The organism is Streptomyces sp. NPDC085866 (genome assembly GCF_044541035.1).
Taxonomy (GTDB): domain Bacteria; phylum Actinomycetota; class Actinomycetes; order Streptomycetales; family Streptomycetaceae; genus Streptomyces.
Map to the genome: position 1 here is coordinate 57,310 of NZ_JBITSQ010000025.1, position 55,631 is coordinate 112,940.

Genomic DNA, 55,631 nt, shown 5'->3' on the forward strand with positions numbered 1-55,631 from the left:
TCAGCGGCCCTCCGACCCTGCCACGTGACGGGCGATGACCATCCGCTGGATCTGGTTGGTGCCCTCGACGATCTGCAGGACCTTGGCCTCGCGCATGTAGCGCTCGGCCGGGAAGTCGGCGGTGTAGCCGTAGCCGCCGAGGATCTGCACGGCGTCCGTGGTGACCTTCATCGCCGTGTCGGTGCAGTGCAGCTTGGCCATGGCCGCCTGCTTGGCGAACGGCTTGCCCGCGTCGCGCAGCCGGGCGGCCGCGAGGTACAGCGCGCGGCCGGCCTCGATCTGGGTCGCCATGTCGGCGATCATGAAGCGCAGACCCTGGAAGTCGGCGATGGGGCGGCCGAACTGCCGGCGCTCGGTGGCGTAGCCGACCGCCTCGTCCAGCGCGGCCTGGGCCACGCCGATGGCGCAGGCCGCGATGCCGAGCCGCCCCGAGTCGAGCGCGGACAGGGCGATCGAGAAGCCCTGACCCTCCTCCCCGATGCGCCGGTCGCCGGAGACCCGCACACCGTCGAAGTGGACCTGGGCGGTCGGGCTGCCCTTCATGCCCATCTTCTTCTCGGGCACCGCGCCACTCAGCCCCTCGGCGTCGCCCGGCACCAGGAAGGCGCTGATCCCGCGCGAGCCGTCCTCGCCGGTGCGAGCCATCACGGTGTAGAAGTCGGCGATCCCGCCGTGCGTGATCCAGGCCTTGGTGCCGGTGATCACCCAGTCGTCGCCGTCCCGGACGGCCTTGGTGCGCAGGGAGGCCGCGTCCGAACCGGAGGACGGCTCGGAGAGGCAGTAGGCGCCGAGCAGGCCGCCGCCGAGCATCGCGGGCAGGTGCTCGACCTGCTGCTGCTTGGTGCCGTAGGCGGCGAGGGCGTAGGAGGCGAGCGTGTGCACGCTGACGCCGAGGCCGACGGTGAGGCGGGCCGCGGCCAGCTCCTCCAGGACCTGGAGGTAGACCTCGTAGGGCTGGTCACCGCCTCCGTACTCGGAGTCGTACGGCAGGCCCAGCAGGCCCGATTCCGAGAGCAGGGTGAAGACCTCGCGCGGGAAGCGTCCGGCGTCCTCCTCCTCGGCCGCCTTCGGCGCGATCTCACGCTGCGCGATCTCACGGACGAGCGCGAGCAGATCCCTCGCCTCTTCCGTGGGCAGTTGACGCTCCACCGGCTGCGGGTCGCGGTCGGACATGGCGTCGGTCTCCTCCCTGTTCGGGCACATCAGCGGATGCGCCGTGGGTGGGGCGGCTCCGCCTGGTCGTTCCGGTTCGCCGAAGGCGCCCGCTCCCGGGTCTCGGAAGCGGCTGACCAGCGGCTCTGTGCCGTGAGTATGCCCGATCAGCGGCCTCCCGTCACCAGTTAACGACCGCTTACTTCAAGAATCCAATCGGAACTCTCCGCACCCCTGATATTGGTCCGAACCATTGACGCAGTGGTCTAGTCCTCCTACTGTGCATGACCAACGCTTTACCGCGTTCATGCCAATCGGCGCGCGTTCCCCTCTCCCCCACGAGGAGCCACCCGATGCACACTCCCCACCGCCACCGCCACCGCACCCGGTTCCGGGCGCTGGTCGCCGCCGCCTGTTCCGCCGCCCTCGGAGCCGGTCTGCTGGCCGGGGCGGGCACCGCCACCGCGGCCGCACCGGTCGCTGTCCAGCTGAAGGCCGGCTCCAAGGTCGTCGGCTACTTCACCGAATGGGGCACCTACGACCGCAAGTACTACGTCAAGAACATCGAGACCTCCGGCTCCGCGGCCAAGCTGACCCACATCAACTACGCGTTCGGCAACGTCACCGGCGGCAAGTGCGCCATGGGAGACTCCTACGCGGCCACCGACCGCGCCTACACCGCCGCCGAGTCCGTGGACGGCGTCGCCGACACCTGGGACCAGCCGCTGCGCGGCAACTTCAACCAGCTGCTGAAGCTGAAGAAGAAGCACCCAGGCCTGAAGGTCCTGTGGTCCTTCGGCGGCTGGACCTGGTCCAGCGGCTTCGGCGAGGCAGCGAAGAACCCGGCCGCCTTCGCCCAGTCCTGCTACGACCTGGTGAAGAACTCCAAGTGGGCGGGCGTCTTCGACGGCATCGACATCGACTGGGAGTACCCGAACGCCTGCGGCAACACGTGCGACACCAGCGGCCGGGAGGCCTTCAAGAACGTCATGGCCGCCCTGCGGTCGAAGTTCGGCTCCGGCAGCCTGGTCACCGCGGCGATCACCGCCGACGCCACCAGCGGCGGCAAGATCGACGCGGCGAACTACGCGGGCGCGTCCCAGTACGTCGACTGGTACAACCCGATGACGTACGACTACTTCGGCGCCTGGGACTCGACCGGCCCGACCGCCCCGCACTCCCCGCTGAACTCCTACTCGGGCATCCCGAAGGCGAACTACTACACCTCGGCGACCATCGCGAAGCTGAAGGGCCTCGGCATCCCCGCCGCCAAGCTGCTGCTCGGCATCGGTTTCTACGGGCGCGGCTGGACCGGGGTCACGCAGGCGGCGCCGGGCGGCACGGCGACGGGCCCGGCGGCGGGGACGTACGAGCAGGGCATCGACGACTACAAGGTGCTCAAGAGCAAGTGTCCCGCGACCGGCACGGTGGGCGGCACGGCCTACGCCAAGTGCGGCAACAACTGGTGGAGTTACGACACCCCGGCGACCATCGGCACGAAGATGACGTACAAGAACCAGCAGGGCCTCGGCGGCACCTTCTTCTGGGAGCTGAGCGGCGACACCGCGAACGGTGAGCTGATCAAGGCGATCAACTAGCCCCGGAGCAGGGGGGCCTGGAGCGGAGGACCACGAGCCTCCGCTCCTCGCCGTCAGGCGCCGCGGCGGGCCGGGGGCGGGGCCGGGTAGGACGGGTCCAGTTCCTCCACGGCGCGCAGGGATCCGCCGAGCGTCTTCACCAGCAGGTCGCGCATGGTGTCGCGGGAGAGTGCGGGGCGGTCGATCCAGTCGAGGGTGGCCCCCTCGACGCTGCACACCCAGGAGAGCAGGCCCATGCGGGCGAGCGGGGCGATGTCGCTGCGGCCGTACGCGCCTTCGGCGATGGTGTCGATGATCGCCTCGCGCACACCGTCCCGGATGGCGTGCACCTCGGTGTCGAAGCCGACCCCGCCGCTGACGATGGTGCGGTAGGCGGCCTGGTGGTGCTCGGCGAAGCGAAGGTAGCTGTCGACGGTGCGGTGGACGCGGTCCACGGCGGGCAGTTCCAGGCCGCTCGCGGCGAAGGTGACCAGGTCGGCGACGGAGTCCTGGATGATCGCCAGGTAGTACCCGCGCTTGGACTGGAAGTAGTAGTAGATCAGCCCCTTGGCGACATGCGCCTGCCGGGCGATGTCGTCCATGGACAGCGCGTCGTAGGACGTGTCGGCGAACAGCTTCCGCCCGATGGCGATGAGTTCGGCGCGACGCGCCACAGAGCGCTCGGTGCCGCGCGCCCGGGGACGGACGGCGGCACGCTGTTGACGCATATTCAATTTCGACCCTGGTCTAGGCGGTCGGCGGGACATCCGCAGTATGTCAGAACATGCCGATCGCGTAAGGAGCCGGGTCAGAGCAGGCCGAGTTGGGTCACCAGCATCGCGATCACCGCGACCAGCACCCAGCCCATGACGTGCTCGAGGATCTTCGGGCCGTCTTCCTGGGGGCCGCCGGTGCGGACGCGGGTGGCGGTGGCCTGCTGTGCGGTCATGGTTTCTCGCAGAGTTCGGACGTACGGAGTGGAATCCCCCCACCCATTTGTCCACCTTGCCACCCGCGACGGCGTTTGCGGCGGAGACGTTGCTCACATGGGCCGGGTCAGCAGACCCCCACCGCCTCGAGCGCCTTGCGCTGGCGCGGGTTCGGGTGGGCCGGGAAGTAGAGGTAGCAGACCCCTCCGGTGCCCGAGACGACCTTGCCGGAGGCGTTGTACCGCTTGGTCCTCAGCCAGATGTTCTCGAACTCGCGCCGCAGGTAGACCCGCCGTACCGCCGCGTCGTCGGCCGAGGCCGGGTCATTGGCGATCACATCGCCGTCCGCGGTGAAGCCGATCACCGTCATCAGGTGACCCGAGGTGCCGTACCCGGCTCCGGTCAGCTCGGTCTTCAGGAAGGACTGGGACGTTATGGCCGGGACACCGGCCTCGATCAACGTCTCCAGTTCGGTGAGCGAGGCGAGCCGGGTGACCACGCCCTGGAGGTCCTTGAACGTGGCCGCGTAGGCGGCGTTGAAGGGCCAGTTGCCGCACCCTTGGTACTGGTAGTCGTAGGTGAAGCGGGCCGCGTGGTCCACCTGCGGGTCGGCGTAGGACGGGTCGACCCAGGACAGCTGCTCGGAGGTGAGCCGGCCGCCCCAGTACTCGACGATCATCTGCGAGGAGGTGGGGCTGCACCAGGCCTCGCCGCCGTTGTCGTACTCCGGGTACTGACCCTTGTGGATCTCCTGCGAGTAGCGCGGGACACCCAGTTCCCCGGCGAGCCCGGGAGTGGAGGCCGGCACGGTGAAGCGGTCGGGGATGTCGGAGCCCATGGCGCCCAGCCGCCAGACGGTCGGGGTGAGCCGGGTGTCCGGCCGGCGGTAGAGGGTCAGGCGCAGCCGGTACGAGGCCAGCCGCAGGCCGGTGCTCGTGTCGTCGATGGCGAAGGTGTCGGTCCAGATCGTGCTCTTGCCGTCCTTCTGGCCGTCCACCGAGGTCCGCTTGATGTCCTGGTCCCCGGACGCCCAGCGGCCCATCACGTACCAGGGCGTGTCGGTGCCGTCGGAGTACGTGCCCCGCAGCTCGACCTGGAGCCAGGTGCCGTCGGGGGTGTGCGCGTTCCAGGAGGCGACGACCTCCGTCGCGGGCACGGCGAGCCGGTGGACCGGGGAGGTCCAGGTCGCGAACTCCCACCCGGCGGTGGTGCCGGTGTGCGGGTCGGTGTAGTCGGTGCGGCCGGCGGCGGTGCCGATCTCGACGCCGGGGCGAAGGCCGGAGACTGCGCGGACACCCTCGGCGGTGCCGCAGCGCCAGTCGTGGTAGGTGGTCCAGGCGTGGTAGTCGATGGGACGGGCCGACGGCAACTGGGCGGGGTCGTCCGCGTCGGCGGCGGGCGCCTTCGCGGTGGCGGCTGCCGCGGGTACGGTCCCGGAGGCGACCGCGGCGACCACGGCGGCGGTGAGGACGGTGCGGCGGGACGGCTGCTGGGTTCTGCTCATGGGCTCGGTTACCCCCAAGTATCCGAGTCGTTCCTGGTCCGGTGTGGTTGTGCGCCAACTATGGAGGAGACGGCATGCCCCTGCCAGCACTTCCGTGCATGGCGCGCCACCAATATTGGTCTGGGCCACTGAAACGACTCGCAGGGGGTGCACGACGGCCCCGGCGCGGACGGAGTGCCGTGCGCCGGGGCCGTGGTCGGTGCGGGTCAGACGAGGTCCATCGCGGCGACCTCGTCGGGGCGGCCGTAGCTGACCGGACCCTGGAAGCGGCGGCGGGCGGTGGCGAACCACCACACTGTGGCCACGACCAGGACGACGGCCAGCGCGATCGGCGCGTAGTTGAAGGAGTCGACGGTGATCGGCGAGGCCTGCGGCAGCATGAACAGGACGCTGCTGAGCCCGACCCAGATCACCGCGAGCCAGCCGATCGGCCTGCCCCAGCGGCCCAGGTGCCAGGGGCCCGGCTGGAACTCGTCGCCGAGCCGCAGCCGCAGGAAGATCGGCACGGCGTAGGCGAGGAAGAGTCCCACCACGTTGACGCTGACGATCGCGGTGAACGCCGTGTGCGACCACCAGCCCGGGACCACCAGGGCGAGCGAGCAGGCCACCGCGAGCCACACGGCCTTCACGGGCGTACGGGTGCGCGGAGAGACGGTGTGCCACAGGCGCGAGCCGGGCATGGCGCCGTCCCGGGAGAAGGCGAAGATCTGCCGGGTGTTGCTGGTGAGGTTGGCGAGGCCGCAGAAGAGCATCGCGCCGATGACGATGAGGAGCATCACCTTGGCAGTGCCCAGTCCGAGGCCGTCGATGAGAATCTGGACGGGCGGCGCGGAGGAACCCGCCACCTTGCCGTAGTCGCTAATGCTGTAGACCAGTGCAAGCATCAGGATCAGTCCGGTGATCGCCGAATAGCCGATGGAGCGGGTGATCCCCCGCGGTGCGTTCACCGTCGCGCGGACCGTTTCCTCGGACATGTGGAAGCTGCCGTCGAACCCGGTGAAGGTCCAGCTGGTGACCAGGAGCCCGAGCATGCCGCCGTAAAGCCCGTTCGTGAAGCCGGTGTTGTTCTCGAAATGCGTCACGAAGGACGCCGGCTGATGATGGTCGGGCATCACGATGAGTGTGCTCACGATCACCACGAGTCCGATCAGCAGCCACCACACGGAAATCCGGTTCAGCACGGCGACGAGCTGGACGGTATACGTGTTGGCGAGGCCCTGCAGCACGATGATCACAGCCGTGATCAGGACCGTCTGGTGCACGGTGGGCCGGTACGAGGTCCACTGCAGGGCGATGAAAGCCTGGATGAAGGTGGCCGCCGCATAGCCGGTGGCAGCGGTGCCGCCGATCTGGCCCACGAAGTTCAGCCAGCCGGTGAACCAGGACCAGGCACCCTTGTGCCGCTTGGCGAGTTTACCCGCCGAGAAATACAGCGCACCGCTCGTCGGATAGGCGGAGGCGACCTCGGCCATTGCCGCGCCGATGAACAGCACCATGACGGACACGCCGATCCAGCCGAACACGAGAATGCGGGGGCCGCCCGCATTCATTCCGTATCCGAAGGACGAGAAAATACCCGAAAGAATATTGATGATGGTGAAGGAGATCGCGAAATTGTCGAACGCCTGGAAACGCCGGGTGAGTTTCCGGGGATAACCCATCGCATGCAGGGTCGCGTCGTCGTCGATGACGACCGGGGCCTCTCCCCCACGAGCCTTCGCCCGTGGAGTCGATATCCGTTCGGACACAGATCTGCCTTTCTCTCGGTGGGGGGACAGAGCACGTGCGGGGTCAGGCGGCTCCCGGAACGGGCAGGCCGCAGGAGCGCCGGGCCCGGGAGAGCTGCTCGGCGGGGTCACCGAAGGCACTCCAGGGCATGCGCGAGGCGTACGGCCCCATCGCCGTGAAGACCGCCCGGGCCTCGAACTCGCGCTGGGCCATCACCAGCGCGTGCGCGAGGTAGGCCAGGTCGAGCACCGGGGTGAAGCGGTAACCGGCCGCCGCGGGCAGCCAGTTCTGGTAGATCGCCAGCGCGGTGGAGCGCCACTGGGGCTGTTCCCAGACCCGGTCGGCGAGCAGCTGGGTGGGGTTGTAGCTCTCCACCAGGGCGACCAGCGGCAGCAGCCGGAGGGCGGAGTCGGCGGGCGCCCGCTGGCTGAGGAAGGCGGCGACGTCCCAGGCCGCGTTGACCGAGCCGCCGTGGCGGGTGAAGAAGCACGACAGGAAGCGGTGGTGGCCCTCGCGGTGCCACGGATCCAGGGACAGGATGTGCGCGAACAGCCGCCAGGGTCCGGGCGGGGCGGTGAGCAGACCGTGCGGGGCGGGGTCGCGCAGCCGGTGCAGCCGGGCCATGGCCAGCTTGGCGACCCAGGGGGTGGGGTCGTCGGGGGCCATGGCGGCCGCCCGGTCGCAGGCGGTCAGCGCGATCCGCTCCAGCGCCTCGGCGCGCTCGTCGCGCGCGTCGGCGGCCCGCGTCGCGCGCTGCACCGCGACCCGGGCCCACATCAGCGCCGCCTCGGGGGTCGGCTCCTCGGCGAGCCAGCGTTCCACCAGGTCGGTGTCGGCCGCCTCGGAGGCCAGCACCAGCGAGCGGTGGGCGCGCAGGGCGAAGTCGGAACGCGTCTCGGCGAGGGCCTCGGACGCGTATCGATAACGGCCGGCGCGCACATCGACACATACGCTCGCCAGGACACGGTCGTCGGCCGCCGGATGCCATACATAGTGCCCTTCGAATAACTCCGCGACCATGTCCCCCTGTCCGTCCCCGTCCGACGCATCGCAGTTGTGCACCAGGCACCTTACTCAGCATTCGGCGCACCGGGAACGCCGGGTTTCACATACCGGTCAACGGGCCGGGAATGTTAATCCTTTCGATTGACCGGCGGTCAGCCAGTGGTTCAAGGGGTGACTTTTTCGGCCACCCGATTGGTCCAGTCGCTATGGGCCGCTACTAGACTGTTTCCGGAAAACACCCCACACCGCACCACACCTCGGGAATCACCATTCACGACCTCGCCGCCCGGCTGCGCGGGCTTCCCCCCTCCGTGGGGCCGGTCCGGCTGATCGCCGTCGACGGGCACGCAGGCTCCGGAAAGTCCACCTTCGCCGGGCGGTTGGCCGCCGCGCTCGGCGGGGCGCCCGTGCTGCACCTGGACGACATCGCCAGTCACGAGCAGCTCTTCGACTGGACCGACCGGCTCCTGGCCCAGGTGATCGGCCCCCTCTCGCACGGCGAGAGCGCGCACTACACCCCTTACGACTGGCGCGCCCGCGCGTTCGGCCCGCCGCTCCCGCTGCCGCCCTCTCCCGTCGTCGTGATCGAGGGGGTCGGCGCCGGCCGCCGGGCCCTGCGGCCGTATCTGGCCGAGCTGCTGTGGATGGAACTGCCTCGCGAGGAGTCCTGGGCACGGGGCCGGCTGCGGGACGGTGAGGAGCAGCGGGAGTTCTGGGCCGGGTGGGTCGAGGCGGAGCACGCGCACTTCGCCGCCGACCCCTCGCGCCCCCATGCCGATCTCCTGGTGCGCCAGACGCCGCAGGGGTACGCGGTACTGCCGGGGCCCGCGAGGACCGCTGAACCGGACCGTACGGTCACCCAGGGTGATGACCCGTCCGCAGTGTGCTGAACTTGTGAAGACCCTTGCGGGCGAACTTCTTTGAGTGCATCGAGGGCGCTTGACCCGGGGACCGTACAGGTCTTACGTTCTCAATGTGCGGCCATTCGGAGCCGCCCACATACGCGAAGCCCCCGGTTGTTCCCCCGTGATCGGGGGCTTCGTTCTGCCCGCGGCCCGTTTTCCGGGCGCCCCGCGCACCGATCCGCTCACCCTCGGTCACCGTCCCGTGTGCGCCCCGTCTGCTCCCACCTCGTCGAACGGCCCGTGCTGCACCCTTCGGTGCGCGGTCGTCCCACGGGTACGATGCCCTCGGTGCGACCTTCGAGCGGCTGCCTCGCGCACCTGCAACTCCGGTCCGCGGCACGGCGGTTCGACCGCGGCGGCCGTCGGGCGACTGCCCGGCGGTGAACCAACGGGGGCACGGTTTGTGGGGGACGTGATGGACTTCGGCACGCAGGGCCCCGAGGCCCCGGCCGACCTCGCCTGGCTGCGAGGCGTGGACGCCTACACGATGGGTGCCTATCCGCAGGCGGAGGAGGAGTTCCGCGCCGCGGCGCGGATGGACCCGGGGATGGCGGACGCCTGGCTCGGGCTGCACGCGCTGCGGGTCGACACGACGACAGCGCTGCTCAGAATGTTCCGGCACCGGGACCGCTTCGGGGAGCAGCGCGCCCGGCACCGGCGGACCCTCAACTCCTGGTACTGGCTGGGCTGGTGGGTGCAGCCGGTGCTGGAGAGCCCCCGCGATCTGCTGCTGGCGCACGCCTCGCACTGGCTGGACGGCCGGCACGTCCCGGAGCTGGACCGGGCGCTGGCCGGGCTGCCCCCGGTGGACACCGACCCGCAGGTCCGCTTCCTGCACGCCTGCCGCGCCTATCTCGTCAAGGACTGGGACCAGCTGGTCCGGCACACCGATCCGCTGCTCGACGATCCCCTGCTCGGCATCGAGGCGGGGCTGTTCGGCGGCATGGCCCGGGTCCGGCTGGAGATGTACGGCCAGGCCGAGCCGCTGCTCTCGGCGGCCCTGATGCGCTGCCGCAGCGAGCAGCCGCAGCGCAAGGAGCTGCGGTACTGGCTGGCGCGGGCGCACGAGGGAACCGGGCGCAGCGCCGCGGCCATGCCGTTGTACCGCGCGGTGCACCGGGTCGACCCGGCCTTCATGGACACCTCGGCCCGGCTGGCCGCGATCGCCGAGGGCGACGGGTACGACGATCCGGCCGACCTCGCGGCGATCACCCTGACCGGTGCCGGTGCGGACGCCATGGACGGCCCGGACACGCTCGACCCGCTCTTCGGCACCGAGGGGCGCGACCTGAGGCTCTCGGACCCGGACCTGCCGACCGGGCCGGTGCCGTCGGTCTCCGATCCGACGGTGCGGGCGAAGAGCGGGATGCCGTCCTCGCCCCTTCCGGCGGGGCCGACCGACGCCGCATTACTCGAGGAGGCGCTCGCAGAGCTGGAGCGCATGGTGGGTCTCGAGCCGGTCAAGCGCCAGGTCAAGGCGTTGTCCGCGCAGTTGAACATGGCGCGGCTGCGGGCCGGGCAGGGGCTGCCGGTACAGCCGCCCAAGCGGCACTTCGTGTTCTCGGGTCCTTCGGGGACCGGCAAGACCACGGTCGCCCGGATCCTCGGCCGGGTGTTCTACGCGCTCGGTCTGCTCGGCGGCGACCACCTCGTGGAGGCCCAGCGGGCCGATCTCGTCGGCGAGTATCTGGGGCAGACGGCCGTGAAGGCCAACGAGCTGATCGACTCCGCGATCGGCGGCGTGCTCTTCGTGGACGAGGCGTACTCGCTGTCGAACTCCGGGTACGGCAAGGGGGACGCGTACGGGGACGAGGCGCTGCAGGTGCTGCTGAAGCGGGCCGAGGACAACCGGGACCACCTGGTGGTGATCCTCGCCGGCTATCCCGAGGGCATGGACCGGCTGCTCGCCGCGAACCCCGGGCTCTCCTCCCGTTTCACCACCCGGGTGGACTTCCCCTCCTACCGGCCGCTGGAGCTCACCGAGATCGGCAAGGTGCTCGCGGCGGAGAACGGGGACCTGTGGGACGAGGAGGCGCTGGAGGAGCTGCGGTCCATCGCCGGGCATGTGGTCGACCAGGGGTGGATCGACGAGCTGGGGAACGGCCGGTTTCTGCGCACGCTGTACGAGAAGAGCTGCGCGTACCGGGATCTGCGGTTGTCGACGTATCCGGGGGTGCTGTCCCGGGCGGACCTGGCGACGCTGCGACTGCCCGACCTGATGCAGGCCTATGGAGAGGTCCTGTCGGGACGGGGACCGCACGATCCGTCGGCCATGTAGGCACAGCCGAGCGCTCCGAAGGGGCGCGGGGGCTGTTTCGCTGTGCGGCTCCGCCGCGTGGGCGCGACCGGTCCGGCGCGCCCACGGACGGGAGACGGCGTCAGGTGGCCAGTACTTCCTCCGGTTCCCCGCTGGCCCTCGGCTCGGAGAGCCTGGGTTCCGGGGTCTCGCGGTGGGCCGGGTCGCGGACCTCACCCACCAGGAGTTCCAGGGCGTCCTCCAGGGCCACCAGGCCCAGGACCCTGCCGGAGCCGTCCGCCACCTGGGCCAGGTGGGTGGCCGCGCGGCGCATGACCGTCAGGGCGTCGTCCAGGGGGAGTTCCGCGCGCAGGGTGGCCATGGGGCGCCACACGTGCTGGGGGACGGCCCGGCCGGAGTCCTCCAGGTCCAGGACGTCCTTGACGTGGATGTAGCCCATGAACGCACCCGTCCCGGCCGCAACCGGGAAGCGGGAGTAGCCGGTGCGGGCCGTCAGGTCGACGATCTCCCCCGGCGTGACCGACGGAGTCACCGTCACCAGGGACTCACGCCGCAGCAGGACGTCCGTCACCGGACGGGAGCCCAGCTCCAGCGCGTCCTCCAGCCGCTCCTGCTCCTCGGGGTCGAGGAGGCCCGCCTGGCCGGAGTCCTCCAGCAGACGGTTCAGCTGCTCGCTGGTGACGACGGCCTCGACCTCGTCCTTGGGCTCGACGCGGAAGAGCCGCAGGATGGCATGGGCGCAGGCACCGAGGGCCACCGTGATCGGCCGGCACACGCGGGCGAAGGCGACCAGACCGGGGCTCAGCCACAGCGCGGCCTTCTCCGGCGCCGCCATCGCGAGGTTCTTCGGCACCATCTCACCGATCACGAGGTGGAAGAAGACCACGGCGGCGAGGGCGATCACATAGCCCAGCGGGTGGATCATGCCGTGCGGCAGGTGGATCGCCTCGAACAGCGGCTCCAGCAGATGCGCCACCGTCGGCTCGGCCACCGCGCCGAGCGTCAGGGAACAGACGGTGATGCCGAACTGCGCGGCCGCCATCATCTGCGGCAGCCGCTCCAGGCCGTACAGCACCTGCCGGGCCCGGGCCGTGCCCAGCGGCTCGATCTGGCTGCGGCGCACGGAGACGAGCGCGAACTCGGCGCCGACGAAGAAGCCGTTGGCGAGCACCAGCAGCGCGGCGAACACCAGTTGGAGGACGCTCATCGGACGGCCTCCATGACGTTCGTCGCCAGGACCGTCCTGACCAGGCGGACCCGTTCGGCGCGGTAGTGGCCGACCTGGCGGACGGACAGCCGCCAGCCGGGCAGTTCGGCCCGGTCGCCGGGGGCCGGGATCCGGCCGAGCAGGTCGGCGACCAGGCCGGCGACGGTCTCGTACGGCCCCTCGGGCACGTCGAGACCTATGCGCTGCAGGATGTCGACACGGCAGCTGCCGTCGACGTCCCAGGCGGGCCTGCCGTCCTCCGGCGGGGCGGGGGCCAGCTCGGGCATGTCCTTGGCGTCGTGCTCGTCGCGGACCTCGCCGACGAGTTCCTCGACGATGTCCTCCAGGGTGACCACGCCCGCCGTGCCGCCGTACTCGTCCACCACGACCGCGATGGGCTGCTCGCTGCGCAGCCGGGCGAGGAGGGGTTGGACCGGCAGCGTCTCGGGGACGAGGAGCGCCTTGCGGGCGATACGGCCGACCGGCGTGCGCAGCCGGTCCTGCACGGGGACCGCCAGGGCGTCCTTGAGGTGGGCCATGCCGACGATCTCGTCGATCTTCTCGCGGTAGACCGGGAAGCGGGACAGACCGGTGGCGCGGGTCAGGTTGACGACGTCCTCGGCGGTGGCCGTGTCCTGGAGGGCGCTGACCTTCACGCGCGGGGTCATGACGTGCTGCGCGGTCAGGTCCCCCAGGGACAGGGTGCGCACGAACAGGTCGGCCGTGTCCTGCTCCAGGGCGCCGGCCTGGGCCGAGTGCCGGGCCAGGGACACCAGTTCGCCCGGGGTGCGGGCCGAGGCCAGTTCCTCGGTGGGTTCGACGCCGAGGGCGCGCACCAGCCGGTTGGCGACCGTGTTGAGCACGGCGATCACCGGGCGGAACAGACGGGAGAAATGGTGCTGGGGGCCCGCGACGAAGCGCGCGACCTGCAGCGGCCGGGACACCGCCCAGTTCTTGGGCACGAGTTCGCCGATCACCATCTGGACCGCGGAGGCCAGCAGCATGCCGACGACCACGGCGACACCGGAGACGGCGCCCTCGGGGATGCCGATCGCCGTGAACGGGCCGCGCAGCAGTTCGGCCAGGGCCGGTTCGGCGAGCATGCCGACGACGAGGGAGGTGATGGTGATGCCGAGCTGGGTGCCGGAGAGCTGGAAGGACAGTTCCTTCAGCGACTCCACGACCGTACGGGCGCGCTTGTCGCCCTCGGCGGCGGCCTTCTCGGCGTCCGGCCGCTCGACCGTCACCAGGCCGAACTCGGCCGCCACGAAGAAACCGTTGGCGAGAATCAGCAGGAACGCCGCTCCGAGGAGCAGCAGGGGGATGGTCATGATGCCGCCGCCTCGGTATCTCGGGAGGGGGCGGCGCAGGTACTACAGGACGATCCGTCCATCGCTGGAGGGAGTCACTCCTCGGGTAGCAGGGGGCCTCTGAAGACCAGGGGGCAACATCAGTGGCGGAGGCGCAACGAAAACGCCTCCGCCAACAGATTAATCAAGACATGGCCCTCTACGGCAGATCCCGCATCGAGCGGGCCTCGGCCAGCGCCCGGAGGGTCTTCGCGTCGGCGATGGCGTGCTGCTTGGCGATGCCCGGCTGGATGCCGAGCGCGGGCAGGCTGGTGCCGTCGCTGAGGTTGAGGAACACCCAGGGGTCGCCCGGACGGAGGTTCACCTGGAGGATCTCCGCCCAGTCCAGGCGCCGCTTGCTGGCGATGTTGACGACGGTGACGCCGGTCTCGTCGGCGACGACCTTCACCCGGGCGAGCTGGGCCAGCGCCCAGAAGATCAGTGCCCCGGTGATGACGAAGCTGAGCCGCTCCCCCGGGCCGAGCTGCTCCAGCAGCATCGCGATCCCGGAGATCACCAGGAAGATCACGAGGCCGGCGGTGAGCAGGATCGCCCGGGTGCGGCCCGGCCGGAAGGTGACGGGGAGGGTGGGCAGGGGGGTCGGGTCGGACATCTCGGTGCGTACCCCTCAGAGGCGGCAGGCGTGGATGGCCGTGGTCAGGATGGCCCGGGCGCCGATCTCGTACAGGTCGTCCATGATCCGCTGCGCCTCCTTGGCGGGAACCATGGCGCGGACGGCGACCCAGCCCTCGTTGTGCAGCGGGGAGACGGTCGGCGACTCCAGGCCCGGCGTCAGGGCGACGGCCTTCTCGAGCTGCTCGACGCGGCAGTCGTAGTCCATCATCACGTAGGTCCGGGCGACCAGGACGCCCTGGAGGCGGCGCAGGAACTGCTGGACCTTGGACTCGGCAGCCTCCTCGTCGTCGGCGCCGGTGCGGCGGATGACGACGGCCTCGGACTTCATGATCGGCTCGCCGAAGACCTCCAGGCCCGCGTTGCGCAGCGAGGTGCCGGTCTCGACGACGTCGGCGATGACCTCGGCGACGCCCAGCTCGATCGCGGTCTCGACGGCGCCGTCGAGGTGGACGACGGAGGCCTCGATGCCGCTGTCGGCGAGGTGCTTGGCGACGATCCCCTCGTAGGAGGTGGCGACCGTCCTGCCCTTCAGGTCCTCGATGCCGTTCGCCGTGCCGGGCTTGGCGGCGAAGCGGAAGGTGGAGCGGGCGAAGCCGAGCGGCAGGATCTCCTCGGCGTCGGCGGCGGAGTCGACCAGCAGGTCTCGGCCGGTGATGCCGATGTCGAGGCGGCCGGAGGAGACGTAGATCGCGATGTCGCGGGGGCGGAGGTAGAAGAACTCGACCTCGTTCTCCGGGTCCACGATCCGCAGCTCTTTGGACTCCCGGCGCTGCTGGTAGCCGGCCTCATGCAGCATCTCCGCCGCAGGGCCGGACAGTGAACCCTTGTTGGGGACGGCGATGCGCAGCATGAGGTCGGCTTCCTTTGCGTGAAGGGGAGTGTGCTGGGGGCTCTTTACGGCGTGCGGTTTACAGGTGGGCGTAGACGTCTTACAGGTGGGCGTAGACGTCGTCGAGGGAGATCCCGCGGGCGACCATCATCACCTGGACGTGGTACAGCAGCTGCGAGATCTCCTCGGCGGCCGCCTCCTTGCCCTCGTACTCTGCGGCCATCCAGACCTCGGCGGCCTCCTCGACGACCTTCTTGCCGATGGCATGGACGCCCTTGCCGACCAGCTCGGCGGTGCGGGAGGAGGCGGGATCGCCGTGGGCGGCCTTGTGCTGGAGCTCGGTGAAGAGCTCCTCGAACGTCTTCTTGGACATGGTGAGCCCCACCCTACGCGGTTCGGGGGACTCCCTAGTGCCAGGGTTCAGATACTGAGCGGAGCGTGGCCGCCGTCGCCACCGCGGCCGTCACGGCCTCGTGCCCCTTGTCCTCGTTGGAGCCCTCGATGCCGGCCCGGTCCAGGGCCTGCTCCTCGGTGTCGCAGGTGAGCACGCCGAAGCCGACGGGGACGCCGGTCTCGACGGCCACCTGGGTGAGGCCCTGGGTGACGCCCTGGCACACGTAGTCGAAGTGGGGGGTGCCGCCGCGGATGACGACGCCGAGGGCGACCACCGCGTCGTAGCCGCGGCCCGCGAGGACCTTGGCGGCGACCGGCAGCTCGAACGTGCCGGGGACCCGGATCAGGGTCGGCTCGTCGATGCCCAGCTCGTGCAGGGCGCGCAGGGCGCCGTCCACCAGGCCGTCCATCACCTTCTCGTGCCACTGCGCCGCGATGACGGCGACCCTGAGGTCGCTCACGTTGCGTACGGACAGTTCCGGTGCACCCTTGCCGCTCACGTCTCTCCTTAGTGCTTTCCGCTTACTGGTTGGCGCAGGTGGCCGCGGACGCGGCCACAGGGGCTGCCGCGGACGCGGCCACAGGGGCTGCCGCGGACGCGGCCACAGGGGCTGCCGCGGACGCGGCCACAGGGGCTGCCACGGCCGGTGTGTCCAGCCAGGGCAGGTCGTGCCCCATCCGGTCCCGCTTGGTGCGCAGGTACCGGAGGTTGTGCTCGCCCGCCTGGACGGGCATCGGCTCGCGGCCGGTGACCTTCAGGCCGTGGCGCAGCAGCGCGTCGGTCTTGTCGGGGTTGTTGGTCATCAGGCGGACGCTGCGGACGCCGAGGTCGGCGAGGATCTGCGCGCCGGCGCCGTAGTCGCGGGCGTCGGCGGGCAGGCCGAGTTCGAGATTGGCGTCCAGGGTGTCGTGGCCCTGCTCCTGAAGCTCGTAGGCGCGCAGCTTGGACAGCAGGCCGATGCCGCGTCCCTCGTGTCCGCGCAGGTAGACGACGACCCCGCGGCCCTCCTCCTGGATGCGGTCCAGGGCGGTGTCGAGCTGGGGGCCGCAGTCGCAGCGCAAGGAGCCGAAGACGTCGCCGGTGAGGCATTCGGAGTGGACGCGGACCAGGACGTCCTCGCCCTCGCCGATCTCGCCGTGCACGAGGGCGACGTGCTCGACGCCGTCGAGGGTGGAGCGGTAGCCGTAGGCGGTGAAGGTGCCGTGCGCGGTGGGCAGGCGGGTCTCGGCCTCGCGGCGGACGGTGGGCTCGCTGTCTCGGCGGTAGGCGATCAGGTCCTCGATGGAGATGATCGTCAGGCCGTGCTTGCGGGCGAACGGGATCAGCTCGGGCAGCCGCAGCATCCGGCCGTCCTCGCCGGCGATCTCCACGATGGCGCCGGCCGGGCGCAGGCCCGCGAGCTTGGCCAGGTCGACGGCGGCCTCGGTGTGGCCGTTGCGGACCAGGACGCCGCCCTCCCGGGCGCGCAGCGGGAAGATGTGGCCGGGGCGGACGAAGTCGGTGGGCTCGGCGGTGCCGTCGGCCAGCAACTGGAGCGTGGTGGCGCGGTCGGCGGCCGAGATGCCGGTGGTGACACCGTGCGCGGCGGAGGCGTCGACGGAGACGGTGAACGCCGTCTTCATCGACTCGGTGTTGTCCGCGACCATCTGCGGCAGCTGCAGCCGGTCGAGTTCGTCGCCCTCCATGGGCGCGCAGATCAGACCCCGGCACTCGCTCATCATGAAGGCGACGATCTCGGGGGTCACCTTCTCGGCGGCGACGACGAGGTCGCCCTCGTTCTCCCGGTCCTCGTCGTCGACGACCACGATCGGGCGGCCGGCAGCGATGTCGGCGATGGCCTGCTCGACCGGGTCGAGCGTGAAGTCCTCGATGTCGTCCGGGCTGTAGAGGACGGGGGCCGTAGTCATGCCGGTGCTCCTTCCAGGACCGGCTGCGCGGTTCGGCGGGAGCGCAGCCACCAGTCGCGCATGCCCCACAGGACGAGCGCGCCGTAGATGACGTAGACGAAACCGGAGAAGGCGTAGCCGTTGGCGAAGTTGAGGGGCACGCCGACGAGGTCGACGAGCAGCCAGGCGAACCAGAACTCGACCATGCCCTTGGCCTGGGCGTACATGGCGACGATGGTGCCGACGAAGATATAGGCGTCCGGCCAGGGGTCCCAGGACAGCTTCGGGTAGGCCGTGAACAGCAGGGCCACCGCGACGGTGCCCGCGGCGGCCGCGGCGAGCATCGCCGCGCGCTCGCGCCAGGTGGCGAACCGGGGGGTGATGTGCCCGTCCTCGGCCTTGCCCTTGGTGCGCTGCCACTGCCACCAGCCGTACAGGGCCACGGCCATGACGACGGCCTGCTTGCCGGCGCTGCCGGTCAGGTGGCCGTAGAAGGCGGCGAAGAGGACGAGGCCGGACAGGAACTGCACGGGCCAGGTCCACAGGGAGCGGCGCCAGCCGAGGGCGAGCGCGATGAGGCCCAGGATGTTGCCGACCATGTCGGACCAGATGATGTGCTGGCCGAACACGGTGAACGCCTCGGAGTTCAGCCAGCTCACTTGCCGGCCCCCCGACCGGCCGCGAGCAGCCGCTCCACGTACTTGGCGATGACGTCCACCTCGAGGTTGACCGGGTCGCCGGGCTGCTTGTGGCCGAGCGTGGTCAGGTCGAGGGTGGTCGGGATGAGGCTGACGGTGAAGTAGTCCGGGCCCGCCTCGACGACGGTGAGGCTGATGCCGTCGACGGTGATGGAGCCCTTCTCGACGACGTAGCGGGCGAGGTCCGCGGGCAGCGAGATGCTGACGATCTCCCAGTTCTCGGAGGGTGTGCGGGCCAGTACCTGGCCGGTGCCGTCCACGTGGCCCTGCACGATGTGCCCGCCGAGGCGCGCGCCCACGGCGGTGGGGCGCTCGAGGTTGACCCGGGAGCCGACGGTGAGCACGCCCAGGCTGGAACGCTTCAGGGTCTCGGCCATGACGTCGGCCGTGAACTCGTCACCCTCGTGCTCCACGACGGTGAGACAGACGCCGTTCACGGCGATGGAGTCGCCGTGCTGCGCGCCCTCGGTCACGACGGGGCCGCGGAGCCGGAAACGGGAGGCGTCGCCGAGATTCTCGACGGCGGTGACCTCACCCAGCTCTTCGACGATTCCGGTGAACACTTCCCGGGTCCTCCTGCCTCGTTCGGGCACGGACTCCGGGGCCTGTCGATGACGACAGAATGTACGGGTGAGCAACGCCGTGAGCTCAGCCGACGCCGAAAAGGGACCCGTCCGCACACGGACGAGCCCAGATACGGCGGCGCGCACACGAACATGCCCGCCCGCCGCGCACTGCCTCCCATCCGGACTTTAACCGTCGGTCCAGGAATTTCACCTGGTCAACCGGCCGCTGGAAGCGACCGGGTCGCGGACTGTAACCGCCGGTTCGGACTTTCACCGACCCCGGAGTGCGCTGCTTCTGGTACACGGCCAGTGTGCCACGCCTGGTCGCCTTCCAGACAGGCGCAGGGTGTGGGCTCCCTCACAGCACGTGTCGCTGGACTTGCGCACCGGAACCGGCCTGGTCAACTGCCCTGCGGAGAGCGAGGGTTGACCTTGGTCCGGACCCATTGACCGCACTGGTCTAGTCCTTTTAGGGTGCGGGCGGACCCGGTGGCGGTGACGACGGCCCTTGCCCGCCGCCGGGTCGCCGCGCCTCTGACAGGGTGGGCCCATGACGACGCCACCCCTGCTCGCCGACGAGTTCGAGTCCCACCGCCGCCGGCTGTTCGGCCTGGCCTACCGCCTGCTCGGCTCGGCGCAGGAGGCGGAGGACGCGGTGCAGGACGCGTATCTGCGGCTCAGCGGCGCCGACCGCGCGGGCATCGAGCATCTCGGGGCATGGCTCGCCAGGACCGTCACCAACCTGTGCCTGAACCGGCTGACATCGGCCCGGGCGCGCCGCGAGGAGTACGTCGGGCAGTGGCTGCCGGAGCCGGTGGTCACCTCCGACGGAACGCTCGGGCCGCTGGAGTCGGCGGAGGCGCGCGAGCAGGTCTCGATGGCGATGCTGGTGCTGCTGGAGCGGCTGACACCCACCGAGCGCGCGGTGTACGTGCTGCGCGAGGCGTTCGGGTACGGCCACCGGGAGATCGCGGCCGTCCTGGACCTGAGCGAGGCCAACTGCCGTCAGCTGTACCGGCGGGCGGTGGGCCGGGTGGCCGCGACGGAGTCCCGCTTCGACCCCGCTCCAGAGCGGCGGGAGGAGCTGGTCACGTCGTTCCTCACGGCGGCCCGGGAAGGCGACCTGACCGGCCTGGAGAAGCTGCTCGCGGCGGACGTGACCTGGTGGAGCGACGGCGGCGGCAAGGTCACGGCGGCCCTGCGGCCGATCGAGGGCCGGGAGAAGGTCGCCCGCTTCGTGGCGGGCGCCTCGCAGCGCTTCGCCGTGGGCCTGGAGTACACGGTGGTGGAGGTCAACGGCGCGCTCGGGGTGGCCTCGTGGGTGGGCGACACGCTGGTCGGGGTCGTCGAGTTCGAGCTGGTGGACGGGCTGGTCGTGCACGTGTGGGCCGTGATGAACCCGGACAAGCTGGAGCACGTGCGGCGGCACCTGACCCGCCCGTAGCCGGGGCCCGCCGGGGCTTGTCACATTTCCCGGGGCTGCGCGGTCTCAGCTGACGCAGGGCGCTCCGACCGGGGGCGTCCCGGAGTCCGGAGGGACGGAAACAGCATGACCACGATCCTGGTGACCGGCGGAACCGGCACGCTCGGACGGCTCGTCACCGAGCGGCTGCGGGCGGACGGGCACGAGGTGCGGGTGCTCAGCCGGCACACCCGCCCCTACGCCGTCGACCTGCGCGAGGGCGGGCCCGGCCTGGACGCGGCCCTGGCCGGCGTGGAGACGGTCGTGCACTGCGCGAGCTCTCCGCGCGGCGGCGACGAACAGGCGGCGGACCACCTGATCGCGGCGGCACGGCGGGCCGGGGTGGGCCATCTGGTGTACATCTCCATCGTCGGCGTCGACCGGGTGCCGTTCGGGTACTACCGGTCCAAGCTCGCCGTGGAGCGGCGGATCGAGGAGTCGGGGCTCGGCTGGACCGTGCTGCGGGCGACGCAGTTCCACGACCTGGTGGTGACGGTTCTCCGGGGACTGGCCAAGCCGCCCGTCGTGCTGGTGCCGGCCGGGGTGCCGGACCAGCCGGTGGAGGTGGCCGAAGTGGCCGACCGTCTGGCCGAGTTGGCGCTCGCGGCACCGGCGGGGCGGGTGCCGGACATGGCCGGGCCGGAGGTGCGCACGTTCGACTCGCTGGCCCGCGCCTATCTCCGGGCGACGGGACGGCGCCGGCCCGTGGTCGGCCTGCCCCTGTTCGGGAAGACGTACCGCGCCTTCCGTGCGGGCGGCCATCTGGCTCCGGAGCAGGCGGTGGGCAAGGGGACGTTCGAGGAGTACCTGGCCCGCCGCTTCGGGCAGTGACGCCCCGGTGACGACCAGCGCTCCGCCGACGCCCCGGACGACAGGCCCTAGCGCTCCGCCGGTGCGAACAGTTCGTCCTGGGCCCGGTCCCGGGCCGTCAGCAGGGCCCCGCGCAGGACCGCGGCGCCGCCGAGGCTGCCGGCCCGTACCTCGGTGGCCAGCGGTGACATACGGCGGAGCCGCACCTCCACGCGTGCAGCGAGGGCCGCTCCCCCGGCCTGCCCGACCTCTCCGCCCAGGACCACGCAGCCCGGGTCGAGGATGGAGGCGACGGAGGCGGCCCCGATGGCGACCCGGTGGGCGAGGGCGTCGAGGAAGCGGTCGGCGGGACCGGAACCCCCGCCGGACGGGCCGGTCGCCTCCGCGACCGCCTCGCGCACCACCACCGCGACGCCGGGCCCGTCCAGCGGTTCCGCCCTCGGCAGGCCGTACTCCCGGGCCAGTGCGCCGACCGCCGCCGCCCCGGCCAGCGAGTGGAAGCCGCCGTCGCAGTCCGTCGCCGAGGGCAGCGCGGTCGTCCCCGGGACCGGCAGGAAGCCGATCTCGCCCGTGCCGCCGGAGGCGCCGCGGCGGAGGGTGCCGTCCAGGACGACCGCGGCGCCGACGCCGTGGCCCAGCCAGAGCAGGACGAAGGTGTCCCGGTCGTGGGCGGCACCCTCGCGCTGCTCGGCCAGGGCGGCCAGGTTGGTCTCGTTCTCCACGGTGACCCGGGCCTCGGGCAGCCGTTCCTGCAGGGCCGCGGCCAGGCGCCGGTGCCAGGCGGGCAGGCCGCCGGAGTCGCGCAGGTCGCCGGTGGCGGGGTCGACGAGACCGGGCGCCCCGATGCCGACGGTGTGCAGCCGGTCGGCACCGGCCTCCTTCGCGGTGCGCTCCACCGCCGCCACCACCTGCTCCACGGCGGGCCCGGTCCCGGTGTCCCCGCCGATCGGCACGGCCGCCTCGGCCAGCACCCGCCCGACGAGGTCGGAGACCAGCACGAAGACACCCCCGGTGCGGACGTCGAGCGCGGCCAGGTGGGCGCGGTCGGCGACGATGCCGTAGAGCCGGGCGTTGGGGCCCCGGCGCTGCTCGCCGGACTCGCCCACCACCGTGATCAGGCCGGAGGCGGTGAGCCGTTCTACGAGGTCGGCGACCGTCGGCCGGGACAGTCCGGTCAGCTGTTTCAACTGCCCTGCCGTCAGCGGGCCTTCCTGCTGCAACAGGCGCAGGGCGAGCCGGTCGTTGATGGCCCGGGCGGTGCTGGGTGATGCGGGCATGACCGGAATCCTCCCAGACGCGGGCGGCCGTATTAGTCGCTATCTATCAGGCAGGGTCCCTGATAGTTTACGGCGATGCCGCGAGGGCGCGGCGGGGAACTTCCGGGGAGGGGCTGGAACATGGGTGACGTGGGGTACCCGCGAGACGAGGTCAGGCGCGCCCGCTACGCCGTGGCGGCCGTGTTCACCGTGCACGGTGCCGTGACCGGCTCCTTCGCGACCCGCGTGCCGTGGGTCCAGGACCATGCCTCACTGAGCGCGGGACAGCTCGGGTTCGCACTCGCGTTCACGGCGTTCGGCGCCTCGTGCGCGATGCCGCTGGCGGGCCGGATCAGCCACCGTTTCGGCAGCCGTACGGCGCTGCGCGGGCTGATGGCGCTGTGGACGCTGTCGCTGGTCCTGCCGTCCTTCGCGCCGAACCTGTACACGCTGTGCCTGGCGATGTTCACCTACGGGGCGACCTCGGGCATGGCCGACGTGGCGATGAACGCGCTGGGTGTCGAGGTGGAGCGACTGCTCGGGAAGTCGATCATGTCCGGACTGCACGGCATGTGGAGCGCGGGCGCGCTCATCGGCTCGGCCGCCGGTACGCTCGCCGCCCATCTGGGCTCGGACGCGCGCCTGCATTTCGCGCTGACCGCCGCGGTCCTCACCCTGCTCGGACTGGTCGCCTGCGGCTGGGTCCTCGACGTGCAGCCCGCCGAGGACGAGGAGCCGCCGCCGCGGTTCGCGCTGCCGCCCCGCTCGGCCCTGCTGATCGGCGCGGTCGGCTTCTGCGCGGTGTTCGCGGAGGGGGCGAGCCTGGACTGGTCGGCGGTGTTCCTGCGGGACCGGCTGGACACCTCGGCCGGTCTGGCGGCGGCGTCGACGACGGGGTTCATGCTCACGATGGCGGTGGCCCGGATCGCCGGGGACGCGGTGGTGAACCGCTTCGGCGCGGTCCGCACCGTCCGGGCCGGCGGTGTCCTGGCCGGTCTCGGCGGCCTGCTGGTCGTCGTCGCGGGGCATCCCGCGGTGGCGATGGCCGGGTTCGCGCTGATGGGGCTCGGGATCGCCGTGGTCGTGCCGCTGTGCTTCGCGGCGGCCGGTCACGCCGGTCCCAACCCCAGCCAGGCGATAGCGGGCGTGGCGACCATCACCTACACCTCGGGGCTGATCGCGCCCAGCCTGATCGGCGGGGTGGCGCAGGCGACCAGCCTGGTGGTCTCGTTCTGCGTGGTGACCGTGCTGGCCTGCGGGCTCGCCGTGTTCGCGGGCGTGCTGCGCACCGCCGGGCGCGCCGGCCGGACGCAGGTCAGTCCGCAGGCCGCAGCAGTTCCCGACCCGCGGCCCTGAAGGAGTCGCTCCACGGCGCAGGGTGCAGGGTCGTCGCGTCCAGCCGGACCAGGACCCGGGCACCCTGCGCGTAGGTCTGCGCGCCGTCGGCCGAGCAGAAGCGGAAGCCGTAGGTCAGACCGGTGGTGCCGAGCCGTTCCAGCCAGAGGTGGACGGCGTAGCTGCCGGGGCGGGTCACGGGTGCCTCGTAGCTGATCCGCAGTTCACGGACGGCGTTGCAGGCGTCACCGGCGGCCGTCCAGTCGCCGTCGAACCGGATGCCGTACTCGTTCCACAGCTCGGCCCAGGCGCGCTCCACCATCAGCGGATAGCGGGCGTTGTGGAGCAGCCCGAGCGCGTCCAGGTCGTCGAAGTGGACGGTGACGGGGATCAGCCGGCCAGGTGTGACGGCGGGGGCGATCGGGGCTTCGGCGGTCACGGGAGGGGCTCCTGAACGTGCGGTACGGGGCGGCGGGGACACCCCATACTAAGCGACCGCTCAGGAGCCCCGGTCGGGAAGGGACCTGGTCGGACCCGGTCAGCCCGCTATCGAGTCCAGCTGCTCGGCGGCGGGCCGCAGCGCCCACAGGTCACCGCCGGGAGGCGCCTGGAGGTCGGGCACGGCCGCCTTCGCCGCCGTGTCACCGGCGTCCGCCGCCGCGTGGACGACATCGCTCGCCGCGTAGCGATGGAACTCCAGCTCGGGGTGCGGCCAGGCGGCGGCACCGGTCGCGGCCGGCAGCAGATAGTCCACCGCCTTGAGCAGGCTCTGCCCGTCCGGTCCCCGGTAGGCCCAGAGGTTCACGCCCACATGCCGGCCGATGGCGGCGAGGCGGGTGTAGGCGACGAGGTCGAAGGTCGAGTAGTGCCAGCTGCGGGTGCGGGCGAGCTCCTGAGGCTGGCTGCCGTCGGCGGCGATCTGCGGGTCGATCCGCCTGGCGCGCGCGTCGAGGACGGTCCGCCGGGCCAGGTCAGTGTCGCCGGTGGCATAGGCGAGGGCGGCGAGTTGCATGTCGTAGAAGGTGCCGTGGTTGTTGGCGGCCGCTCCCTCCTGCCTGCCGAAGTCGCTGTTCTTCAGCCAGCCGAGGAAGTCGGTGTTCCACCTGCCCATCGCGGTGCGGTCCTGGGCACTCCAGCCGGGGGCGCCGGTGGCGAGGATCGCCTGGGCGTCCAGCACGCTCGTGTACGACTGCGAGAAGTCGATGATGCCGATGGCCCGGCCGTCGTACTTGCAGGGGATGAACTGGGCGTGGTTCAGGTTGGGGTTCATCCGGGTGGCCGGGGCGAGGAACCAGGTGCGCAGGATCTGCCCGGCCTTCTCGGCGTAGCTCCGCCTGCCGGTGTAGTACCAGGCCAGCGAGAGGTCGTAGGTGGAGTCGAAGACCTTCTCCACGTCCTGCCGGTCGGTGCCGCTGTCCACCTCCGGATTGCGCCGGCCGTCACGCTGGAGGTACGGACAGCCCCAGGGGTTGTCGGCGGTGGGCGTCGTGGTGGGCCACCAGTAGGGGGCCTGGCTGAGGTAGTCGTGGACGTCGCCGCCGGGGGCGGGCTTCGGCTTGTCGACGACCGTCCAGGGGCCCTGGTCGAGCCACGCGTCCGCGCGGGTGGTCAGGTCCTCGAGCGCGCGCCGGAGTCGGGGGTCGTGGTCCAGACGGGACCGGGTCTGCTGGAGGCGGGCGCCGTCCAGGACGGCCGTCCGGGGAGCCTTGGGTGCCGCGTGGGCGGAGGGGACGAGCACGGCCGCGAAGGTCACCACGGCGGCCAGCAGTACGGTCGCACGGGATCTTCCACTCATCGAGCACTCCGATCATCATGAATCGGTTGATCAGGTATGTGAACGTTGTTCATGAGTAGGACCGTGCGAGCGTAGAGCGGCCAGGTACCCGTGACAATGGTCCGGACCGTCTTCACGTACAGAGAAAGCGAAACCCCACCATGGACCTCGGCGTGCGCTGGAAACTGCACGGTGACGGGCGCACGCCCGCACCCGGAGCGGTGGTACGCCCCGACGAACGGCTCTCCTGGCCGCGCACGGTGGGCCTCGGCGCCCAGCACGTCGTGGCGATGTTCGGGGCGTCCTTCGTGGCACCCGTCCTCATGGGCCTCGACCCGAACCTGGCGATCATGATGTCGGGCGTGGCGACCGTGATCTTCCTGCTCGCCACCCGTGGCCGGGTGCCGAGCTATCTGGGTTGCTCCCTGTCGTTCGTGGGCGTGGCCGCCGTCATCCGCGCGCAGGGCGGTACGAGCGCCACGGTGACCGGCGCGGTCTTCGTGGTCGGTGCCGCGCTGTTCGTCGTGGGTCTCGCGGTGCAGCGCTTCGGGGCGAACATCATCCACGCGGTCATGCCGCCGATCGTCACGGGCGCGGTGGTCATGCTGATCGGCTTCAACCTGGCCCCGGTGACCGCTTCGACGTACTGGCCGCAGGATCAGTGGACGGCCCTGCTGGTGATGCTCTTCACCGGTCTGGCGGTCGTCTGTCTGCGTGGTTTCTGGTCCCGTGTCGCGATCTTCCTGGGCCTGCTCTTCGGGTACGGCATCTCCTGGGCCTTCGACCAGATCTTCGGGAAGATCCACTCGGTGGACGCGAGCGGCAAGCTCACCGACCACTGGCGGCTCGACCTCTCCGGCGTCTCCAAGGCCGACTGGATCGGACTGCCCGCCTTCCACGGGCCGTCCTTCCAGTGGTCGGCGATCCTGGTCGCGCTGCCCGTCGTCATCGCGCTGGTCGCGGAGAACGCCGGGCACGTCAAGGCGGTCGGCGAGATGACCGGCACCCGTCTGGACGACCAGCTCGGTACGGCGATCTCGGCCGACGGTGTCGCCTCCATGCTGTCCACCGCGGTGGGCGGTCCGCCCAACACCACGTACTCCGAGAACATCGGCGTCATGGCCGCGACCCGCGTCTACTCGACGGCCGCCTACTGGGCCGCCGCGGGCTTCGCGCTGCTCTTCGGCGTCTGCCCGAAGTTCGGGGCGGTCGTGGCCGCGATCCCGGGCGGTGTCCTCGGCGGCATCACCGTCATCCTGTACGGCATGATCGGCCTGCTCGGCGCGCAGATCTGGATCAACGCCAAGGTCGACCTGCGCAACCCGCTGAACCTGGTCCCGGCGGCCGCGGGCATCATCATCGGCGTCGGCAACGTCTCCATGGAGTTCGGCAAGAACTTCACCCTGAGCGGCATCGCGCTGGGCACGCTGGTCGTCATCACCGGCTACCACGCCCTGGGCGCCTTCGCGCCCGCCCACCTCAAGCCGCAGGAGCCGCTGCTGGACGAGGGCACGTCCACGTACGACGAGGAGGACGGTCAGAGCGCCAAGTCGTAGGCGTACGACGGCGTGAACGTCCCGGCCGCGCCCCGGCAGCCGTCGGACTCCCCCGGCAGCTTCACCCACAGGTAGGCGTCGATGCGGGCCTCGCCCGTGGTCAGGGTCGGTGCCCGGCCGATCCTCCGGCCCGCAGGGTCGCACCACTGGCCGTCGGGCGGTGCGCCGTTGCCGTTGCGGCTGGTGTCGATGACCGCGCCGAGGCCCGCCGGGCCGCCGAGGGCGTCGAGGACCTGCCGGTCGTAGGCGATCTCGTCGGCGGTGGTGCGGAAGTTGGAGACGTTGCTGAAGATGCCGTCGGAGGCGTCGGCTCCCGCCTGTTTCAGGAGGGCGGCCTGCTCGGCGGGCGGGTTCCAGCCGGAGTGGCCCGCGTCGTAGTAGACCCGCGCGCGGGGGTTCGCGGCCTTCAGGGCCCGGCCCGCGCGGGCCAGCGAGGCGAAGCGGGCGGCCCGGTCCGCGTCCGAGAGACACCCGGACTGGGCGATCGAGTCCGGCTCCAGGACCACGATCACCTCGCCGGAACCCAGTCCCCGGGCGAAGGCGTCGATCCAGGCGTCGTAGGCCGCGAGGTCCGGCGCCCCGCCACGGGAGGCGCCGCCGCAGTCGCGGTCGGGGATCGCGTACGGCACGAGCACCGGAACCCGGCCCTGTGCCGCCGCACCCGCGGTGACCGCGCGGACCCGGGTGGCGATGGTGTTCGGGCTGTACTCGGCGAACCACACCGCGGCCGGCCGGTCGGCGATCCGGGACGCGATGAGGGCGGTGCGCGGGTCGTCGGGGTGGGCGCGGACCCAGTCCAGCACCTGGGAGTCGGGGTGGCGGTAGAGACGGGGGGTCACGGGGTCGGTCCGCCGCTTTCTCTCGGTGCGGGTCGGGGTGGAGCCGGGGGCCGGCGGCGCCGGTTCCTTCGGCCCGGCCGCGGGAGTCCGCGTGGTCTTCGACGGGGACGACGACGGCGCGGGGAGGGCGGGCCTGGGCACGGGGCTCGGGATGTGGGTCACCTCGGGCCGAGCCCGGTCGGAGCCCCGGCCGTGGTCCAGCGCCGAGATCATCCCGGTCACGGTGCCGACCAGGGTCACCACCGAGGCCACCGCGACCATCGCCGCACGCCCGCGGGCCCGCCTGCGCTGGGCCCGACGCGCGGCCAGCCGCCGAGTACGTAAGCCTGACACGGTCTCCCTTCCCCTCCCCACCTGCGCTACCGCTCCCCCTCTTCGGGCCCGGTACCGCCCCCGCTTCCCTCCGCCCGGTGCCGCCCCCGCCCCTCCCGAGCAAAGCCGGTCCCGCGCCTCCCGCCTGATGCCCCTCCCGCCGGGCACCGCACCCACCCCTCCACCCGGTGCCGCCCCGGCCCTCCCCGCGACACCACCCCCGCCACCACCCGCGCGAAGTAGCCCCCGCTTCCCTCCACGCGGAGTCGCCCTCCGCACCTCCCGCCGGGTACCGCACCCACCCCTCCACCCGGTGCCGCCCCGGCCCTCCCCGCGACACCACCCCCGCCACCACCCGCGCGAAGTAGCCCCTGCTTCCCTCCGCCCGGTGCCGCCCTCCGCACCTCCCGAGCAAAGCCTGTCCCGCACCTCCCGCCTGATGCCCCTCCCGCCGGGCACCGCACCCACCCCTCCACCCCGTGGCACCCCGCCCTCCCGGCGAGACCACCCCCGCCACCACCCGCGCGAAGTAGCCCCCGCTTCCCTCCGCGCGGAGTCCCCCTCCGCCCCTCCCGAGCAAAGCTGGTCCCGCACCTCCCGGGCAGGGCCGCTTCCGTTCCTCCCGAGCAGGGCCGCTTCCGTTCCTCCTGCAGGGAGTCGCCCCGGCCCTTCGTGCCCGGTGCCACCCTCACCGCCGGCTGCGCCGCCTCGGCCGCGCCGCACGAGCGCACCCGCTATCCCGGGTGATGTTGCCCCACCCCTCCCGCCCGGTGCCGCTCCCGTTCCTCAAGCGCGACGTCGCCTCCGCCCTCCCGCCCGGTACTGGCCCTGCCCCTCCCGCCCTTCCGCGCGGAGTCGCACCAGCCTGCCTCGCTCGGTGCCGCCCTCCGCCCCCTCCCGGGCGAAAGTGCCGCCACCCTCCCCGAGCGATGCCTCCTCCCCCTCCCCCTCCCCGCGTTCCCCCGTTCCGGCGAAGCGGCGGGGCGGTCGGTGCGTGGGGTGGGGCAGGGCTGGGACCCTTCCCCCATGGCGCAGTCGGAACACCTCAGCACGCCTGTCGACGCCGTGATCGCGCGGATGCGTGTCCTCGACGCGGAGTTGCCCGAGCGGGACGGGGTCGGTGTGTTCAACCGCGTCTACCTCGCCGTCACCGAGGAGGTCGACCGGCGCCTGGACGCCGGTGAGTTCACGGACCGGCGGGCGGCGTCCGCGCTGGACGTGCGGTTCGCCGAGCGGTATCTGGCGGCGGTCGACGCGGTGGAGCGGGACCGCCGTCCACCCGCCTGCTGGCGGCCCCTGTTCCAGTTCCGCCGGCATCCCGGGGTACGGCCGCTGCAGTTCGCGCTCGCGGGCATCAACGCGCACATCGGGCACGATCTGGCGCTCGCCGTGGTGGACACCTGCCGTACGCTCAGCTGCGAACCGGCCGACCTGGAGGACGAGTTCGAGCGCGTGGGCGACCTCCTCGTCTCGCTGGAGGAGCGCATCCGCGAGGATCTGATGCCGGGTCCCGACCTGCTGCAGATCGCCGACCCGATCACCCATCTGCTGGGCTCCTGGAGCCTGGAGCGGGCGCGGGACGCGACCTGGGCGGCCGCCCGGGCCCTGTGGGCACTGCGCCGCTGCGAGGACGTCGCCGAGGAGTTCACCGAGCGGCTCGACGCGGCGGTCGGCTTCGCGGGCCGCATGCTGCTCACCCCGCTGACCGACTGACCCGGCCGGATCCGGCCCTTGGGCGAGCCTCCTGTGGAACTGCCCCGTCATCGACCTACGTTGACGGTTCCACACCCAGCGCAGAGGAGCAGCGGTATGGCGACCCGGCTCGGCCTGAGTCTTCCCCAGATGCGGCAGTACTCCCTCGGCAAGGACGTGCCCGACGTGGCGCGCGCCGCCGAGGAGATCGGTTACGACAGCCTGTGGGTCTTCGAGCGAGCCCTCTTCCCGGAGCCCGCCGCCCAGGGCCTGTACGGCGTCGAGGGCCTGCCCTGGCCCGACCAGTACCGGAACGTGGCGGACCCGCTGGTCACCCTCACCCTGGCGGCCGCGGCCACCGAGCGGGCCCGGCTCGGCTCCAGCGTGCTGGTCGCTCCGCTGCACATCCCGTTCCAGCTCGCCAAGGCTCTCGCCTCGCTGGACGCGGCGAGCGGCGGCCGGGTGATCGCGGGCTTCGGCACCGGCTGGTCGCTGGACGAGTACGCTGCCGCCGGCGTCCGGCCGATCGCGGAGCGCGGCAAGGTGCTCGACGAGATCATCGAGGTGTGCCGGGCGGTGTGGGGCCCCGACCCGGTGCGCTACGACGGCCGTATCACCAAGATCGAGTCCGCCGTGGTGGGGCCCAAGCCCGCGCGGCCGATCCCCATCCTGCTGGCTGCCAGTAACAAGAAGGCGCTGACCCGGCTCGTCGACCGTGCCGACGGCTGGCTGCCGGTGGGCATGGGCGTCGAGCAGATCGCCTCCCAGTGGCAGCAGTTGCAGGACCTGGCGGCCGAGCGTGGTCGGAAGGAGCCGATCCAGACAGTGCTGCGGGTGAACTGCGTCCGCCTGCCCAAGGCGTACGAGGGCGCGGACCGCCGTCCGTTCCAGGGCGACGTCGACCAGATCGTCGAGGACCTGGTGGCGCACGCGCAGATCGGTCTGGAGGAGATCCTCGTCGACCTCCAGGGAACCGCGCGGGACGCGCAGGAGCTCAAGGACGTCGCCGCCGAGGTGTTTGAAAAGGCGCGGACGGCCGGAGTCTGAGTCCGGCCGCCCGCGCCTTGGTCCGATTCCCGGTCAGTCCTCGGGAAGCTCCACCGGGGCGATCTCGTCGTAGACGTCACCCGGGCCCGGGTTGGCCGCGTCGGTCTCGCCGCCGAGGTGGTGCATGACGCCCCAGACCGCGTTCAGCGCGGTCTGGATCGCGCCCTCGGCCCAGCCGGCCGTCCAGGAGATGTCGTCGCCGGCGAGGAAGATGCCCCGCTTGTCCTCGGGCAGCCGGTCCTGCATGAAGTGCGTGAACAGGCGCCGCTGGTAGCGGTAGTGGCCGGGCAGGTTGGCCTTGAACGCGCCCATGAAGTAGGGCTCGTTCTCCCAGGAGACGGTCACCGGGTTGCCGATGATGTGCTTCCTGATGTCGACCTTCGGGTAGATCTCGCCGAGCGACTTCAGCATGACCTCCATCCGCTCGTTCGCGGACAGCGGCAGCCACTTCAGGCTGTCGTCGCACCAGGTGTAGGACAGGCAGATCACGGCGGGCTTGTCCGGGCCGTCGTCCAGCAGGTAGGTGCCGCGGGTCATGCGGTCGGTGAGCGTCATCGACATGACGTCCCGGCCGGTCTCCTCGTCCTTGTCCAGCCAGAACGGCCGGTCGACCGGCACGAACAGCTTCGAGGACTCCATGTAGTGGGTGCGCTCGATCGCGGTCCAGTGGTCGATCGGGAAGAGCGAGTCGTCACAGGCGATCTTGGACAGCAGCATCCAGGACTGGGCGGTGAAGACGGCCGCCTTGTAGGTGCGGATGTCGCCGTTCGCGTCCGTCACCGTGATCTGGTTGCCCGCGGTGCGGTGCAGCCGGGTCACGGCCGGCTTCGGCTCGCCGTCCACGTGCAGGGACTTCAGCGAGGTGCCGTACGGCCAGTGGACGATCTTCTCGGGCTCACGCTCCCACAGGCGCAGTGGCAGCTGCTGGGAGCCGCCGACGATGCCGCGGTGGTGGTCGTCGGCCTCCGTGTAGACGACCCGCAGGATCTCCAGGATGGAGTTCGGGAAGTCGGTGTCCCAGCCGCCGGTGCCGAAGCCGACCTGGCCGAAGATCTCGCGGTGCCGGAAGGACTTGAAAGCCTCGGAGTCGCAGAGGAAGCCGTAGAAGGTCTGGTTGTCGAGCTTCTCGACCAGCTTCGCCCAGATCTCGCGGATGCGCGGCACGTCGCGCTCGCGCATGGCGCGGTTCATGTCGGAGAAGTCGGCGCCCTCGTCGAGGCACTTGTTCCAGGCCTCGGCGACGTCCCGGTAGACCTGGGGCAGGTCGTCGATGGTCTCGGCGTAGTGCGACTCGCCCTTGAGGTCCACGACGGTGGACGGGGTGGCCTCGGCCAGCGGGTTCGGGAAGGGCGTGGTCTCCAGGCCCACCATGTCGATGTAGTGCTGGAGGGCGGTGGAGGACGGCGGGAAGCGCATCGCGCCCATCTCGGCGGTCAGCGAGTCGTCGCAGCCCTCGAAGCCGACGGTGCGCAGCCGGCCGCCGATCTGGTCGGCCTCGTAGACGACGGGCTTGAGGCCCATCTTCATCAGCTCGTAGGCGGCCACGATGCCGGACAGACCGCCACCGATGACGGCGACCTCGGTGCCGTGCTCGGTCGCGGGGATCTGGCCGAGCCCCGCCGGATGGGCGAGGAAGTCATCGTAGGCGTAGGGGAAGTCCGGGCCGAACATGGTGATCGGCGGCTGCTGCTCGTCGGCGTGCTCGACGGCGTTGGGCACCGTGGACGTCATGGGGTACGGACTCCTTGCGCGGGGGTGGGGCGGGGAGGGCTCGGGGGGGGTGATACGGAGAGGGAGGGCTCGGGGGGTCAGACCAGGGACCCGTACAGGCCGGGGCGGCGGTCCTGCAGGTACGGGTTGGCCTCGCGGGAGGCGGCCAGGAAGCCGGGGTCGGCGTCGGCGAACACCAGCTCCTCGCCGCGGCCGGCGCGGGTGCGGGCGATGCCGTCGGGGCCGGCGAGGACGGACAGTCCGACGAACTCGAACTCGCCCTCGGGGCCGACCCGGTTGACGTACGCGACGTACATCTGGTTCTCCCAGGCCCGCACCGGGACGAGGGACTCGGCGACGAACTGGAAGGGGTGCATCTGCGCGGTCGGAACGATCAGCAGGTCGGTGCCGGCCAGCGCGTGGGCGCGGACGTTCTCCGGGAACTCGACGTCGTAGCAGATCATCATGCCGACGGTCAGGCCGTTCAGCTCGGCCTGGACGACCGGCCGCTCGCCCGGCGTGAAGTGGTCGCGCTCGAAGCAGCCGAAGAGGTGGGTCTTGCGGTAGTTCGCGAGCCGCGTGCCGTCGGCGGAGATCAGCTGCGCGGAGTTGTAGACGGTCTCGCCGTCGCGCTCCGGGTAGCCGTAGGCGATGGCCAGGCCGTGCCGGGTGGCGAACTCGGCGATCGCGTCGGCGGAGTCGCCGTCGGCGGGCTCGGCGAGGCGGCCGACGGCGTCGCCGATCGCGTAGCCGGTGAGGAACATCTCCGGAGCGGCCAGCAGGGCGGCACCCGCGGCGGCGGCGCGGCCCGCGGCCTCGTCGAGGACCTTGAGGTTCTCGGCGATCGAGCCGGGGCGGCCGGAGCTCTGGAGCAGTGCGGTGCGCATGCGGGTTCCTCACCGGAAAGGGGGGTTTTGGGGCCACAAAAAAGGTACGGTCGGCGCGCTCGGCCGGACAAGCGGGAGCCGTTGCGCGCCGGTGCGCGGTTCGTTGCGTGACAGGGGGGTCGGGCGGCGATTCGTTGCGCGCCCCGGGGCGGGGTTCCCCTCCACCCGGAGTCGCAGGTCACGGGCGGGGCTTCCCCGCCGAACGGGGGAGGCGGGATGCCGCCTGCGGAGCGATGTGCCGACGGCCCGCCGCCGGGAGAGTGTTGAGCGTTCAGTTCACACGCTTGACCTGCGGAAAGGACCGTCATGCAGCGTCGTACGAGGATCGCCGCCATCGCCTGTGCCACCGCCCTGCTGATCACCGCCGGGACGGCGGGCGCGGCGATGGCCTCGGGAGCCGGGGCGCATCATCCCCAGCGTGAGGCCGCCGCGCTCACCGGTACCGCCAAGCTGTACCGGTCGGCCGGGGACGACATCACCTTCTCCTTCGACGCGCATCTGGCGGCGAAGGACAACATGAATCCGCAGAAGGCCACCGGAACGTTCGAGTTCAGCCACTACCTGCACGGGAACGGCGCCTGGGCCAAGGCGAAGGTGGACTGCCTGGTCACCGGCGGGAAGGTCGCCGTCGTCTCCGGTGTGATCACGGCCTCGGACCTGCCGGGGGCCAAGGGCAGGCGGGTCGGCGTCACGGTGCACGACCTCGGCCGGCACGACCGGCTGGGCTACAGCTGGGCGGGGGTCGGCAGCCCCGCGGACACCAAGGACCTGCCGCCGTGCGTGTCGTCGGCCCCCTTCGAGAAGGTGAAGCAGGGCACGGGCGACTTCGAGGTCGTCCCGTGGAACCCGGCGCTGTGAGGGTCACCCGACGCCGACGACCACCTTTCCGAGCGGGCTCGCCGACTCGTAGTACCGGTAGGCCTCCACGGCCTCCTCGAAGGGGAACACCCGGTCGACCACCGGTCGCAGCCGGTGCGCGGCGATGGCGTCGTTCATCGCGGTGAACTGGGCGCGGCTGCCCACGGCCACCGCCCGGACGGTGGCGGCGGCACCGAACAGCAGCCGGGGATCGAGCGGGGACCAGTCGCCGGAGACGGATCCGACGAGGGCGACGTGCCCGTCGACGGCGACCGACCTCAGCGACTGGTCCAGCGTCCCGGCGGTGTCGACGACGCGGTCGACACCGCGCCCGCCCGTCAGCTCCCGGACGGCGCTGTGCCAGTCCGGGACGTCGCGGTAGTCGACGACCTCGTCGGCTCCCAGTTCGCGCAGGCGCGCCTGCTTGGCCGGGCTGCCGGTCGTGACGATCACCCGCGCGCCCAGGAGTGTCGCGAACTGCACGGTGAACAGCGACACCCCTCCGGAGCCGGTGGCCAGCACCGTCTGTCCGCTCCGCACTCCGCGGCCGTCGCCGGTCAGCGCGTTCCACGCCGTGACGGCGGCGCAGGGCAGCGTCGCCGCCTCGGTGTAGGAGAGGTGGTCGGGGACGTGGACGAGGGCGTCCTCGGGGAGGATGGCCAGCTCGGTCAGCATGCCGTCGAGGGTGCCGCCGAGCTGCGGCAGACGGTCCGGTTCCAACGGGCCGTCCAGCCAGTGCGGGAAGACGGTGGAGGCGACACGGTCGCCCGGGCGCACCCGGTGGACGTCCGGCCCGACGGCGACGACCTCGCCGGCCCCGTCCGAGACCGGCACGACGTCCGGCTTGACGGGCAGCACGTACGTCCCGCGCAGCACCAGCAGCTCGCGGAAGCTGAGCGAGGCGGCGCGGACGGCGACCGCGACCTCGCCGGGTCCGGGGGTGCGTGGCTCGTGCGTGCGCAGCGAGAGGGCGTCCAGGCCGCCGCCGGTGCCGAGGTGATAGCTGCGTACCGTGGAAGGGATCACCGCCGGGTCACCCCTCGATGAACTGGTAGTCGCCGACGATCCGGCCGTCGGGGCCGAGCACGAGGACCTCCAGGCCCACGCCGGCGGGCTCGCCGCCGCCCCTGGGCGTCATCTCCCAGTGGAACTTGACGACGTCGTGGAGCCGGTCGGCGTCGTCGCGCGAGCGGAAGACGAAGGTGCCGGGCGCGACGAACTCCCCGTGGGCGCGCCTCACCCGGATCTCCAGCGCGTCGTGCCCGCGTGCCTCCAGGACGGGCCGGTCGAAGCCCAGCCCCTCGGCGACCTCCACCAGCTCCTTGGGCGGCTGCAGCACATGGACCGCGTCGTCGGACCACAGCTCACGGATCGCGGTGCGGCGCCGCTCCGCGTCGGGTTCGTTCCAGACGGCGACGTACTTCTCGGTGAGGCGGCTGATGTCGGTGTCGGACATGGTCGTTCCCCTCGGTTGCGCAGGGCCGGTGTACGGCCACGACCTTGCTGCGCCGTGCGTACCGGCGGCAATTCCCCGCGGGGTATCGCCCGGCGGCGGCCGGGCGGGCTACACAGGAGACATGATCGGTGAATCGACCAGAGGCCCCCTCGCCGGCGCGTTGCGCGAGTGGCGCACCCGGCGGCGGGTCAGCCAGCTGGAGCTGGCCACACGGGCCGGTACCACGCAGCGGCACGTCAGCTTCATCGAGAGCGGCCGGTCGACCCCCGGCCGCTCGATGATCATCCGGCTGGCCGAGTCCCTGGAGGTGCCGATCCGCGAGCGCAACGAGCTGCTGCTCGCGGCCGGATTCGCCCCGGCGTACCCGCGGAGCAGCCTGGACGACCCGCGGCTCGAAGCGATCCGTACCGCGCTCGAACGGATCCTGGACGGCCATCTGCCGTACCCGGCGGTGGTCGTCGACCGGCACGGCGACCTCGTCTCGGCCAACGCGGCCTTCCACGCGCTCATCGCCGGCGTGGCCCCGCACCTGCTCGTCCCGCCGGTGAGCGTTCCCCGGGTGCTGCTGCATCCGCAGGGCCTGGCGCCCCGCATCGTCAACCTGGAGCAGTGGGCGTGGCACATCATCGACGCGGTCCGGGCCGAGAGCGTGCGCAACCCGGACGACCGGCTGCGGCGGCTGACGGCCGACCTCGCCGAGCTGGCGCCCGCACGCCCGCGCGAGTCGCCCGACCACCTGGGTTTCGCCGTACCGCTGCGGCTGCGGGCGCCCGGTCCGGACGACGACCGCGAGCTGACGCTGATCACCACGCTCACGCATTTCGGCACGGCCACCGACGTCACGGTCGCCGAGCTGCGCCTGGAGGCGTTCCTGCCGGCGGACGGGGAGACCGCCGGGATGCTGACCGAACTCGTCGGCGCGGCGGCTACAGCTCCTTCAGCCGCTCCACGATCTCCCGCAGCAGCCCCGGATCGGCGGCCGGACCGCTGACCGGCAGCCGACGGGGCTCGTCGATGCGGATCAGACCGGCCTCGGCCAGGTCGCCCAGCAGGACCCGTACGACGGTCAGCGGCAGGTCGGCGTCCGCGGCCAGTTCGGCCACGGGGCGTGCGCCGCGGCGGATCAGGTCGAGCAGCGCGGTGCGGGCGTGGTCGAGTTCCGGGTGCGCCGCGCCGTCCGGTTCCAGGGCGGTGACCTGGGACATCAGGTCGATGGTGTGCCGGTCCGAGGGCCTGGTGCGGCCTCGGGTCACGGTGTAGGGACGGACCATCGGCCCGGTCTCGTCCTCGTACCAGTGCTCGTCACTCACCGCGGGATCAGGGGGCCGAGCGGGTGGCGGCGTCCAGATGGCGGCCGAGGCGGCGGACGAGCAGGGCCATCTCGTGGGCGAGCTGTCCGACGTCGGTCCGCGCCTCGCTCAGCACGGCGAGGCGGCTGCCGTGGCCGGCCGGGGTGATGAAGAGGTAGGCGTCCTCCAGCATGACCATGGTCTGCCGCACCTCCCCCGCCTCGAACCGCTCCCCCGCCGAACGGGCGAGGCCGTGGAAGCCGGAGCAGACGGCGGCCAGGTGCTCGATGTCCCGGCGGCGCATGCCCTCCGAGCAGCTGAGCGGCAGGCCGTCTGCGGTCAGCAGCACCGCCTGGCGGACATGGTCGGTCCGGGCCACGAGGTCGTCGAGCAGCCAGCCGAGGTCCGTGCCGGGCGTTCCGGCGGGCGGGGCCGGGTTCTCGGGGGTCTGGTCGTCACCGTGCATCGTCGGTGTCCGTCCCTTCGTCGGCGTCGGTAGTCGCCTCGTCCGTGTGTGTGGTGGCCGGCAGGCCCTTGCGGCCTCGGTCCAGGCCTCGCTGGAAGGCGCCGAAGATCGCCCTCATCTCGTCGGCGTCGACCTCGCGCTCGGGTTCCGTGGCTCGGGGCGGCGGATCGTCGCGCAGCTCGCGGGCGAGGGAGGCCTGGCGGGTGCGGGTGGGCAGGGCGGGGGCGGGCTCCGGGTCGGGGATGGCCTCCGGGTCGGGGGCGTCCGGCCTGCGGGATTCGTGCGGAGGAGGCCCGGCCGCGATGGCGGGCCGGGACGTGGACCGCTTTCTGGTGGGCAGCTCCAGCACCGGCGCTGTCCGCTCGACCGGCCTCGGCGGCTCGGCCGCGGCCGGCGGGAGGACCACCGGGTCCCGTCCCTCGGCCCCGGCGGACGGCACGCCCGTCGGCTCCACCGTCGCCAGCACGCCCTCCGGGAGCAGCACCACCGCGGTCGTACCGCCGTACGGCGAGTCCCGCAGGTTCACCTCGATGCCGTGCCGGGCGGCGAGGCGGCCGACCACGTACAGGCCGAGCCGGTCGTGCCGGGTGGGGTCGAAGGCGTCGGGGTCGGTGAGGGTGCGGTGGGCCTGCGCGCGCTGCTCGGCGTCGAGGCCGAGCCCGCGGTCGTCGATCTCCAGCACGAAGCCGCTGCCGACCCGTCCGGGACGCAGGGTGACCTGGGTGTGCGGCGGCGAGAACGCCGTGGCGTTCTCCAGGAGTTCGGCGACGAGATGGACGACGTCGGCGACCGCGTCCGCCGCGACGCCGACCTCGGGCATCGGCGGCACCACCACGCGTGCGTAGTCCTCGATCTCGCTCACCGCCGAGGCGACGACGTCCGCGACCGGGACGGGCCTGCGCCAGCGGCGGCCGGGAGCCGAGCCGGAGAGGATGATCAGGCTCTCCGCGTGGCGGCGCATCCGGGTCGTCAGGTGGTCGATGCGGAACAGCTGGCGCAGGATGTCCGGGTCCTCGGTGCGCCGCTCCAGCGTGTCGACGAGCTTCAGCTGCCGGTGCACCAGCGCCTGGTTGCGGCGCGCGATGTTGAGCAGCACCGCGAACAGGCCCCGGCGCAGGGTGGCCTGCCTGACGGCGGCCTCCACGGCAGCGAGCCGCGCGGTGTTGAAGGACCGGCCGACCTGGCCGATCTCGTCGTCCCTGATCTCGTCGACGGCGAGCGGCGGCGCCTCGGCCAGCGCGTCCACGTCCTCGCCGGCGCTCAGCCTGCGCATCACGTCCGGAAGCTTGCGTGTGCTCAGCACGTCGGCAGCGTCCCGCAGGCTCTCCAGGCGCCGCGAGATCCGCCGCGCACCGCGCACCGCGAACCACAGGGACAGTGCGACGGCGGCCAGCCCGACGGCGCCGACGACGGCGGCCTTGGTCAGCTCGTGGTAGGCGAAGTCCCGGCCGCGCGCCGCGGAGTTCTCGGCGGAGCGGGTGCACAGCTGCATGTAGCGCTTGACGGCCCGGTCGGAGGTGGTCCGCCAGGTGTCCGCCGCGACGGCCTGCCCGGCTCCGGCGGCTCCGGACCGCAGCAGCGCGTCCTCGCCCTGCGTCAGCGAGCGGTAGAGGTCACCGCGCTGGAACTCCTCGAAGAGGCCGCGCGAGTCGGCGGGCAGATCCGGTACGTACGTCCGCTCGAAGACACGCCGGTCCTCGATGGTGGCGGTCAGGGTGTCGTACTGCCGGTCGCTCAGGGTCCCGGCCGCCCGTGCCCCGGCGACCAGGGCGTCCTCCCTGGACACGAACTCCCGAACCCGCACCAGCTCGATGACGACCTGCGCCTCCCGGGCCAGCTGCCCGGCCTGGAGCGCGGTGAGCGTGGACTGCACGTCGAAGCCGGGCTCGACGAGCGTGCTGTAGTCGTCGACCGCCTGGTCCCAGGTGATGTTCCTGGACAGCACGCGCTCGCGCAGCCCCTCCAGCTTCCCGGTGGCGGCGACCATGCTGTCCAGGGCCTGCCGCTGCCGGTCCGTGAGCCGCCCGCGGTCGCCGTCCCGGACCGCGTGCCGCATGGCGTCGACGGCCCGGTCGGTACGGCGCTGCTGGCCGAGCAGGTCCCCCGCCGTCGCCGTGTCGAGGCGGCCGCCCAGGTAGGCGGCGGACATCCGGCGTTCGATCTGGATCTGCCCGATCGCGGTGTCCACGGGGGTGCCGAAGTCCTCGTACACCCCCTGGAGCCGGATCAGCGCGCGCAGTTCGGCGGTGACCGACACCATGGCGAAGCTCCACAGGGCCATCAGCGCGACGGCCGGAGCGAGAGCGAGCGCCACGATCCGCGCACGGACGGTGGTGGGACGGCCGACGGGCCAGCGCATGGGATACCTGCCGGTGTTACCAGTCAGTAAGAGCGGGCACAACCTACGGGATCATCACCTGGTCCGCAATGGTGACCTGCGGTAACCCCGGGTCACTTCCGTGGCAGGGCAAAGGTGGTCACCACGGCCGCGTGGTCCGAGGGCCAGTCGTTGTCCGCGACGTCGGGCCACGGGCGCGGGGTGCCGACGACGAGGGTCCGCGCGTCGCACACGGTCAGACCGCGGTGCAGGACGTAGTCGATCCGGTCCTGCGGCTCCGGGCGCCCGCTGCCGTCCTCGTGCACGGGGTGGATCGGCGACCAGGTGTGCCCCGGCTCGGCCACCGGGTCGGGGTGGACCGCACGGTAGGAGTCCGCGAACCCCGCGTCCGCCGCCGCCCGCGTCACCGGCCAGGCCACGTCCGGCCAGTCCAGGTGCGAGGGGCAGTTGAAGTCGCCGACGAGGACCACCGGGACGCCGTCGGAGGACGATTCGGCGATCCGGTGCAGCGCGTCCCGCATCTGAGCGAGCCGCACGTCCTCGTGGGCGATCAGCTCGGGTGCGCCGAGCCCGTCCAGAACGGCCTCGTAGGGGCCGTACGGCGTGTAGTGCAGGTGGGCCGTCCACACGTCGACCTCCCGGCCGGGCGCGACCCGGATCCGGACGCCGGCGGCGCCGTAGAAGCCGACCTCGGGGTCGCCGAAGCGGGCGGTGATCGGGTGCCGGCTGATGACGCCGAGGTTCTCGCCGGCCCGGTGGTGGTGCCAGCCGAGGGCCTCGGCCAGCTCCTGGGCGGCCGTACCGGCGGTCTCCTGGAGTCCGACGACGTCGGCACCGCTCTCCAGGACGGCCTTGACCTGCTTGGCGCGGTGGTCGTCGACCTCGCTGCCGCCGAGCCACAGGTTCCAGCTCATGACGCGGAGTTCGGGCGCGATCATCCGGCGCAGCTCCTCGGGCGTGACGCCGACCAGACTGTCGCGCACGGTCCGCCCGGGTGCCGCGCCGATCGGCGCGAGGGACGGCACGGCGAGTACGGCGCACCCGGCAGCCTCGGCGGAGGCCACACCGGTCTCGGTGTCCTCCACGGCCACGCAGGCGGCCGGGTCGACACCGAGTGCCCGGCAGGCGGCGAGATAGGGGTCGGGGGCCGGCTTGGTGCGGGCGGTGTCGTCCGCGGTGACGGAGACCGCGAACCGTTCGGCGCCGAGGGCGTCGAGCACGACGTCGGCGACCGCGCGCGGGGACGCGGTGACCAGGGCGGTCGGGACTTCGGCGGCGGCCAGCGCGTCCAACAGGTCCAGGGCGCCGGGGCGGGGCACGATCCCGGTGCGGACACGGGCGGCGAACTCGCGGTGCAGCTCGGCCGCGAGGTCGGCCTCGGTCCGGTCGGCTGCGGCGGCGAGCCAGGCGGCGGTGTGCTCGACAGGTCGGCCGAGCACCTCCGGCTGGTCGGCCTCGGTCAGCGGGCGTCCGGCGACCTGCTCGACCGCCTCCCACCACAGGCGCTCGGTGTCGACGAGCGTGCCGTCCATGTCGAAGAGGACGGCCTGCAGCGGGAGTACGGGGTTGTGGGGGGTCACGTTGTCGTCGATCCTCACTTCTGGGTACGTTCGGCCACCAGCACCGGGCGCTCGGGCAGCGACACGCCGACGGCGGCTCCGGCGCCGAGCCCGGCGGCCTCGTGGGCGGGCAGGTCGGCCTTGACCTCGGTGCCGTCGGCGAGCCGTACGGTGACCCGGACGACGGCGCCCAGGAAGGCGGTGGCGACGACTCGGGCACTGCCCTGCTCGTCGGCCCGCACCTGGACGGACTCCGGCCGCACCAGCACGTCGACCGCGCCGTCCGGCACCTCGCCGTCGGCCGGCAGGCGCCGGCCGAGCACCTCGACCGTGCCGTCCCTCAGCTCGCCCGGGATCCGGCTCATCGTGCCGACGAACTCGGCGACGAAGGCGGTGGCGGGGCGGCCGTACAGCTCGGCGGGTTCGGCGCACTGTTCGAGCCGTCCGGCGCGCATGACGGCGACCCGGTCGGCGACCGAGAGGGCCTCCTCCTGGTCGTGGGTGACGAAGAGGGTGGTGATGCCCAGCTCCTGCTGGAGCCGGCGGATCTCCTCGCGCAGGGTCAGGCGCACCTTGGCGTCCAGCGCGGACAGCGGCTCGTCGAGCAGCAGGACGCGCGGGCGCAGGGCGAGGGCGCGGGCGAGCGCGATGCGCTGCTGCTGACCGCCGGAGAGCTGGTGCGGGAACCGCTCCCCCTTGTCGCCGAGCCCGACCAGCTCCAGCAACTCGGCGGCACGGGCCCGCCGTTCGGCCGTGCGGACCTTGCGCATGCGCAGCCCGAAGGCGACGTTGTCGACGGCGTTCAGATGCGGGAAGAGGCTGTAGGACTGGAAGACCATCCCGGCGTCCCGGCGGTGGGCCGGGACGTGGGTGACGTCCTCGCCGTCCACCAACACCGCACCGGAGTCCGGGTGTTCGAACCCGGCGAGCATGCGCAGCGCGGTGGTCTTGCCGCAGCCTGAGGGGCCGAGCAGGGCCAGGAACTCCCCCGGGCGGACGGTCAGGTCGAGTCCGTCGAGGGCGACGGTGGCCCCGAACTCCCTCCGCAGCCCCCGGAATTCGACGGTGGCGGCCTTCTCGGCGGTCGCCTTCTCAAGCGTGGTGACGGTCATGGTTCATCCCCGGGAGGAAGCGGTTCGGGTACGTCCGCCGGCGCCGGCGAGCGCGAGCAGCAGGGCCCAGGTGACGAGCAGGCTGAGCACGGACACGGCGACGGACATCTGGGCCTGCGAGCCGCCGACGTTGTAGATCCACACGGCGAACGGCTGGTAGCCGAGCAGCCGGGCGACGGTGAACTCGCCGAGCACCAGCGCCAGCGTGAGGAAGGCCGCGTTCAGCAGCGCCCCGCGCAGGTTCGGCAGCACGGCCCGCACGAGGGCCTGCGGCCAGGAGGCGCCACAGCTGCGGGCGGCCTCCACGAGGGTGCGTACGTCGATGGCACGCAGGCCCGCGTCCAGGGCGCGGTAGACGAACGGCAGGGCCATCACGACGTAGGCGAGGACCAGCACGACCGGGAAGGTCGGGTTCTGGATCGCCACGAACGTCTGGAACAGCGGGGTCCGGGACAGATGGTCCGGGCCCCACTTCAGCACGGTCACGACGCCGGCGACGAACGCGATCGGCGGCACCACCAGCGGCAGCGAGCACACCACCTCCACCACCGGCCGCAACCGGGGCGCGCCGAGCCGGAGCGCGACCACGGCGGGCACCATCAGCAGCAGGACGACCACGATGGTGGCCACGGCCAGCTCCAGTGAGAGCAGCAGGCTGGAGGTGAAGCCGTCGGCGGACAGGATCTGCGTGTAGGCGTCGAAGGTGACGCCGTGGCCGGGCACGTCGACCGTGAAGACCACGGAGGCGCCGAGCGGCACCAGGAAGTACAGCGCGGCCAGGCCGAGGACGGCCCAGCGCCAGGGGGTCAGGCGTCGAGCCATCGGGCGCTCCGTCGTTGCAGGGGCAGGTACACGGCCATGACCAGGCCCGCCACCAGCACCATGTCGAGGCTGAGGGCGAGGGCGACGTTCTCCTGGCCGACCAGCACGTTGCCGGAGAGGGCGTCGGCGATCTGCAGCGTGACGAGCGGGACCGCGCTGCCCACCATCGCGGCGGCGGTGGCGTAGGCGGCGAAGGCGCTGCCGAACAGCAGCACGAGACCGCCGAGCAGGGAGGGCGCGAGCACCGGCAGGGCCACGTGCCGCCAGTACTGCACACCCGTGGCGCCGTTGTTCAGCGCGGCCTCCCGCCACTGGACGCGCAGACCGTCCAGGGCCGGGGTGATGGTGAGGACCATCAGCGGGATCAGGAAGTACAGGTAGACGAGGACCAGGCCCCAGAAGCTGTAGAGGTCCCAGCCCTTGTCCGTGAGGCCCAGGTGCACGGTCAGGACGCCGGCGTTGCCGAGGGTGGCGACGAAGGCGAAGGCCAGCGGGACGCCGCCGAAGTTGGCGAGCACACCGGAGGCGGTCAGCACGGCCTCGCGCAGCGCGCGGGAGCGGGAGCTCACCACGGCCTGCGCGAGCGGCAGCCCGAGCAGGGCACCGAGCGCGGCGGAGATCGCCGACAGCTTCACGCTGCCCACCAGCGAGGTGAGGTACGGGCCCTGCAGCGAGGTCGAGAGGTTCTCGGCCGTGTAGGAGGCGGCGCCGGTCGTCTGGTCCTTGACCGTGAAGGCGCCGTCCAGGATGGCCAGGGCGGGCAGCCCGAAGGCGATCGCCGTGAACACCAGCAGCGGCACCACGGCCAGCCAGCCGGGGGCGCGGCGCCGCCGCTTCGCCGAAGCGACGGGCGCCACGTCCGTACGGGTGAGAGCGGTGGTCATCCGGAGACGGCCTTACCCCAGCCCTGCGCGATGACCGTCTTCGCCTTGCTCTGCTGGTCCTCGGTCGGGAAGGACGGCGTGCCCGTGACCTTCGGGAGCTTGGCGGCGGCGGTCTTGTCGAGGGTGCCCGCCTTCTCCATCGCGGTCATCAGCGCGGGGCGGGCGTAGCCCTTGAGCCACAGGTTCTGGCCCTCGGCGCTGTACAGGTACTCCTGCCACAGACGGGCGGCCGCCGGGTGCGGGGCGTCCTTGTTGATGGCCTGCGAGTAGTACTGGGCGTACTGGCCGTCGCTCGGGATGGCGACCTTCCAGTCGACGCCCTTGGACTTGAACTCGTCGGCGTAGCCGGCGTTCAGGTAGTCCCAGTCGATGCTGATGGGCGTCTCGCCCTTCTCGACCGTGGCCGGGGTGGACTCGACCGGCGTGTAGTTGCCGTTCTTCTTCAGCTTGGCGAAGAAGTCGAGGCCGGGCTGGATGCTGTCGAACGAGCCACCGCCTGCGAGGGCCGCCGCGTAGACGCCGCCGAAGGCCGAGCCGGACTTGGTCGGGTTGCCGTTGAGCGCGACCTGGCCCTTGTACTGCGGCTTGAGGAGGTCCTTGAAGGTGGTCGGGCAGGCCTTCACGCGCTTGGCGTCGCAGCCGATGGAGATGTAGCCGCCGTAGTCGTTGAACCAGCGGGCCTGCGGGTCCTTCTGGCCCTCGGGGATCTGGTCGTAGGAGGCCACCTTGTAGGGCGCGAGCAGGCCCTGCTGGGCGGCGCTGAGGGCGAAGGAGGAGCCGAGGTCGAGGACGTCCGGGGCGCGGTCCTGGCCCTTGCGCGAGGTCACGGCGTTGATCTCGTCCTGGCTGGAGCCGTCGGGGCTCTCGTCCTGGATCTTGATGCCGTACTTCTTCTGGAAGCCGTCGATGATGGCGCCGTAGTTCGCCCAGTCGCGGGGCACCGCGATGATGTGCAGCGTGCCCTCCTTCTTGGCCGCCTTGACCAGGGCGTCGAGGCCGCCGAAGTCGGCCGCGGAGGTGGCGGTGGCGGCGTTCTTGCCGTCCTTGGTCTTGGTGGACGCGTTGTCGGGGGCGGCGCCGCAGGCGCTCAGCGCGAGTGCGGCGACGACGGCGAGGGAGCCGCCGAGGACGGCGTTTCTCGGCAGGGACACGGTCACGGTCTCTCCAGGGGTGCGCACGAGGGTTGGGCGGTGCGTTGGAAAACTGCGGAGAACTTGTATGAACAAGTTGCGTCACAGTACGCCCGCCACAGGTGTCCTGTCTGTAAACCGTGACGAAACTTTGAGCCCTTGTTGTGTGCACAATCCAGACCGTTACAGATCACGCTCAGGTCTCGATTAGGCTGGTCACGCTGTGCACAGCGACCTGAGCAGAGGGGAAGCATGACGGCGCGACACGAGGAGATCGCCGACGAGCTGCGGCGCGCGATCGACCGCGAGGAGTACACGGTCGGCAGCCGGCTGCCCTCGGAGGCGGAACTCGCGACGCACTACGGCGTCTCGCGCGGCACGGTCCGGCAGGCCGTCGCCGCCCTCACCGCCGAGGGCTTGATCGGCTCCCGCCAGGGCGCCCGGCGCGTGGTCCTCGCCAGCCGCCGCAGCCAGAGCTTCGAGGAACTGCGCAGCTTCGCCCAGTGGGCGCGGGCGATGGGCCGCGAGGCCACCGGACACGTGGTGGCACAGGAGTACCGCCCGGCCACGCAGGAGGACGCGGTACGGCTCCAACTGTCCGCCGGGGCGCGGGTGTTGCACGTGCTGCGCGTCCGCGGCCTGGACGGCGAGCCGGTGCTGCTGGAGCGGACGGTGTACGCCGACTGGATCGCACCGGCGGTCGAGCCGATCGAGCCCGAGTGCCCCTCCGTCACCCAGCGCCTCTACGACGACACGGGCCTGGTCTTCGCCTACGGCGAGCACGTCATCGACGCGGTCGCCGCCGGCGCACAGGACGCGGAGCTCCTCGGCATCCGCCGCACGAGCCCGCTGCTGCGGGTCCGCCGGGTCACGACGACCCGCGAAGGCCGCCCGGTGGAGTGGTCGGACGACCGCTACCGCTCGGACGCGGTGAGCTTCAGCGTGCGCAACTCGATCGGGAACAACGCGTTGGCAAGGAAGACAGCGGAGTAGCTGGAATCCGCCGTCACCCCGGCGCCCCCGAGGAGAACCTGCGCAGCAACGGCGAAAGCACCAGCACCGACTTGGTCCGCTCGACGAACGGCTCGCCGGCGATCCGCTCCAGCACCCGCTCGAAGTGACGCATGTCGGACGCGAAGACCTGCGCGATCGCGTCCGCGTCGCCGGTGACGGTCGACGCGGCCACGACCTCCTGGTACCGCTCCAGGCCCCGCTGAATGGTCTCCGGCGAGGTGTTGCGCCGGCAGTAGATCTCGATGTACCCCTCGGTCTCCCAGCCGAGCGCCGCCGGATCCACCCGGACGGTGAAGCCGGTGATGGCTCCGGTGGCCCGCAGCCGGTCCACGCGCCGCTTGACCGCGGGTGCGGACAGACCGACCATCTGCCCGATGTCCGCGTAGGAACGACGGGCGTCCTCGGCGAGGGCGTGCACGATGCGTTCGTCGAGATCGTTCAGCACAGGGGGTGGTTCACTTCACTTGTTGTGTCGCAAGGGCTTCTTGCGTCGCGAGACGGGAACGGCGGTAGCCGTACAGGAAGTAGAACACGAGCCCGGCGGCCATCCAGCACCCGAAGACGACCCAGGTGACGGTGTCGAGGCTGAACATGTTGTACGCACAGAACAGGAAGCCCAGCACCGGCAGGACCGGGCCGAACGGCACCCTGAACGTGCGCTCCAGCTCCGGCCGCCTGTAGCGCAGGACGACGACCGCGATGTTGACCAGGGCGAAGGCGAACAGCGTGCCGATGCTGGTGGCGTCGACGAGCTTGCCCAGCGGGATGAGCGCGGCGAGCACACCGCAGAAGAGGGAAACGAGCACCGTGTTGAGGCGGGGAGCGCCGGTCTTCGGGTGGACCTTGCCGAGCGCCCTCGGCACCAGGCCGTCGCGGGACATCGCGAAGAGGATGCGGGTCTGGCCGTAGAGCACGGTGAGCACCACGCTCGCGATGGAGATGACCGCACCCAGCGCCAGCAGCGTGCCCCAGAAGGTCTGGCCGCTGACGTCGTTCATGATCGCGGCGAGGGTGGCCTCCGAGCCGTCGAACTTCTTCCAGTTCCAGGCGCCCACGGCGACACCCGCGACCAGCACGTACAGCGCGGTCACGATGATCAGCGACAGCATGATCGCCCGCGGCAGGTCCCGCTTGGGGTTCTTCGCCTCCTCACCGGCGGTGGAGGCGGCGTCGAAGCCGATGTAGGAGAAGAACAGCGTGGCACCGGCGGCGCTGACCCCGGACATGCCGAGCGGCATGAAGTCGGCGTAGTTGCCGGACTTGAAGCCCATGAAACCGATCGCGCAGAACAGCACGAGGGCGGCGATCTTCACGCAGACCATGATCGTGTTGGCGCGGGCGGACTCACGCGCGCCGCCGAGCAGGAACACCATCGCCAGGAGGACGACGATCAGGGCGGGCAGGTTGATGATGCCGCCCTCGCCCGGTGCCGAGGACAGGGCGTCCGGGATGGTGACACCGATGGTGCCGTCGAGCAGCTCGTTCAGGTACTCGCCCCAGCCGACGGCGACGGCGGCCACCGACACGCCGTACTCCAGCACCAGACACCAGCCGCAGACCCAGGCGACCAGTTCGCCCAGCGTTGCGTACGCATACGAGTAGGAGGAGCCGGCGACCGGGATACTGCCCGCCAGTTCGGCGTACGACAGGGCCGAGAAGAGAGCCGTGAGACCGGCGATCACGAAGGCCAGGGTGACCGCGGGACCGGCCTCCGGGACGGCGTCGCCGAGGACGACGAAGATGCCGGTACCGAGGGTGGCACCGATGCTGATCATGGTCAGCTGCCACAGCCCGAGAGAGCGCTTCAGCTGCCCTCCCTCGCCCTGGCCGCCCTCCGCGACCAGGTGTTCCACGGGCTTGCGACGCATGAGGCGCGCGGCGACGCCCGGGGACGCGGGGGCGGCCGTTGTGTGGTTCTGCGGGGGTGCGCCTTGGTCGAGCACGCGCTGGCTCCTTGTTCGATGCCGGTCAGGACGGACGGGGACCGGCAGAGGCCTGCAGGGCAGGAACCAACCGAGCGGAGTCCCCGCCACACCACGTACAGCGCAGCACCCTATGAGGCGGGCCTTAACGGGCGTAATGCAGCAACCTTGCGCATCCCCGCATGATCATTGCGTTGATCGGGCCGGTATGACAAATCGTTGCGCGTGGGCTGCGGACCGTTGCACAGGCACCTCACCGGCCCCACGGTGCACCCTCTTCCGGCTTCCCGTGACCCCGTGCACGCAGACGGCCCCCGCCGTTCCCGAGAGGGGAACAACGGGGGCCGCAGAAAAGGGAGTCGGGTCAGCTCCAGCTGGCGTGCAGCGGCTTGCCCTCGGCGTAGCCGGCGGCGCTCTGGATGCCGACGATGGCCTTCTCGGCGAACTCCTCCAGGGAACCGGCACCCGCGTAGGTGCAGGAGGAGCGGACGCCCGCGATGATCGAGTCGATCAGGTCCTCGACACCCGGGCGGGCCGGGTCGAGGAACATCCGGGAGGTGGAGATGCCCTCCTCGAACAGCGCCTTGCGGGCGCGGTCGTAGGCCGACTCCTCGGACGTACGGTTGCTCACCGCGCGCGCGGAGGCCATGCCGAAGGACTCCTTGTACAGGCGGCCGCCCGCGTCCTGCTGGAGGTCGCCCGGGGACTCGTAGGTGCCCGCGAACCAGGAGCCGACCATCACGTTGGACGCGCCGGCCGCGAGGGCCATGGCCACGTCGCGCGGGTGTCGGACGCCGCCGTCGGCCCACACGTGCTTGCCGTACTTCTTCGCCTCGGCGGCACACTCCAGGACGGCCGAGAACTGCGGGCGGCCCACGCCGGTCATCATGCGGGTGGTGCACATGGCGCCCGGGCCGACACCGACCTTGATGATGTCCGCGCCCGCGTCGATCAGGTCCTTGACGCCCTCGGCGGAGACGATGTTGCCCGCGACGATCGGCACCTGCGGGTCGAGGGCGCGGACCTGCTTGATCGCGCTGATCATCGACTCCTGGTGGCCGTGCGCGGTGTCGATGACGAGCGTGTCCACGCCCGCGTCGAGCAGCTGCTTGGCCTTGCCCGCGAAGTCGCCGTTGACGCCGACGGCGGCGGCGATGCGCAGCTTGCCCCCGGCGTCGGTGGCCGGCGTGTACAGCGTGGCGCGCAGGGCGCCCTTGCGGGTCAGGATGCCGGCGAGCTTGCCGTCCTTGTCGACGGCCGGGGCATAACGGCGGTTGTGCGTGTCCAGGGTGTTGAAGGCCTCGTGCGGGTCGATGTCCGCGTCGAGCAGCAGCAGGTCCTTGGACATGACCACTTCGAGCTGGGTGAAGCGGTCCACGCCGCTCAGGTCCGCCTCGGTGACGACACCGACGGGCCGCTGGTCCTCGTCGACGACCACACCGGCGTTGTGCGCCCGCTTGGGCAGCAGGGCCAGGGCGTCGGCGACGGTCTGGTGCGGGGCCAGCACGATCGGGGTGTCCAGCACCAGGTGGCGGCTCTTCACCCAGGTGATGACGTCGGTGACCACGTCGATCGGGATGTCCTGCGGGATGACCACCAGGCCGCCGCGCCGGGCGACCGTCTCGGCCATACGGCGGCCGGCGATGGCGGTCATGTTGGCCACGACGAGCGGGATGGTGGTGCCAGTGCCGTCGGGCGAGGCGAGGTCCACGCCCTGACGCGAGCCCACCGCGGAGCGGCTGGGCACCATGAACACATCGTCGTACGTCAGGTCGTAGGCGGGCTGGATGTCATTGAGGAAACGCACGTGCCGCACATCCCAGTCGATCAGAGGTGACCCCCCGACGGGTGCGCCAGGGGGAAAAGAGCACGTACTTCATTCTCCCATGACGGGTGGCCCGTCATGCCCCCACAGAACATCCAGGCTGGTCGGGGCGGGTCTAGGAGGATCCTCCAAGAGCCAGGACGACGGCGAGCGCGGGGGTGCGGTCCACCGCCTCGGCGAACACGTCCTGCGCGGTCCGCCACTCCCCCGGGTTCGCCTCGGCGTAGGGCCGCCAGTCCCGTACGACGACCAGCAGTCCCTGCTCGACGGCGCCCTCGGGCCAGACGGTGTGGTCGGAGAGGGAGTCCACCAGCGCGTCCCAGTTGCGGCCGAACCAGTCGGGCAGCGCCAGGGCCCGAGCCGTGCGGTCCATCAGGCCCGCCTTGTCCGTGACACCCCCGAGGTCGAGGGTGACCGTGAGCCGGCCCGCCAGGTCTTCGCTCATCTCAGCACCGCCCGGAACGAGTTGTAGTGATCATCGGTGTAGTAGATCTCCCCGCCCTGGCCGATGACGATGCGCCGCGCCCCACGGTCGTGCGACCCAGGCGTCTTCACCGTGTACTCGTGGTAGTAACCGCGCTGGTGCCGGGGCAGCAGCCCCTCGAAGTTGCCGAAGACGACCCCGTCCCTGGCGTACGGGAAGGGCCCGCCTTTGTCGATGAGGGCGAGGGTCTGCCGGGCCTCGGCCGGCAGCCGGGACTCCTGGACGGTGCCCATGCCCTGGGCCCACGCGGGGGTCGAGGCGCCCGAGGCCGTCGCGGTGCTCGTGCCCGACGAGCAGCCCGTCAGCAGGACGGAGAGCAGAACGGAGAGACAGACCAGCAGCCCGGCGAGCGCGCGGGGAGCGCGCCGGGGGAACGGCGAGGGGACGGACCGCAGCAGCATGCCGAGGATGCTGCCACGGCCGTCCCGTGACGGTGTCGCCGCGACCCGCCGTCAGACCCCGTCCGGGTCCGCGCGGCTGAGCGCGGGCTTCGGCGTCGGCCCCGCCGTCATCAGGTAGTCGGCGGCCGAGGTGTCCGTCACCAGGCTGGTGACCAGCCCGGAGCGCAGCACCGCGTCGATCGCGGAGGCCTTGCGCTGCCCGCCGGCGATCGCCACGACCTCGGGGATACGGCGGAGCTGGTCGGCCTTGACCGTGATGCACCGCTCCCCCAGGTCCCGTCCGACCCGACGCCCCTCGGCGTCGAACAGGTGCGCGGCCATCTCGGCGGCGACACCGAGCGAGGCGTAGTGCGCGCGCTCCTCGTCGCTGAGCATGTCGTGCACCGTCGAGATGCCCGGCTCCCAGGAGCCGATGGAGACGCAGGCGACCGTGACCTTGTCGAAGTACTCGTAGGCCCGGGCGATCCCGGTCTGGTTGCGCAGCGCGGCCGCGGTGGCCGCGTCCGGCAGCAGCATCGGCGCGTAGATGGGGTGCGCGTCACCGCCCGAGACCTGCGCGGCACGCCGCACCGCCTCGACCGAGCCGCGCTCGGACGTCCCGGCGTCGTACACACCCGTCAGCTGCACCACCGTGCACGGCGGCAGCCGGTCGAGCGCCGCCGCCATGTGGATGGTGGACCGGCCCCAGGCCAGCCCGAGCACGTCCCCTTCGTTGACGAGTTCGCCGAGCAGGTCGGCGGCGACCTCGCCGAGGTTCTCGGGGTCGGGGGTCTCCTCGGCCTCGGCCGGGGACTCGACCACGACGGCGTGCCTGAGGCCGTACCGGGCGCGGAGCGCGTCGGAGCGCTCGGCGTCCAGTTCGGCCGGCACGCGGATCTCGATGCGTACGAGATCCCGTTCGAGGGCGGTCTCCAGGACCCGGGCCACTTTGAAGCGGCTGACGCCGAACTCCTCCGCGATCTGGATCTTGGACTTGCCCTCGAGGTAGAAGCGGCGGGCCATGGCCGCCGCCTGCACCAGCTCAGCGGGTCCCATCCGCATGGCTGACCGGCCCGCCGACATACCCGACACGGCGATCTCCTCACTGCTGTTCACACTCTGGATTCGCCGTTCATCCTTGCAGATTCGGCGGAACTGATATGCCCTGAAGGGCGCCGAGCACTTAACCGTTCACGTAGCCGTGGCTCAGTGGTCGCATGCCCAGGAGGCCTTGGCGGTCGCGGAATCCGCCTGGGCGCGCAGCGCCCGCACCGCCTCTGCCGGGTCCGTGGCCCCGTACACCGCCGAACCGGCGACGAAGACGTCCGCCCCCGCGTCCGCGCACTGCTCGATCGTGGATGCCGACACACCGCCGTCGACCTGCAGCCACAGCTGGAGGCCGTGCTTGCCGATCAGCTCACGGGTGCGGCGGATCTTGGGCAGCATGATGTCGAGGAAGGCCTGGCCGCCGAAGCCCGGCTCGACCGTCATGATCAGCAGCATGTCGAGCTCCGGGAGGAGGTCTTCGTACGGCTCGATCGGCGTGGCGGGCTTCAGCGCCATGGAGGCGCGGGCGCCCTTGGCGCGGATCTCCCGGGCGAGCCGCACGGGGGCGGCCGCCGCCTCCACGTGGAAGGTGACGGACGAGGCGCCCGCCTCGATGTACTGGGGCGCCCAGCGATCGGGGTTCTCGATCATCAGATGGCAGTCCAGCGGGGTGTCCGTCGCACGGGCCAGGGACTCCACGACCGGCACGCCGAGCGTGAGGTTGGGGACGAAATGGTTGTCCATGACGTCGACGTGGAGCCAGTCGGCTCCCTCGACCGCCTTCGCCTCGTCCGCGAGGCGGGCGAAGTCGGCGGACAGGATGCTGGGGTTGATCTGCGCGGCCATGACCCAAGCCTGCCATGTCCGGGGCACTGATGTTCGCGCCGGTCCACAGGCGAGACCGTTCATCATAGTTGTCAGACCGTATGTAGGCGCCTGTGGACAACCGTCGGCAGGGCGTGTTTCACGCGGTGAGCTGGTAGATGCTCTTCCCGGTGAGCCAGAGCCCGAGGCCCAGACAGATGATCACGAGCGCCTGCTGCTGGTGGCCCTTCATCCAGGCACGCAGCCGGAGCAGCCGGGGCTTGGCCTTCTCCGGCGCGAACACCACGTACAGCTCGATGGCCAGCAGGCTCGCCGTGGCGAGCAGACAGAAGCCGAAGAGGACCAGCCAGGTCACCGGGTGGGTCAGGTCCGCGGACACCACCTCCGTCGCCCCCGCCGCGACCATGCCCCACGGTTGCAGCAGCACCGCCAGGCCCGCCGAGGTCCACACCGTGCTGCGGTCGAGCTCGGACGTCAGGCTCGGCTCCTGCGGGGGACGCCGGTGGCCGCGTTCGGCGACCATCCGGCGGCGTCGGCGTTCGCCGTAGACGACGAGCCCCACCCCGATCGCCAGCTTCGCCGCGAGCGCGGCCGTCGACGGCGCCGATCTCGGTGCCGGAGGGTGTCCACCGGTCAGGGCCAGGACGAGGGCGATCACCGCGACCAGGCACGCCAGCCAGCTCAGGATGAAGGCGAGTCCCTTCCACACGCCCTTCGCCGAAGCCACCACCAGGACGAACGCGGTGAGTGGCAACGGATCGAGCGTGATGGCAAGGGCGATCAGCAGCAGATCGAGGACCATGGCGACCCCACCGTGTCGGGACATCCCGAGCGTAAGCGGGGGCGGCCGACCGCACCTCCCGGCGGCGGCCGCCGGTGCCGTCAGCCGGTGCGCCGGATGAGCGCCAGGTACATGGCGTCGGTGCCGTGCAGATGCGGCCACAGCTGTACGTCCGGTCCCTCGCCGAGCGCGGGGACGCCGGGGAGCAGCGGCCGGGCGTCGATCAGCTCGGCCTCCGGGTACTGCTTGAGCACGTCGGAGACGACCGCCCGGGTCTCGGCGAGGTGCGGCGAGCAGGTGGCGTAGCCGACGACGCCGCCGACGCGCACCGAGTCCAGCGCGGTGCGCAGCAGGGCGCGCTGGAGCGGCGCGAAGTTGTCCAGGTCCTCGGGGCGCCGCCGCCACCGGGCCTCGGGGCGCCGCCGCAGAGCGCCGAGCCCGGTGCACGGCACGTCCATCAGGACGCGGTCGAAGGTGCCGGGCTGCCACGGCGGCCGGGTCCCGTCGGCGGCGATGACCTGGTAGGGCCCGGGGTTGCCGTGCAGGGCCTTCGCCACCAGACCGGCGCGGTGCGGCTGCTTCTCGGAGGCGAGCAGCGCGGCCCCGCGTTCGGCGGCGAGGGCGGCCAGCAGCGCGGCCTTGCCACCGGGACCGGCGCAACCGTCGAGCCACTTCTCGTCGGGGCCGTCGATCGGGGCGTTGGCCAGCGCGAGGGCGACCAGCTGGCTGCCCTCGTCCTGCACACCTGCCCGCCCGTCGCGCACGGCCTCGACGGCGCCCGGCTCACCGCCCTCGGTGAGCCGCACGGCATACGGCGACCAGCGCCCCGGCACGGCGGCGTCCTCGCGGAGCAGTTCCTCGGTGGTGGCCCGCCCGGGCCGCGCCACGAGGGTCACCTCGGGCCGCTCGTTGTCGGCCTCCAGCAGATCCTCGATCCCGGCCCGCCCGCCGCCGAGGGAGTCCCACAGCGCGGAGACGATCCAGCGGGGGTGCGAGTGCACCACGGCGAGGTGGTCCTCGGGATCCTTGTCATAGGGCGGCGCGACCTTCTCCAGCCACCCGTCGAGGTCGTCCTGCGCGACCTTGCGCAGCACGGCGTTGACGAACTTGGCCCGTCCGTCCCCGAGCACCACCCGCGCCAGCTCCACGGAGGCGGACACGGCCGCGTGCGTGGGAATCCGCGTCCCGAGCAGCTGGTGGGCACCGAGGCTCAGCACGTCGAGCACCGGCGGGTCGACCTCCCGCAACGGCCGGTCGACGCACGCGGCGATCACGGCGTCGTACGTCCCCTGCCGGCGCAGCGTCCCGTACACCAGCTCGGTGGCGAGGGCGGCGTCCCGCGCGTCGAAGTCGCCCTTCTCCCGTGCCTTGCGCAGCAGCGGCGGCAGCACGAGGTTGGCATAGGCGTCCCGCTCGTCCACCGCGCGCAGCGCCTCGAAGGCGAGCATGCGGACGGGGTCCTTCTGGGGACGACGGTAGGGCTTGGCCGGCCTGCGCGGCCGCCGGGACTGCTCGCTCACGAAAAAGGTGCTCCGGATGTGAAGAAGGGGGTGCGATTCCCAGCGTACGTCGGGACACCGCCACCCCCGCCTTCCGGGCCCCGGCTCAGGTGCGCGGGCCTCAGCTCCCGAGCCGCTCGCCCTCGGCGATGCGCACCCCGCGCGCCCAGTCGGCGGCCCGCATCGGCTTCTTGCCCTGCGCCTGCACCCACAGCAGCTCGACGGCGTACGACCCGGTGCCCACGTGCACGCTGTTCTTGCCGACCGCGAGCTGCCCCGGGGCGAGGTCGGTGCGCTCGGGCACCGGCGTGACCTGGATGAGCTTGAGCCGCTCGGCGCGGAAGGTGGTCCAGGCGCCGGGCGCCGGCGTGCAGCCGCGCACCACCCGGTCGACCCGCAGCGCGGGCGTGGCCCAGTCCACCTGGGCGTCCTCGACGGTGATCTTCGGCGCGAGGGTGATGCCCTCCCCCGGCTGCGGTACGGCCTTCAGCGTGCCGTCCTCGATCCCGTCCATGGTCGCGGCGAGCAGCCCGGCACCCGCGAAGGCGAGCCGGGTGAGCAGGTCCCCGCTGGTGTCGGTGGCCCGGATCTCCTCGGTGACGGTGCCGTACACCGGACCCGAGTCGAGCCCCTCCTCG

At 71.7% G+C, this 55,631-nt stretch carries 52 protein-coding genes, 1 pseudogene and 1 riboswitch (1 of these 54 running past the window's edge); of the genes and pseudogenes, 12 read left to right on the forward strand and 41 right to left on the reverse strand.

What is annotated here, in order from left to right; all coding sequences use genetic code 11:
* Complete coding sequence (locus ACIF83_RS41890) at window positions 1-1,173, reverse strand: acyl-CoA dehydrogenase family protein (RefSeq protein WP_393475518.1); 1,173 nt, start codon at window positions 1,171-1,173, stop codon at window positions 1-3.
* A gap of 332 nt (window positions 1,174-1,505) precedes the next feature.
* On the opposite strand from ACIF83_RS41890, the gene ACIF83_RS41895 reads away from it, so the two are divergent.
* Window positions 1,506-2,750 (forward strand): glycoside hydrolase family 18 protein, encoded by a 1,245-nt coding sequence (locus ACIF83_RS41895; protein ID WP_399735419.1) that lies wholly within the window; start codon window positions 1,506-1,508, stop codon window positions 2,748-2,750.
* A 53-nt stretch (window positions 2,751-2,803) separates the two neighbouring features.
* Here ACIF83_RS41895 and ACIF83_RS41900 read toward each other — a convergent pair whose 3' ends face one another.
* The 5 genes from ACIF83_RS41900 to ACIF83_RS41920 all read right to left on the reverse strand — a co-directional run bounded on the left by ACIF83_RS41900 (window position 2,804) and on the right by ACIF83_RS41920 (window position 7,910).
* Window positions 2,804-3,463, reverse strand: coding sequence for a TetR/AcrR family transcriptional regulator (locus ACIF83_RS41900; RefSeq protein WP_398141806.1), 660 nt, complete (start codon window positions 3,461-3,463; stop codon window positions 2,804-2,806).
* A gap of 74 nt (window positions 3,464-3,537) precedes the next feature.
* Complete coding sequence (locus ACIF83_RS41905) at window positions 3,538-3,678, reverse strand: SCO1431 family membrane protein (RefSeq protein ID WP_386574949.1); 141 nt, start codon at window positions 3,676-3,678, stop codon at window positions 3,538-3,540.
* A gap of 107 nt (window positions 3,679-3,785) precedes the next feature.
* Window positions 3,786-5,162 carry a peptidase C39 family protein gene (locus ACIF83_RS41910; RefSeq protein WP_399735423.1) on the reverse strand — a complete coding sequence of 459 codons (1,377 nt, stop codon included), beginning with the start codon at window positions 5,160-5,162 and terminating at the stop codon, window positions 3,786-3,788.
* A 206-nt stretch (window positions 5,163-5,368) separates the two neighbouring features.
* On the reverse strand, window positions 5,369-6,823 hold the full coding sequence (locus tag ACIF83_RS41915; protein WP_399735426.1) for an amino acid permease: 1,455 nt from the start codon (window positions 6,821-6,823) through the stop codon (window positions 5,369-5,371).
* Window positions 6,824-6,953: 130 nt separating this feature from the next.
* Window positions 6,954-7,910: a hypothetical protein gene (locus ACIF83_RS41920; protein ID WP_393475532.1), complete on the reverse strand. Its 957-nt coding sequence runs from the start codon at window positions 7,908-7,910 to the stop codon at window positions 6,954-6,956.
* Between the two features lie 254 nt (window positions 7,911-8,164).
* Here ACIF83_RS41920 and ACIF83_RS41925 point away from each other — a divergent pair, with 254 nt between their 5' ends.
* Both ACIF83_RS41925 and ACIF83_RS41930 read left to right on the forward strand, forming a co-directional pair.
* Window positions 8,165-8,785 (forward strand): uridine kinase, encoded by a 621-nt coding sequence (locus ACIF83_RS41925; RefSeq protein WP_393476575.1) that lies wholly within the window; start codon window positions 8,165-8,167, stop codon window positions 8,783-8,785.
* 430 nt (window positions 8,786-9,215) lie between these two features.
* On the forward strand, window positions 9,216-11,078 hold the full coding sequence (locus ACIF83_RS41930) for an AAA family ATPase (protein ID WP_393475535.1): 1,863 nt from the start codon (window positions 9,216-9,218) through the stop codon (window positions 11,076-11,078).
* A gap of 100 nt (window positions 11,079-11,178) precedes the next feature.
* On the opposite strand, the gene ACIF83_RS41935 is transcribed toward ACIF83_RS41930, so the two are convergent.
* The 9 genes and pseudogenes from ACIF83_RS41935 to ACIF83_RS41975 all read right to left on the reverse strand — a co-directional run bounded on the left by ACIF83_RS41935 (window position 11,179) and on the right by ACIF83_RS41975 (window position 18,619).
* Window positions 11,179-12,264 (reverse strand): hemolysin family protein, encoded by a 1,086-nt coding sequence (locus ACIF83_RS41935; RefSeq protein ID WP_393475538.1) that lies wholly within the window; start codon window positions 12,262-12,264, stop codon window positions 11,179-11,181.
* Entirely contained in the window at window positions 12,261-13,595 is a 1,335-nt protein-coding gene (locus ACIF83_RS41940; protein ID WP_393475540.1) for a hemolysin family protein, read from the reverse strand. The genes ACIF83_RS41935 and ACIF83_RS41940 overlap by 4 nt, the downstream gene beginning before the upstream one ends.
* Window positions 13,596-13,773: 178 nt before the next feature.
* Complete coding sequence (locus tag ACIF83_RS41945; RefSeq protein ID WP_399735431.1) at window positions 13,774-14,226, reverse strand: PH domain-containing protein; 453 nt, start codon at window positions 14,224-14,226, stop codon at window positions 13,774-13,776.
* A 15-nt stretch (window positions 14,227-14,241) separates the two neighbouring features.
* Entirely contained in the window at window positions 14,242-15,099 is an 858-nt protein-coding gene (hisG, locus tag ACIF83_RS41950; protein WP_393475545.1) for an ATP phosphoribosyltransferase, read from the reverse strand.
* Between the two features lie 79 nt (window positions 15,100-15,178).
* Window positions 15,179-15,451 carry a phosphoribosyl-ATP diphosphatase gene (locus tag ACIF83_RS41955; protein ID WP_028423093.1) on the reverse strand — a complete coding sequence of 91 codons (273 nt, stop codon included), beginning with the start codon at window positions 15,449-15,451 and terminating at the stop codon, window positions 15,179-15,181.
* 34 nt (window positions 15,452-15,485) lie between these two features.
* Complete coding sequence (gene ribH, locus ACIF83_RS41960; RefSeq protein WP_094221666.1) at window positions 15,486-15,971, reverse strand: 6,7-dimethyl-8-ribityllumazine synthase; 486 nt, start codon at window positions 15,969-15,971, stop codon at window positions 15,486-15,488.
* Between the two features lie 136 nt (window positions 15,972-16,107).
* A pseudogene (locus ACIF83_RS41965) lies at window positions 16,108-17,379 on the reverse strand (bifunctional 3,4-dihydroxy-2-butanone-4-phosphate synthase/GTP cyclohydrolase II); the annotation flags it as partial.
* Window positions 17,376-18,017: a nicotinamide riboside transporter PnuC gene (locus ACIF83_RS41970; RefSeq protein ID WP_399735436.1), complete on the reverse strand. Its 642-nt coding sequence runs from the start codon at window positions 18,015-18,017 to the stop codon at window positions 17,376-17,378. The gene ACIF83_RS41970 and the pseudogene ACIF83_RS41965, both read right to left, overlap by 4 nt.
* Window positions 18,014-18,619, reverse strand: a complete 606-nt coding sequence (locus ACIF83_RS41975; protein WP_399735439.1) for a riboflavin synthase — start codon at window positions 18,617-18,619, stop codon at window positions 18,014-18,016. Before ACIF83_RS41975 ends, ACIF83_RS41970 begins: the two co-directional genes overlap by 4 nt.
* Before the next feature lie 164 nt (window positions 18,620-18,783).
* A riboswitch (FMN riboswitch) is annotated at window positions 18,784-18,914 on the reverse strand.
* Between the two features lie 258 nt (window positions 18,915-19,172).
* On the opposite strand from ACIF83_RS41975, the gene ACIF83_RS41980 reads away from it, so the two are divergent.
* Both ACIF83_RS41980 and ACIF83_RS41985 read left to right on the forward strand, forming a co-directional pair.
* A complete protein-coding gene (locus ACIF83_RS41980) occupies window positions 19,173-20,066 on the forward strand; it encodes an RNA polymerase sigma-70 factor (RefSeq protein WP_399735442.1) in 894 nt (297 codons plus the stop codon).
* Window positions 20,067-20,171: 105 nt separating this feature from the next.
* Window positions 20,172-20,915, forward strand: a complete 744-nt coding sequence (locus ACIF83_RS41985; RefSeq protein ID WP_399735445.1) for an SDR family oxidoreductase — start codon at window positions 20,172-20,174, stop codon at window positions 20,913-20,915.
* Window positions 20,916-20,962: 47 nt separating this feature from the next.
* Here ACIF83_RS41985 and ACIF83_RS41990 read toward each other — a convergent pair whose 3' ends face one another.
* A complete protein-coding gene (locus tag ACIF83_RS41990; RefSeq protein WP_399735448.1) occupies window positions 20,963-22,171 on the reverse strand; it encodes an ROK family transcriptional regulator in 1,209 nt (402 codons plus the stop codon).
* Between the two features lie 120 nt (window positions 22,172-22,291).
* On the opposite strand from ACIF83_RS41990, the gene ACIF83_RS41995 reads away from it, so the two are divergent.
* A complete protein-coding gene (locus tag ACIF83_RS41995) occupies window positions 22,292-23,506 on the forward strand; it encodes an MFS transporter (RefSeq protein WP_393475567.1) in 1,215 nt (404 codons plus the stop codon).
* Here the strand turns inward: ACIF83_RS41995 and ACIF83_RS42000 are convergent.
* Window positions 23,466-23,924 (reverse strand): acyl-CoA thioesterase, encoded by a 459-nt coding sequence (locus tag ACIF83_RS42000; RefSeq protein ID WP_399735452.1) that lies wholly within the window; start codon window positions 23,922-23,924, stop codon window positions 23,466-23,468. The genes ACIF83_RS41995 and ACIF83_RS42000 overlap by 41 nt on opposite strands.
* Window positions 23,925-24,023: 99 nt before the next feature.
* Window positions 24,024-25,280, reverse strand: a complete 1,257-nt coding sequence (locus ACIF83_RS42005; protein WP_399735455.1) for an alginate lyase family protein — start codon at window positions 25,278-25,280, stop codon at window positions 24,024-24,026.
* 140 nt (window positions 25,281-25,420) lie between these two features.
* On the opposite strand from ACIF83_RS42005, the gene ACIF83_RS42010 reads away from it, so the two are divergent.
* On the forward strand, window positions 25,421-26,815 hold the full coding sequence (locus ACIF83_RS42010) for a uracil-xanthine permease family protein (RefSeq protein ID WP_399735458.1): 1,395 nt from the start codon (window positions 25,421-25,423) through the stop codon (window positions 26,813-26,815).
* On the opposite strand, the gene ACIF83_RS42015 is transcribed toward ACIF83_RS42010, so the two are convergent.
* Window positions 26,797-27,915, reverse strand: coding sequence for a glycoside hydrolase family 6 protein (locus tag ACIF83_RS42015; RefSeq protein ID WP_398139579.1), 1,119 nt, complete (start codon window positions 27,913-27,915; stop codon window positions 26,797-26,799). The two genes, ACIF83_RS42010 and ACIF83_RS42015, sit on opposite strands and share 19 nt — an antisense overlap.
* 1,077 nt (window positions 27,916-28,992) lie before the next feature.
* Between ACIF83_RS42015 and ACIF83_RS42020 the strand changes: the two genes are divergently transcribed.
* On the forward strand, window positions 28,993-29,679 hold the full coding sequence (locus ACIF83_RS42020) for a DUF5995 family protein (RefSeq protein WP_399735462.1): 687 nt from the start codon (window positions 28,993-28,995) through the stop codon (window positions 29,677-29,679).
* 96 nt (window positions 29,680-29,775) lie between these two features.
* Window positions 29,776-30,705, forward strand: coding sequence for an LLM class F420-dependent oxidoreductase (locus tag ACIF83_RS42025; protein ID WP_399735466.1), 930 nt, complete (start codon window positions 29,776-29,778; stop codon window positions 30,703-30,705).
* A gap of 33 nt (window positions 30,706-30,738) precedes the next feature.
* Here the strand turns inward: ACIF83_RS42025 and ACIF83_RS42030 are convergent, their stop codons facing one another.
* Both ACIF83_RS42030 and ACIF83_RS42035 read right to left on the reverse strand, forming a co-directional pair.
* Complete coding sequence (locus ACIF83_RS42030) at window positions 30,739-32,436, reverse strand: flavin monoamine oxidase family protein (RefSeq protein ID WP_398139477.1); 1,698 nt, start codon at window positions 32,434-32,436, stop codon at window positions 30,739-30,741.
* Window positions 32,437-32,513: 77 nt separating this feature from the next.
* Window positions 32,514-33,302: a carbon-nitrogen hydrolase family protein gene (locus tag ACIF83_RS42035; RefSeq protein ID WP_399735469.1), complete on the reverse strand. Its 789-nt coding sequence runs from the start codon at window positions 33,300-33,302 to the stop codon at window positions 32,514-32,516.
* 306 nt (window positions 33,303-33,608) lie between these two features.
* On the opposite strand from ACIF83_RS42035, the gene ACIF83_RS42040 reads away from it, so the two are divergent.
* Window positions 33,609-34,160 carry a Repetin gene (locus tag ACIF83_RS42040; RefSeq protein WP_399735472.1) on the forward strand — a complete coding sequence of 184 codons (552 nt, stop codon included), beginning with the start codon at window positions 33,609-33,611 and terminating at the stop codon, window positions 34,158-34,160.
* Between the two features lie 3 nt (window positions 34,161-34,163).
* On the opposite strand, the gene ACIF83_RS42045 is transcribed toward ACIF83_RS42040, so the two are convergent.
* Window positions 34,164-35,186, reverse strand: a complete 1,023-nt coding sequence (locus ACIF83_RS42045; RefSeq protein WP_393475589.1) for an NAD(P)-dependent alcohol dehydrogenase — start codon at window positions 35,184-35,186, stop codon at window positions 34,164-34,166.
* A 7-nt stretch (window positions 35,187-35,193) separates the two neighbouring features.
* Window positions 35,194-35,616 (reverse strand): hypothetical protein, encoded by a 423-nt coding sequence (locus tag ACIF83_RS42050; RefSeq protein ID WP_399735476.1) that lies wholly within the window; start codon window positions 35,614-35,616, stop codon window positions 35,194-35,196.
* Between the two features lie 121 nt (window positions 35,617-35,737).
* On the opposite strand from ACIF83_RS42050, the gene ACIF83_RS42055 reads away from it, so the two are divergent.
* Window positions 35,738-36,607, forward strand: coding sequence for a helix-turn-helix domain-containing protein (locus ACIF83_RS42055; protein WP_399735479.1), 870 nt, complete (start codon window positions 35,738-35,740; stop codon window positions 36,605-36,607).
* On the opposite strand, the gene ACIF83_RS42060 is transcribed toward ACIF83_RS42055, so the two are convergent.
* The 8 genes from ACIF83_RS42060 to ACIF83_RS42095 form a co-directional block, all read right to left on the reverse strand.
* Window positions 36,543-36,926, reverse strand: a complete 384-nt coding sequence (locus ACIF83_RS42060; protein WP_393475597.1) for a DUF742 domain-containing protein — start codon at window positions 36,924-36,926, stop codon at window positions 36,543-36,545. The genes ACIF83_RS42055 and ACIF83_RS42060 overlap by 65 nt on opposite strands.
* Window positions 36,927-36,933: 7 nt before the next feature.
* Window positions 36,934-37,371 carry a roadblock/LC7 domain-containing protein gene (locus ACIF83_RS42065; protein ID WP_393475600.1) on the reverse strand — a complete coding sequence of 146 codons (438 nt, stop codon included), beginning with the start codon at window positions 37,369-37,371 and terminating at the stop codon, window positions 36,934-36,936.
* Window positions 37,361-39,730 (reverse strand): nitrate- and nitrite sensing domain-containing protein, encoded by a 2,370-nt coding sequence (locus tag ACIF83_RS42070; protein WP_399735483.1) that lies wholly within the window; start codon window positions 39,728-39,730, stop codon window positions 37,361-37,363. The genes ACIF83_RS42065 and ACIF83_RS42070 overlap by 11 nt, the downstream gene beginning before the upstream one ends.
* Before the next feature lie 92 nt (window positions 39,731-39,822).
* Complete coding sequence (locus ACIF83_RS42075) at window positions 39,823-41,289, reverse strand: HAD-IA family hydrolase (protein WP_399735486.1); 1,467 nt, start codon at window positions 41,287-41,289, stop codon at window positions 39,823-39,825.
* 14 nt (window positions 41,290-41,303) lie between these two features.
* Complete coding sequence (locus tag ACIF83_RS42080) at window positions 41,304-42,380, reverse strand: ABC transporter ATP-binding protein (protein WP_393475608.1); 1,077 nt, start codon at window positions 42,378-42,380, stop codon at window positions 41,304-41,306.
* Window positions 42,381-42,383: 3 nt separating this feature from the next.
* On the reverse strand, window positions 42,384-43,202 hold the full coding sequence (locus ACIF83_RS42085) for an ABC transporter permease (RefSeq protein WP_393475611.1): 819 nt from the start codon (window positions 43,200-43,202) through the stop codon (window positions 42,384-42,386).
* Complete coding sequence (locus ACIF83_RS42090) at window positions 43,187-44,086, reverse strand: ABC transporter permease (RefSeq protein WP_393475614.1); 900 nt, start codon at window positions 44,084-44,086, stop codon at window positions 43,187-43,189. Before ACIF83_RS42090 ends, ACIF83_RS42085 begins: the two co-directional genes overlap by 16 nt.
* Window positions 44,083-45,243: an ABC transporter substrate-binding protein gene (locus tag ACIF83_RS42095; RefSeq protein ID WP_393475616.1), complete on the reverse strand. Its 1,161-nt coding sequence runs from the start codon at window positions 45,241-45,243 to the stop codon at window positions 44,083-44,085. Before ACIF83_RS42095 ends, ACIF83_RS42090 begins: the two co-directional genes overlap by 4 nt.
* A gap of 225 nt (window positions 45,244-45,468) precedes the next feature.
* On the opposite strand from ACIF83_RS42095, the gene ACIF83_RS42100 reads away from it, so the two are divergent.
* Window positions 45,469-46,209, forward strand: coding sequence for a GntR family transcriptional regulator (locus ACIF83_RS42100; RefSeq protein ID WP_393475619.1), 741 nt, complete (start codon window positions 45,469-45,471; stop codon window positions 46,207-46,209).
* Between the two features lie 13 nt (window positions 46,210-46,222).
* Here the strand turns inward: ACIF83_RS42100 and ACIF83_RS42105 are convergent, their stop codons facing one another.
* From ACIF83_RS42105 to fmt, 10 genes are all read right to left on the reverse strand, one after another.
* Window positions 46,223-46,675, reverse strand: coding sequence for an Lrp/AsnC family transcriptional regulator (locus ACIF83_RS42105; RefSeq protein WP_030343799.1), 453 nt, complete (start codon window positions 46,673-46,675; stop codon window positions 46,223-46,225).
* Window positions 46,676-46,685: 10 nt separating this feature from the next.
* Window positions 46,686-48,173 carry an amino acid permease gene (locus ACIF83_RS42110; RefSeq protein ID WP_393475622.1) on the reverse strand — a complete coding sequence of 496 codons (1,488 nt, stop codon included), beginning with the start codon at window positions 48,171-48,173 and terminating at the stop codon, window positions 46,686-46,688.
* A gap of 343 nt (window positions 48,174-48,516) precedes the next feature.
* Window positions 48,517-49,959 carry a GuaB1 family IMP dehydrogenase-related protein gene (locus ACIF83_RS42115; RefSeq protein WP_398139488.1) on the reverse strand — a complete coding sequence of 481 codons (1,443 nt, stop codon included), beginning with the start codon at window positions 49,957-49,959 and terminating at the stop codon, window positions 48,517-48,519.
* 133 nt (window positions 49,960-50,092) lie between these two features.
* Complete coding sequence (locus ACIF83_RS42120; protein ID WP_389183179.1) at window positions 50,093-50,422, reverse strand: barstar family protein; 330 nt, start codon at window positions 50,420-50,422, stop codon at window positions 50,093-50,095.
* Window positions 50,419-50,862: a ribonuclease domain-containing protein gene (locus ACIF83_RS42125; RefSeq protein WP_398139489.1), complete on the reverse strand. Its 444-nt coding sequence runs from the start codon at window positions 50,860-50,862 to the stop codon at window positions 50,419-50,421. The genes ACIF83_RS42120 and ACIF83_RS42125 overlap by 4 nt, the downstream gene beginning before the upstream one ends.
* A gap of 51 nt (window positions 50,863-50,913) precedes the next feature.
* The gene (locus ACIF83_RS42130; RefSeq protein WP_145881078.1) at window positions 50,914-51,957 is read right to left on the reverse strand and encodes a sugar-binding transcriptional regulator; all 1,044 of its coding nucleotides are present in this window, start codon (window positions 51,955-51,957) and stop codon (window positions 50,914-50,916) included.
* A gap of 90 nt (window positions 51,958-52,047) precedes the next feature.
* Window positions 52,048-52,734, reverse strand: a complete 687-nt coding sequence (gene rpe, locus ACIF83_RS42135) for a ribulose-phosphate 3-epimerase (RefSeq protein WP_393475630.1) — start codon at window positions 52,732-52,734, stop codon at window positions 52,048-52,050.
* A 118-nt stretch (window positions 52,735-52,852) separates the two neighbouring features.
* On the reverse strand, window positions 52,853-53,515 hold the full coding sequence (locus tag ACIF83_RS42140; RefSeq protein ID WP_393476582.1) for a GAP family protein: 663 nt from the start codon (window positions 53,513-53,515) through the stop codon (window positions 52,853-52,855).
* Between the two features lie 80 nt (window positions 53,516-53,595).
* Complete coding sequence (locus tag ACIF83_RS42145; protein WP_398139491.1) at window positions 53,596-55,014, reverse strand: RsmB/NOP family class I SAM-dependent RNA methyltransferase; 1,419 nt, start codon at window positions 55,012-55,014, stop codon at window positions 53,596-53,598.
* Between the two features lie 100 nt (window positions 55,015-55,114).
* Window positions 55,115-55,631 carry the 3' portion of a methionyl-tRNA formyltransferase gene (gene fmt, locus ACIF83_RS42150; RefSeq protein WP_399735498.1) on the reverse strand. It continues 416 nt past the right edge of the window, so the window shows 517 of its 933 coding nt (coding positions 417-933); its start codon lies beyond the right edge, outside the window — the gene reads right to left on this strand; the stop codon is at window positions 55,115-55,117.

What these genes read in the sequence shown, in the direction of transcription:
- ACIF83_RS41930 (WP_393475535.1), top strand. Translation starts at nt 9,216, where the DNA reads ATGGACTTCGGCACGCAGGGCCCCGAGGCCCCGGCCGACCTCGCCTGG.
- ACIF83_RS42090 (WP_393475614.1), bottom strand. Translation starts at nt 44,086, where the DNA reads ATGACCACCGCTCTCACCCGTACGGACGTGGCGCCCGTCGCTTCGGCG.
- ACIF83_RS42140 (WP_393476582.1), bottom strand. Translation starts at nt 53,515, where the DNA reads ATGGTCCTCGATCTGCTGCTGATCGCCCTTGCCATCACGCTCGATCCG.
- ACIF83_RS41985 (WP_399735445.1), top strand. Translation starts at nt 20,172, where the DNA reads ATGACCACGATCCTGGTGACCGGCGGAACCGGCACGCTCGGACGGCTC.
- ACIF83_RS42120 (WP_389183179.1), bottom strand. Translation starts at nt 50,422, where the DNA reads ATGAGCGAAGACCTGGCGGGCCGGCTCACGGTCACCCTCGACCTCGGG.
- ACIF83_RS42030 (WP_398139477.1), bottom strand. Translation starts at nt 32,436, where the DNA reads ATGACGTCCACGGTGCCCAACGCCGTCGAGCACGCCGACGAGCAGCAG.
- ACIF83_RS41945 (WP_399735431.1), bottom strand. Translation starts at nt 14,226, where the DNA reads ATGTCCGACCCGACCCCCCTGCCCACCCTCCCCGTCACCTTCCGGCCG.
- ACIF83_RS42065 (WP_393475600.1), bottom strand. Translation starts at nt 37,371, where the DNA reads ATGCACGGTGACGACCAGACCCCCGAGAACCCGGCCCCGCCCGCCGGA.
- ACIF83_RS41915 (WP_399735426.1), bottom strand. Translation starts at nt 6,823, where the DNA reads ATGGGTTATCCCCGGAAACTCACCCGGCGTTTCCAGGCGTTCGACAAT.
- ACIF83_RS42035 (WP_399735469.1), bottom strand. Translation starts at nt 33,302, where the DNA reads ATGCGCACCGCACTGCTCCAGAGCTCCGGCCGCCCCGGCTCGATCGCC.
- ACIF83_RS42015 (WP_398139579.1), bottom strand. Translation starts at nt 27,915, where the DNA reads ATGGTCGCGGTGGCCTCGGTGGTGACCCTGGTCGGCACCGTGACCGGG.
- ACIF83_RS42085 (WP_393475611.1), bottom strand. Translation starts at nt 43,202, where the DNA reads ATGGCTCGACGCCTGACCCCCTGGCGCTGGGCCGTCCTCGGCCTGGCC.
- ACIF83_RS42005 (WP_399735455.1), bottom strand. Translation starts at nt 25,280, where the DNA reads ATGAGTGGAAGATCCCGTGCGACCGTACTGCTGGCCGCCGTGGTGACC.
- ACIF83_RS41955 (WP_028423093.1), bottom strand. Translation starts at nt 15,451, where the DNA reads ATGTCCAAGAAGACGTTCGAGGAGCTCTTCACCGAGCTCCAGCACAAG.
- ACIF83_RS42025 (WP_399735466.1), top strand. Translation starts at nt 29,776, where the DNA reads ATGGCGACCCGGCTCGGCCTGAGTCTTCCCCAGATGCGGCAGTACTCC.
- ACIF83_RS42125 (WP_398139489.1), bottom strand. Translation starts at nt 50,862, where the DNA reads ATGCTGCTGCGGTCCGTCCCCTCGCCGTTCCCCCGGCGCGCTCCCCGC.
- ACIF83_RS41995 (WP_393475567.1), top strand. Translation starts at nt 22,292, where the DNA reads ATGGGTGACGTGGGGTACCCGCGAGACGAGGTCAGGCGCGCCCGCTAC.
- ACIF83_RS41935 (WP_393475538.1), bottom strand. Translation starts at nt 12,264, where the DNA reads ATGAGCGTCCTCCAACTGGTGTTCGCCGCGCTGCTGGTGCTCGCCAAC.
- ACIF83_RS41910 (WP_399735423.1), bottom strand. Translation starts at nt 5,162, where the DNA reads ATGAGCAGAACCCAGCAGCCGTCCCGCCGCACCGTCCTCACCGCCGCC.
- ACIF83_RS41980 (WP_399735442.1), top strand. Translation starts at nt 19,173, where the DNA reads ATGACGACGCCACCCCTGCTCGCCGACGAGTTCGAGTCCCACCGCCGC.
- hisG (WP_393475545.1), bottom strand. Translation starts at nt 15,099, where the DNA reads ATGCTGCGCATCGCCGTCCCCAACAAGGGTTCACTGTCCGGCCCTGCG.
- ACIF83_RS42070 (WP_399735483.1), bottom strand. Translation starts at nt 39,730, where the DNA reads ATGCGCTGGCCCGTCGGCCGTCCCACCACCGTCCGTGCGCGGATCGTG.
- ACIF83_RS42080 (WP_393475608.1), bottom strand. Translation starts at nt 42,380, where the DNA reads ATGACCGTCACCACGCTTGAGAAGGCGACCGCCGAGAAGGCCGCCACC.
- ACIF83_RS41895 (WP_399735419.1), top strand. Translation starts at nt 1,506, where the DNA reads ATGCACACTCCCCACCGCCACCGCCACCGCACCCGGTTCCGGGCGCTG.
- ACIF83_RS41890 (WP_393475518.1), bottom strand. Translation starts at nt 1,173, where the DNA reads ATGTCCGACCGCGACCCGCAGCCGGTGGAGCGTCAACTGCCCACGGAA.
- ACIF83_RS42020 (WP_399735462.1), top strand. Translation starts at nt 28,993, where the DNA reads ATGGCGCAGTCGGAACACCTCAGCACGCCTGTCGACGCCGTGATCGCG.
- ACIF83_RS41905 (WP_386574949.1), bottom strand. Translation starts at nt 3,678, where the DNA reads ATGACCGCACAGCAGGCCACCGCCACCCGCGTCCGCACCGGCGGCCCC.
- ACIF83_RS42050 (WP_399735476.1), bottom strand. Translation starts at nt 35,616, where the DNA reads ATGTCCGACACCGACATCAGCCGCCTCACCGAGAAGTACGTCGCCGTC.
- ACIF83_RS41920 (WP_393475532.1), bottom strand. Translation starts at nt 7,910, where the DNA reads ATGGTCGCGGAGTTATTCGAAGGGCACTATGTATGGCATCCGGCGGCC.
- ACIF83_RS42055 (WP_399735479.1), top strand. Translation starts at nt 35,738, where the DNA reads ATGATCGGTGAATCGACCAGAGGCCCCCTCGCCGGCGCGTTGCGCGAG.
- ACIF83_RS41990 (WP_399735448.1), bottom strand. Translation starts at nt 22,171, where the DNA reads ATGCCCGCATCACCCAGCACCGCCCGGGCCATCAACGACCGGCTCGCC.
- ACIF83_RS42100 (WP_393475619.1), top strand. Translation starts at nt 45,469, where the DNA reads ATGACGGCGCGACACGAGGAGATCGCCGACGAGCTGCGGCGCGCGATC.
- ACIF83_RS42010 (WP_399735458.1), top strand. Translation starts at nt 25,421, where the DNA reads ATGGACCTCGGCGTGCGCTGGAAACTGCACGGTGACGGGCGCACGCCC.
- rpe (WP_393475630.1), bottom strand. Translation starts at nt 52,734, where the DNA reads ATGGCCGCGCAGATCAACCCCAGCATCCTGTCCGCCGACTTCGCCCGC.
- ACIF83_RS42040 (WP_399735472.1), top strand. Translation starts at nt 33,609, where the DNA reads ATGCAGCGTCGTACGAGGATCGCCGCCATCGCCTGTGCCACCGCCCTG.
- ACIF83_RS41940 (WP_393475540.1), bottom strand. Translation starts at nt 13,595, where the DNA reads ATGACCATCCCCCTGCTGCTCCTCGGAGCGGCGTTCCTGCTGATTCTC.